Source organism: Actinoallomurus sp. NPDC052308, from assembly GCF_040679195.1.
In the GTDB taxonomy this organism is placed as follows: Bacteria; Actinomycetota; Actinomycetes; order Streptosporangiales; family Streptosporangiaceae; genus Actinoallomurus; species Actinoallomurus liliacearum.
The window spans coordinates 63668-118499 of sequence record NZ_JBFAUM010000017.1; the positions used below are offsets into that span (position 1 = coordinate 63668).

General features: G+C 70.9%; 55 protein-coding genes and 3 pseudogenes (1 of these 58 only partly in view). 28 read left to right on the forward strand and 30 right to left on the reverse strand.

Annotation, left to right across the window (positions count from 1 at the left end; translation table 11 throughout):
• Window positions 1-98 precede the first annotated feature (98 nt).
• The 3 genes from AB0L00_RS30880 to AB0L00_RS30890 form a co-directional block, all read right to left on the reverse strand.
• Complete coding sequence (locus AB0L00_RS30880) at window positions 99-1106, reverse strand: acetamidase/formamidase family protein (protein WP_364440586.1); 1008 nt, start codon at window positions 1104-1106, stop codon at window positions 99-101.
• A complete protein-coding gene (locus AB0L00_RS30885) occupies window positions 1103-2494 on the reverse strand; it encodes an APC family permease (protein ID WP_364440587.1) in 1392 nt (463 codons plus the stop codon). The genes AB0L00_RS30880 and AB0L00_RS30885 overlap by 4 nt, the downstream gene beginning before the upstream one ends.
• 74 nt (window positions 2495-2568) lie before the next feature.
• The gene (locus AB0L00_RS30890) at window positions 2569-3675 is read right to left on the reverse strand and encodes an ABC transporter substrate-binding protein (protein ID WP_364440588.1); all 1107 of its coding nucleotides are present in this window, start codon (window positions 3673-3675) and stop codon (window positions 2569-2571) included.
• 46 nt (window positions 3676-3721) lie between these two features.
• On the opposite strand from AB0L00_RS30890, the gene AB0L00_RS30895 reads away from it, so the two are divergent.
• Window positions 3722-4177, forward strand: a complete 456-nt coding sequence (locus AB0L00_RS30895; RefSeq protein WP_364440589.1) for a MarR family transcriptional regulator — start codon at window positions 3722-3724, stop codon at window positions 4175-4177.
• 282 nt (window positions 4178-4459) lie between these two features.
• On the forward strand, window positions 4460-7882 hold the full coding sequence (locus AB0L00_RS30900) for a glycoside hydrolase family 3 C-terminal domain-containing protein (RefSeq protein WP_364440590.1): 3423 nt from the start codon (window positions 4460-4462) through the stop codon (window positions 7880-7882).
• A 390-nt stretch (window positions 7883-8272) separates the two neighbouring features.
• Here the strand turns inward: AB0L00_RS30900 and AB0L00_RS30905 are convergent, their stop codons facing one another.
• Window positions 8273-9502: an aminotransferase class I/II-fold pyridoxal phosphate-dependent enzyme gene (locus AB0L00_RS30905; RefSeq protein WP_364440591.1), complete on the reverse strand. Its 1230-nt coding sequence runs from the start codon at window positions 9500-9502 to the stop codon at window positions 8273-8275.
• Between the two features lie 98 nt (window positions 9503-9600).
• Between AB0L00_RS30905 and AB0L00_RS30910 the strand changes: the two genes are divergently transcribed.
• Window positions 9601-10098 (forward strand): Lrp/AsnC family transcriptional regulator, encoded by a 498-nt coding sequence (locus AB0L00_RS30910; protein ID WP_364440592.1) that lies wholly within the window; start codon window positions 9601-9603, stop codon window positions 10096-10098.
• 171 nt (window positions 10099-10269) lie between these two features.
• On the opposite strand, the gene AB0L00_RS30915 is transcribed toward AB0L00_RS30910, so the two are convergent.
• Window positions 10270-11601, reverse strand: a complete 1332-nt coding sequence (locus AB0L00_RS30915) for a hypothetical protein (protein ID WP_364440593.1) — start codon at window positions 11599-11601, stop codon at window positions 10270-10272.
• A gap of 535 nt (window positions 11602-12136) precedes the next feature.
• Window positions 12137-12352: a hypothetical protein gene (locus AB0L00_RS30920; protein WP_364440594.1), complete on the reverse strand. Its 216-nt coding sequence runs from the start codon at window positions 12350-12352 to the stop codon at window positions 12137-12139.
• Here AB0L00_RS30920 and AB0L00_RS30925 point away from each other — a divergent pair.
• Window positions 12351-12878: a hypothetical protein gene (locus AB0L00_RS30925; RefSeq protein WP_364440595.1), complete on the forward strand. Its 528-nt coding sequence runs from the start codon at window positions 12351-12353 to the stop codon at window positions 12876-12878. The two genes, AB0L00_RS30920 and AB0L00_RS30925, sit on opposite strands and share 2 nt — an antisense overlap.
• A gap of 232 nt (window positions 12879-13110) precedes the next feature.
• Here the strand turns inward: AB0L00_RS30925 and AB0L00_RS30930 are convergent, their stop codons facing one another.
• Window positions 13111-15462 (reverse strand): tetratricopeptide repeat protein, encoded by a 2352-nt coding sequence (locus tag AB0L00_RS30930; protein ID WP_364440596.1) that lies wholly within the window; start codon window positions 15460-15462, stop codon window positions 13111-13113.
• A 458-nt stretch (window positions 15463-15920) separates the two neighbouring features.
• On the opposite strand from AB0L00_RS30930, the gene AB0L00_RS30935 reads away from it, so the two are divergent.
• Window positions 15921-16241: a hypothetical protein gene (locus tag AB0L00_RS30935; RefSeq protein WP_364440597.1), complete on the forward strand. Its 321-nt coding sequence runs from the start codon at window positions 15921-15923 to the stop codon at window positions 16239-16241.
• Between the two features lie 122 nt (window positions 16242-16363).
• On the forward strand, window positions 16364-16498 hold the full coding sequence (locus AB0L00_RS30940) for a hypothetical protein (protein ID WP_364440598.1): 135 nt from the start codon (window positions 16364-16366) through the stop codon (window positions 16496-16498).
• Window positions 16499-16664: 166 nt separating this feature from the next.
• On the opposite strand, the gene AB0L00_RS30945 is transcribed toward AB0L00_RS30940, so the two are convergent.
• The 4 genes from AB0L00_RS30945 to AB0L00_RS30960 form a co-directional block, all read right to left on the reverse strand.
• Window positions 16665-16898, reverse strand: coding sequence for a GntR family transcriptional regulator (locus AB0L00_RS30945; protein WP_364440599.1), 234 nt, complete (start codon window positions 16896-16898; stop codon window positions 16665-16667).
• A gap of 76 nt (window positions 16899-16974) precedes the next feature.
• Complete coding sequence (locus tag AB0L00_RS30950) at window positions 16975-17277, reverse strand: hypothetical protein (RefSeq protein ID WP_364440600.1); 303 nt, start codon at window positions 17275-17277, stop codon at window positions 16975-16977.
• 154 nt (window positions 17278-17431) lie between these two features.
• Window positions 17432-18439: an Rv2578c family radical SAM protein gene (locus AB0L00_RS30955; protein ID WP_364440601.1), complete on the reverse strand. Its 1008-nt coding sequence runs from the start codon at window positions 18437-18439 to the stop codon at window positions 17432-17434.
• 55 nt (window positions 18440-18494) lie between these two features.
• On the reverse strand, window positions 18495-19379 hold the full coding sequence (locus AB0L00_RS30960) for a LysR family transcriptional regulator (RefSeq protein WP_364440602.1): 885 nt from the start codon (window positions 19377-19379) through the stop codon (window positions 18495-18497).
• A 105-nt stretch (window positions 19380-19484) separates the two neighbouring features.
• Here AB0L00_RS30960 and AB0L00_RS30965 point away from each other — a divergent pair, with 105 nt between their 5' ends.
• Window positions 19485-20444 carry a DMT family transporter gene (locus AB0L00_RS30965; protein WP_364440603.1) on the forward strand — a complete coding sequence of 320 codons (960 nt, stop codon included), beginning with the start codon at window positions 19485-19487 and terminating at the stop codon, window positions 20442-20444.
• Here AB0L00_RS30965 and AB0L00_RS30970 read toward each other — a convergent pair.
• The gene (locus tag AB0L00_RS30970) at window positions 20389-21492 is read right to left on the reverse strand and encodes a site-2 protease family protein (RefSeq protein ID WP_364440604.1); all 1104 of its coding nucleotides are present in this window, start codon (window positions 21490-21492) and stop codon (window positions 20389-20391) included. The two genes, AB0L00_RS30965 and AB0L00_RS30970, sit on opposite strands and share 56 nt — an antisense overlap.
• Before the next feature lie 76 nt (window positions 21493-21568).
• On the opposite strand from AB0L00_RS30970, the gene AB0L00_RS30975 reads away from it, so the two are divergent.
• Window positions 21569-23134 (forward strand): family 10 glycosylhydrolase, encoded by a 1566-nt coding sequence (locus AB0L00_RS30975; RefSeq protein WP_364440605.1) that lies wholly within the window; start codon window positions 21569-21571, stop codon window positions 23132-23134.
• A gap of 128 nt (window positions 23135-23262) precedes the next feature.
• On the forward strand, window positions 23263-23466 hold the full coding sequence (locus AB0L00_RS30980; protein ID WP_345348519.1) for a DUF3040 domain-containing protein: 204 nt from the start codon (window positions 23263-23265) through the stop codon (window positions 23464-23466).
• 266 nt (window positions 23467-23732) lie between these two features.
• Here AB0L00_RS30980 and AB0L00_RS30985 read toward each other — a convergent pair whose 3' ends face one another.
• Window positions 23733-24188 carry an ester cyclase gene (locus AB0L00_RS30985; RefSeq protein WP_364440606.1) on the reverse strand — a complete coding sequence of 152 codons (456 nt, stop codon included), beginning with the start codon at window positions 24186-24188 and terminating at the stop codon, window positions 23733-23735.
• 179 nt (window positions 24189-24367) lie between these two features.
• Between AB0L00_RS30985 and AB0L00_RS30990 the strand changes: the two genes are divergently transcribed.
• The 3 genes from AB0L00_RS30990 to AB0L00_RS31000 all read left to right on the forward strand — a co-directional run bounded on the left by AB0L00_RS30990 (window position 24368) and on the right by AB0L00_RS31000 (window position 27157).
• Window positions 24368-24934 (forward strand): RNA polymerase sigma factor, encoded by a 567-nt coding sequence (locus AB0L00_RS30990; protein WP_364440607.1) that lies wholly within the window; start codon window positions 24368-24370, stop codon window positions 24932-24934.
• Window positions 24931-25719 carry a methylated-DNA--[protein]-cysteine S-methyltransferase gene (locus AB0L00_RS30995; protein WP_364440608.1) on the forward strand — a complete coding sequence of 263 codons (789 nt, stop codon included), beginning with the start codon at window positions 24931-24933 and terminating at the stop codon, window positions 25717-25719. Before AB0L00_RS30990 ends, AB0L00_RS30995 begins: the two co-directional genes overlap by 4 nt.
• Window positions 25720-25828: 109 nt before the next feature.
• Entirely contained in the window at window positions 25829-27157 is a 1329-nt protein-coding gene (locus tag AB0L00_RS31000) for an acyltransferase family protein (protein ID WP_364440609.1), read from the forward strand.
• Between the two features lie 66 nt (window positions 27158-27223).
• Here the strand turns inward: AB0L00_RS31000 and AB0L00_RS31005 are convergent, their stop codons facing one another.
• From AB0L00_RS31005 to AB0L00_RS31015, 3 genes are all read right to left on the reverse strand, one after another.
• On the reverse strand, window positions 27224-27979 hold the full coding sequence (locus AB0L00_RS31005; protein WP_364440610.1) for a nuclease-related domain-containing protein: 756 nt from the start codon (window positions 27977-27979) through the stop codon (window positions 27224-27226).
• Window positions 27980-28328: 349 nt separating this feature from the next.
• On the reverse strand, window positions 28329-28859 hold the full coding sequence (locus AB0L00_RS31010; protein WP_364440702.1) for a MarC family protein: 531 nt from the start codon (window positions 28857-28859) through the stop codon (window positions 28329-28331).
• Window positions 28860-29020: 161 nt separating this feature from the next.
• Entirely contained in the window at window positions 29021-29632 is a 612-nt protein-coding gene (locus tag AB0L00_RS31015) for a CGNR zinc finger domain-containing protein (RefSeq protein WP_364440611.1), read from the reverse strand.
• A gap of 86 nt (window positions 29633-29718) precedes the next feature.
• On the opposite strand from AB0L00_RS31015, the gene AB0L00_RS31020 reads away from it, so the two are divergent.
• Window positions 29719-30162 (forward strand): carboxymuconolactone decarboxylase family protein, encoded by a 444-nt coding sequence (locus AB0L00_RS31020; RefSeq protein ID WP_364440612.1) that lies wholly within the window; start codon window positions 29719-29721, stop codon window positions 30160-30162.
• Window positions 30150-31055 (forward strand): hypothetical protein, encoded by a 906-nt coding sequence (locus AB0L00_RS31025; RefSeq protein ID WP_364440613.1) that lies wholly within the window; start codon window positions 30150-30152, stop codon window positions 31053-31055. The genes AB0L00_RS31020 and AB0L00_RS31025 overlap by 13 nt, the downstream gene beginning before the upstream one ends.
• A gap of 397 nt (window positions 31056-31452) precedes the next feature.
• Here AB0L00_RS31025 and AB0L00_RS31030 read toward each other — a convergent pair whose 3' ends face one another.
• Window positions 31453-32232 carry an alpha/beta hydrolase gene (locus AB0L00_RS31030; protein WP_364440614.1) on the reverse strand — a complete coding sequence of 260 codons (780 nt, stop codon included), beginning with the start codon at window positions 32230-32232 and terminating at the stop codon, window positions 31453-31455.
• A 74-nt stretch (window positions 32233-32306) separates the two neighbouring features.
• Complete coding sequence (locus tag AB0L00_RS31035; RefSeq protein ID WP_364440615.1) at window positions 32307-32684, reverse strand: ArsR family transcriptional regulator; 378 nt, start codon at window positions 32682-32684, stop codon at window positions 32307-32309.
• A 122-nt stretch (window positions 32685-32806) separates the two neighbouring features.
• On the opposite strand from AB0L00_RS31035, the gene AB0L00_RS31040 reads away from it, so the two are divergent.
• Complete coding sequence (locus AB0L00_RS31040) at window positions 32807-34051, forward strand: MFS transporter (RefSeq protein WP_364440616.1); 1245 nt, start codon at window positions 32807-32809, stop codon at window positions 34049-34051.
• A 178-nt stretch (window positions 34052-34229) separates the two neighbouring features.
• Here the strand turns inward: AB0L00_RS31040 and AB0L00_RS31045 are convergent, their stop codons facing one another.
• Entirely contained in the window at window positions 34230-34586 is a 357-nt protein-coding gene (locus AB0L00_RS31045; protein ID WP_364440617.1) for a tetratricopeptide repeat protein, read from the reverse strand.
• A gap of 164 nt (window positions 34587-34750) precedes the next feature.
• Between AB0L00_RS31045 and AB0L00_RS31050 the strand changes: the two genes are divergently transcribed.
• Window positions 34751-35746: a pirin family protein gene (locus AB0L00_RS31050; protein ID WP_364440618.1), complete on the forward strand. Its 996-nt coding sequence runs from the start codon at window positions 34751-34753 to the stop codon at window positions 35744-35746.
• Window position 35747: 1 nt separating this feature from the next.
• On the opposite strand, the gene AB0L00_RS31055 is transcribed toward AB0L00_RS31050, so the two are convergent.
• The gene (locus AB0L00_RS31055) at window positions 35748-38489 is read right to left on the reverse strand and encodes a hypothetical protein (protein ID WP_364440619.1); all 2742 of its coding nucleotides are present in this window, start codon (window positions 38487-38489) and stop codon (window positions 35748-35750) included.
• Between the two features lie 91 nt (window positions 38490-38580).
• On the opposite strand from AB0L00_RS31055, the gene AB0L00_RS31060 reads away from it, so the two are divergent.
• Window positions 38581-39558, forward strand: coding sequence for a DMT family transporter (locus AB0L00_RS31060; RefSeq protein ID WP_364440620.1), 978 nt, complete (start codon window positions 38581-38583; stop codon window positions 39556-39558).
• Window positions 39555-39767 carry a hypothetical protein gene (locus AB0L00_RS31065; protein WP_364440621.1) on the forward strand — a complete coding sequence of 71 codons (213 nt, stop codon included), beginning with the start codon at window positions 39555-39557 and terminating at the stop codon, window positions 39765-39767. Before AB0L00_RS31060 ends, AB0L00_RS31065 begins: the two co-directional genes overlap by 4 nt.
• 16 nt (window positions 39768-39783) lie before the next feature.
• Here AB0L00_RS31065 and AB0L00_RS31070 read toward each other — a convergent pair whose 3' ends face one another.
• Complete coding sequence (locus tag AB0L00_RS31070) at window positions 39784-40383, reverse strand: TetR/AcrR family transcriptional regulator (protein ID WP_364440622.1); 600 nt, start codon at window positions 40381-40383, stop codon at window positions 39784-39786.
• Window positions 40384-40515: 132 nt separating this feature from the next.
• Here AB0L00_RS31070 and abc-f point away from each other — a divergent pair, with 132 nt between their 5' ends.
• A complete protein-coding gene (gene abc-f, locus AB0L00_RS31075; RefSeq protein WP_364440623.1) occupies window positions 40516-42150 on the forward strand; it encodes a ribosomal protection-like ABC-F family protein in 1635 nt (544 codons plus the stop codon).
• Between the two features lie 86 nt (window positions 42151-42236).
• Here abc-f and AB0L00_RS31080 read toward each other — a convergent pair whose 3' ends face one another.
• The gene (locus AB0L00_RS31080) at window positions 42237-42872 is read right to left on the reverse strand and encodes a PadR family transcriptional regulator (protein WP_364440624.1); all 636 of its coding nucleotides are present in this window, start codon (window positions 42870-42872) and stop codon (window positions 42237-42239) included.
• Between the two features lie 176 nt (window positions 42873-43048).
• Here AB0L00_RS31080 and AB0L00_RS31085 point away from each other — a divergent pair, with 176 nt between their 5' ends.
• From AB0L00_RS31085 to AB0L00_RS31095, 3 genes are all read left to right on the forward strand, one after another.
• Window positions 43049-43990 (forward strand): arylamine N-acetyltransferase, encoded by a 942-nt coding sequence (locus tag AB0L00_RS31085; RefSeq protein WP_364440625.1) that lies wholly within the window; start codon window positions 43049-43051, stop codon window positions 43988-43990.
• 74 nt (window positions 43991-44064) lie between these two features.
• Window positions 44065-45201, forward strand: coding sequence for an epoxide hydrolase family protein (locus tag AB0L00_RS31090; protein WP_364440626.1), 1137 nt, complete (start codon window positions 44065-44067; stop codon window positions 45199-45201).
• Window positions 45202-45295: 94 nt separating this feature from the next.
• On the forward strand, window positions 45296-46474 hold the full coding sequence (locus tag AB0L00_RS31095; RefSeq protein WP_364440627.1) for an FAD-dependent monooxygenase: 1179 nt from the start codon (window positions 45296-45298) through the stop codon (window positions 46472-46474).
• A gap of 66 nt (window positions 46475-46540) precedes the next feature.
• On the opposite strand, the pseudogene AB0L00_RS31100 reads toward AB0L00_RS31095, so the two are convergent.
• Window positions 46541-46777 (reverse strand): annotated as a pseudogene (locus AB0L00_RS31100) (hypothetical protein); the annotation flags it as partial.
• Between the two features lie 208 nt (window positions 46778-46985).
• Window positions 46986-47279 carry a DUF1330 domain-containing protein gene (locus AB0L00_RS31105; RefSeq protein ID WP_364440628.1) on the reverse strand — a complete coding sequence of 98 codons (294 nt, stop codon included), beginning with the start codon at window positions 47277-47279 and terminating at the stop codon, window positions 46986-46988.
• 399 nt (window positions 47280-47678) lie between these two features.
• On the opposite strand from AB0L00_RS31105, the gene AB0L00_RS31110 reads away from it, so the two are divergent.
• The 3 genes and pseudogenes from AB0L00_RS31110 to AB0L00_RS31120 all read left to right on the forward strand — a co-directional run bounded on the left by AB0L00_RS31110 (window position 47679) and on the right by AB0L00_RS31120 (window position 48578).
• Window positions 47679-48203 (forward strand): CrcB family protein, encoded by a 525-nt coding sequence (locus tag AB0L00_RS31110; protein WP_364440629.1) that lies wholly within the window; start codon window positions 47679-47681, stop codon window positions 48201-48203.
• Window positions 48200-48274: pseudogene (locus tag AB0L00_RS31115) on the forward strand (fluoride efflux transporter CrcB); the annotation flags it as partial. The gene AB0L00_RS31110 and the pseudogene AB0L00_RS31115, both read left to right, overlap by 4 nt.
• 112 nt (window positions 48275-48386) lie before the next feature.
• Window positions 48387-48578, forward strand: a complete 192-nt coding sequence (locus AB0L00_RS31120) for a CrcB family protein (RefSeq protein ID WP_364440630.1) — start codon at window positions 48387-48389, stop codon at window positions 48576-48578.
• Window positions 48579-48621: 43 nt separating this feature from the next.
• Here the strand turns inward: AB0L00_RS31120 and AB0L00_RS31125 are convergent, their stop codons facing one another.
• On the reverse strand, window positions 48622-49011 hold the full coding sequence (locus tag AB0L00_RS31125) for a MerR family transcriptional regulator (protein WP_364440631.1): 390 nt from the start codon (window positions 49009-49011) through the stop codon (window positions 48622-48624).
• 135 nt (window positions 49012-49146) lie between these two features.
• Between AB0L00_RS31125 and AB0L00_RS31130 the strand changes: the two are divergent.
• Together AB0L00_RS31130 and AB0L00_RS31135 are read left to right on the forward strand one after the other, a co-directional pair.
• Window positions 49147-49464 (forward strand): annotated as a pseudogene (locus AB0L00_RS31130) (MFS transporter); the annotation flags it as partial.
• Between the two features lie 37 nt (window positions 49465-49501).
• A complete protein-coding gene (locus tag AB0L00_RS31135; protein ID WP_364440632.1) occupies window positions 49502-50134 on the forward strand; it encodes an MFS transporter in 633 nt (210 codons plus the stop codon).
• Between the two features lie 514 nt (window positions 50135-50648).
• Here AB0L00_RS31135 and AB0L00_RS31140 read toward each other — a convergent pair.
• The 4 genes from AB0L00_RS31140 to AB0L00_RS31155 all read right to left on the reverse strand — a co-directional run bounded on the left by AB0L00_RS31140 (window position 50649) and on the right by AB0L00_RS31155 (window position 53464).
• Window positions 50649-51692, reverse strand: coding sequence for a CU044_5270 family protein (locus AB0L00_RS31140; protein ID WP_364440633.1), 1044 nt, complete (start codon window positions 51690-51692; stop codon window positions 50649-50651).
• Between the two features lie 11 nt (window positions 51693-51703).
• The gene (locus AB0L00_RS31145) at window positions 51704-52285 is read right to left on the reverse strand and encodes an RNA polymerase sigma factor (RefSeq protein ID WP_364440634.1); all 582 of its coding nucleotides are present in this window, start codon (window positions 52283-52285) and stop codon (window positions 51704-51706) included.
• A 209-nt stretch (window positions 52286-52494) separates the two neighbouring features.
• The gene (locus AB0L00_RS31150; protein ID WP_364440635.1) at window positions 52495-52866 is read right to left on the reverse strand and encodes a tyrosine-type recombinase/integrase; all 372 of its coding nucleotides are present in this window, start codon (window positions 52864-52866) and stop codon (window positions 52495-52497) included.
• 121 nt (window positions 52867-52987) lie between these two features.
• Window positions 52988-53464 (reverse strand): MarR family winged helix-turn-helix transcriptional regulator, encoded by a 477-nt coding sequence (locus AB0L00_RS31155; protein ID WP_364440636.1) that lies wholly within the window; start codon window positions 53462-53464, stop codon window positions 52988-52990.
• Between the two features lie 59 nt (window positions 53465-53523).
• Between AB0L00_RS31155 and AB0L00_RS31160 the strand changes: the two genes are divergently transcribed.
• Window positions 53524-54078 carry a carboxymuconolactone decarboxylase family protein gene (locus tag AB0L00_RS31160; protein ID WP_364440637.1) on the forward strand — a complete coding sequence of 185 codons (555 nt, stop codon included), beginning with the start codon at window positions 53524-53526 and terminating at the stop codon, window positions 54076-54078.
• 6 nt (window positions 54079-54084) lie between these two features.
• On the opposite strand, the gene AB0L00_RS31165 is transcribed toward AB0L00_RS31160, so the two are convergent.
• Window positions 54085-54832 carry the end of a GAF domain-containing protein gene (locus tag AB0L00_RS31165; protein WP_364440638.1) on the reverse strand. The gene runs 1145 nt beyond the window's last position, so 748 of the gene's 1893 nt are visible here — the last part of the coding sequence; the start codon falls outside the window, past its right edge; it ends in the stop codon at window positions 54085-54087.

Below are 54832 nucleotides of genomic sequence, written 5' to 3' on the forward strand. Positions count from 1 at the left end.
CGCTGGTCCTGGGCTGCGCGATCCGCCCCTGCGGCCGTGGCAGGGTGGGGCGGCCGGCCTCAGCCGACCGCACCACCACCACCGACCGGAGCGGCCTGTCAGCGCCGGCCGAGGTACTCGGCGGCGACGGCGCGCAGGCGGGCGTGCGTGCCGTCGTAGACCGAGGCGCCGGTCAGGACGCTCTTCGGCAGCTTGGCGAGCATGGTGTAGTTGGTGTCCACCACGTTGCCGGCCGGCGCGAGCCCGGCCTGGCTGACCAACTGGTACGCGTCGAGCCGGTCGAGCCCGAGCAGGTCGGCGGTCCAGCCGACCAGGTCGTGCTGGCTGATCCGGAAGGCGTCCTCCAGCGGACGGGCCGAGCCGATCGACATGACGTGGCCGTCGCTCTCCAGGCGCGGCCACGCCGGCGCGCCGCCCTTGATGAGATCCACGACGACCACCGTGTTCATCGCGGCCTCCACGGCGGTACCGCACACTTCGCCCTCGCCCTGCCGGCAGTGCCCGTCGCCGATCGAGATCAGGCCGCCGGGCACGTTGACGCCGAAGTACGCGGTGGTGCCGGCGCGCAGTTCCGGCGTGTCCATGTTCCCGCCGTGCGCACCCGGAGTGATGGACATGATGACCTCGCCGGCGGCCGGCGCCACGCCGACCGTGCCGTGCATCGGGTCGAGCGGCAGCTCCACCTCCAGCTCGGCGGAGCGCGCCCGGAACCGGCAGATCCCGCGTGCCGGGTCGACGTCGTACAGCCACACCCGCTCTTCGAGCGCCGGATGCAGCATCGCCGTCGTGTGGGTCGTGGTCAGCGCGCCGAAGTGCGGGAACGTGGACGAGACGGCCCAGCTCCTAACCGGCCGGATGTCCACGAAGTGCACCGCGACCGTGTCGCCCGGCTCGGCGCCGGCCACGGCGATGGGACCGGTGACCGGGTTGAGGTAGGGGAACTCACAGACCTCGCTCGGCAGGTCATCGACCGTGCGGACCGCGCCGCCGAAGCAGTCCTCGGTGAACAACTCGACCACGGTGCCCGGTTCGACGGTCAGCGCCGGTGGCCGGCCGCCGAAGGCGAAGGCGGGCTCGGCGTCCAACGTCACGATCTCGATGCTCACTGTCCGGTCTCCTCACCGGTGATGCCCGCCAGGGTGGGCCGGCGACGGGCGATGAGGAGCCCCACCAGCACGACCACCCCGACGGCCAGCCAAACGAAACCCATCTTCTGCGCCGCGACCTTGGCGTTGATGACGACGTAGCCGAGGATCAGGAAGCCGAGCGCCGGAGCGATCAGATGGCGCCACCAATCCCGGCTGCCGGAGCGGACCACGTAGTGCACCACGACGGCGACGTGCAGCACCAGGAACGCGGTCATGGCCCCGAAGTTCACCAGCGAGCTGAGCAGGGTGATCCCGTCGCTGCGGCTGTCCATGTAGAGGCCGAGGCCGAGCGAGACCGCCGCGACCAGCAGGGTGGCGTTGACGGGGACACGCCGCCTCGGGTGCACCTTGGCCAGGAAGCCGGGCAGCTGCCGGTCCCGTGCCATCGCGTACAGCAGCCGCGACGTGGCGGCCTGAGCGACGAGCGAGTTCGCGAAGCCCCAGGAGATCGCGGTCGCCAGGGCCGTCAGCTTGGCCAGCCAGGCGCCGCCCGCGGCCCGGGCGGCGTCGTAGAAGGCGGTGCCGTTCGGATCCCCGTGGGCGATCAGCCTGGCCTGGTCGGGCACCAGGAGAGAGGCCACCCAGGTCTGCACGATGAACAGCACGCCGGTCAGTACGAGGGCGGCCACCATCGACCTGCCGATGGCCCGCGCCGACTCGCGGTTCTCCTCGGCCAGCGTCGAGATGCCGTCGAAGCCGAGGAAGCTGAGGACGGCGATGGAGACCGCGCCGAAGACCAGGCCCCAGGAGAAGGTGGCGTGGTTGTAGAGCGGGGACAGCGCCGAGCCGTGCCCCTTGCCCTGCGCGAGGGCCACGACGCCCACGACGAGGAAGAGCGCGAGGACGACCAGCTCGGCGACGAGCATGATCCGGTTGATCCGCGCGGTCATCTCGATGCCCAGGTAGTTGACCACGGTGTTGAGGACGACGAAGGCGATCAGCCACAGCCACACCGGGACGGCGGGCACGAGGGAGTTCATCGCCACGCTCGCGATCAGGTACAGCAGGCTGGGCACGAGTACGTAGTCCAGGAGGATCATCCAGCCGGACAGGAATCCGACGGGCGCGCCGATGCCCCGACCGGCGTAGGTGTAGACCGAGCCCGCCATGGGGAACGCCCGCGACATCTGCGCGTACGAGCCGGCGGTGAACATCATGGCCAGCATCCCGATGGCGTACGCGAGGGCGACCATGCCGCCCGAGCCCTGGAACACGCTGCCGAAGATGCCGAACGGCGCGATCGGCACCATGAAGATCAGCCCGTACACGACCAGATCCCGGAAGCTGAGCGAACGCCGCAGCTCCTGGGTGTATCCGTAACGTTCGATCCCTTCGACGTCACTCATGGATCCTCCTCGATGGAGCGGTGAGCGCAGCCTAGGGAATCTACTTCCAGATGAAAAGGTTTTGACTGGAAAAATCAGTAGCGACTGACCACCGTCAGATCGAGTCCATCCGCCCTGGCCAGGTACCCGCCGGCGCGCGGCGGGCCGAGCGGGGCGGCCGCCCATGCTCTCCGGGCGTCCGGTGCGCCGGCCAGCAGACGGCCCGCCGCCGCGGCCACACGCTCCGGGGCGAGCGCGCCGAACGCCGCGAGCGCCACCGCCAGGTGCACGCCGTCGTACAGCCCCTCCGCGTAGACGTCCAGCGCCGGACCGTGATCGCCGAACTCGGCCCGGTGGCGCTCGGCGAGGGCGATCCGGCGCTCACTGTCCTGGCCGGCGAACGAGCGCATCGCGGAGTACAGCTCTCCGGTGTCGTCGCCGCCGATGGCCAGCAGCCCGTTCGTCTCCAGCGACCCGGACAGCCGCAGCACGCGCGAGCCGAGACCGGACGACGCGAACAACCGGTTGAACCGGACGAGGTCACGGCCGACGAGGCTGAGCAGGACGGCGTCCGCGCGCACCCGGAGGAGAGCGTCCACCGCCTCCTCGGCGCCCGTTCCCACGACCGGCTCGAACGGCAGGAGCCGGTCCAGCACCACCTCGGCCCCGATCGATCGGATCAGCGGGGCGGCCACCCGGTGCACCGAGCGCGGCCAGATGTAGTCGCTGCCCACCAGCGCCCACCGCCGCGGTCGCCGGTGTTCGGCCAGCCAGCGCAGCGCGGGCGCCAACTGGTCCGCCGGGGACCCGCCCAGCAGGACGACGCCCTGCTCCCGCGTGCCCCCTTCCTGCGGCGGCGTGAAGAAATAGGCCGACCGGCGGGCGATCGCGGCCTCCACGGCCCGGTGCACGTCACTCGTGTGGTAACCGACGAACGCCTGGACGAGTCCCGCCTCGGCGAGCGAACGGGCGTCCCGTGCCACCTCCTGCGGCCGCCGGCCGGCGTCGACCAGGACGAGTTCGACGGGCCGACCGGCCGAGGTCGCCTCGCCCGCGGCCAGCCGCGCCGCGGCGAGTCCGGAGGGGCCGGTCAGTCCGAGCGGCCCGGACAGCGGAAGCAGCAGGCCGAGGCGCAGCACCGAGGCATCCGGGCCCGCGACCATGAGCTCCATGGCGTCCCGTACGACCGCCGCGCCGTTCATCCCGACAAGTATGCTCTGCGCAACGGCCCACGGCGGAAGGCGCATCTTGTCGACCTCGGCGACGAACCAGAGTGAAACGGTCCTGCCCGCCGCCACGGCCGACCTCGTCGACCTCCTCACCCGTACCCAGCGTGCCATCGCCCGGGACCTGGGCGCCGTGCTGGAGGAGGAGGGCACGTCCGTGGACCAGTGGCGGGTGCTGCGCGCGCTGGACGGCGCGGAGGGCCGCTCGATGGGTGAGCTCGCGGCGGAGGTGGAGATCCCCCATCCCACCCTCACCCGCATCGTCGACACCCTGGTCGACTCGGCCTACCTCTACCGGTCCCAGTCGAGCCGGGACCGCCGGCGGGTGACCGTGCACGTGTCCGAACTCGGCCGGCGCAAGCTGCGGCGACTGGACGCGCTGGCCGCCGCGCACGAGCAGGGGATCGCCGCCCGCCTGGGCCCGGACACGGTGACGGCCCTGTCCGCACTGCTCCGATCCGTGCGCGAGAGGCTCTGAACGACCGAGCGGGCCCACGCCGCCCTGAGCCACGGGGTAACGAAACCTGAACGCGGCGCTCGGCTCCGAGAGTCGCGTGGAATGGTTCCCTTTCCCTGTATCCGCAGTTCACGGCCGCTGATCGGGTGCTGCGGCGCGTTGTCCACTTCCGGCCTCGTGGTCGGGACTTGTGTTCAGACTATTGACGCTATTCGCCGCATTAACGGACACTACGCCGGGATCTTGATCACTTTCTGAACGCGCCAGGATTCCGTCAATCCGTACGTCGAGTGGAGTCTCGGTATGCGCATGGCTCGTCTCGCGGTCGCAGCGGCGGCGATCGCCGTTTTGGCCGCGCCGTTCACCGCGGCCACCGGAGTGGCCCAGGCCGCTTCCGGAGAAGGGGCCAGACCCTGGCTGAACACCTCACTCCCGCTGGAGAAAAGGGTCGATCTGCTGCTGGGGCAGCTGACCAATGACGAGAAGGCCACCTTGATGACCGCGGTGGGGCGGCCCAGCGGTTCGCACGCCACCGGTTACATTCCGGGAATCGAGCGTCTGGGCATCCCCGGCATGCAGTTCAGCGACGGCCCGAGCGGGGTCCGTGACGGCCAGCCCGAGACCGCGCTGCCCTCCCCGGTGTCGCTGGCCGCCTCGTTCAACACCGAGACGGCCAAGGCGTACGGCACGGTCATGGGCACCGAGGCCAGGTACCGCGGCTACCAGGCGATCTACGGGCCGATGGTCAACATCGTGCGCACCCCGCTCGGCGGCCGTGACTTCGAGACCCTCGGCGAGGACCCGGAACTGGCCGGCGACCTCGCCTCCTCCGAGATCCGGGCCATCCAGGCCCAGGGCGTCGCGGCCCAGGTCAAGCACTACGCGGGCAACAACCAGGAGAACGCCCGTACGACCTCCAGCTCGAACATCGACGAGCGGACGCTGCACGAGATCTACCTCCCGGCCTTCGAGAAGGCGGTCGCGGACGGCAAGGTCTGGTCGGTGATGTGCGCCTACAACAAGGTCAACGGCGTCTACGCGTGCGAGAACGCGCAGATCCTGCGCGACATCCTCATCGACACCTGGAAGTTCGACGGAGTCATCGACACCGACTACCCGGCCAACCACTCGACGGTCGCCTCCGCGCTCGCCGGCCTGGACCAGGAGTTCAGCGGCACCACCTACTTCAAGCAGCTGCCCGCGGCGGTCGCGGCCGGCCAGGTGCCGCAGTCCGTGCTCGACGACGCGGCCCGCCGCATCCTGCGGCTGGAGTTCCGCACCGGCCTGTTCGACCCGAGCAAGCCCGTGACCGCGGACTTCGACAAGGACAGCGCCGTCGCGAAGCAGGCCGCCGAGGACGGCAGCGTACTGCTGAAGAACAGCCGGAACACCCTGCCCCTGGACACGAGGAAACTGCACTCGATCGCCGTGATCGGCCCCAACGCCGACACCGCGGTCACCGGAGGCGGCGGCAGCTCGGCCGTCACCCCGTACAAGAAGGTCGACCCGGTCTCCGGCCTCAAGGCGAGACTCGGCGACTCGGTGACCGTCGACTACGTCAAGGCGGGCACGACCTCGGGCCAGCCCGCGATCCCGGCGTCCGCGCTGACCGGCCTCAAGGGCGAGTACTTCACCAACAAGACCCTCAGCGGCACCCCCGCGGTCACCCGTGACGACGCCAACGTCGACTTCACCTGGGGGAGCGGTTCGCCGGCCACCGGCATCCCCGCCGACGGCTTCTCCGCGCGCTGGACGGGCACGCTCACCGCCCCGGCGACCGGCGCGTACACCTTCTCCGCCACCAGCGACGACGGCAGCCGCGTCTACCTGGACGGCAAGCTTATCGCCGACAACTGGAGCGACCACTCGGTACGGACCGTGAAGAGCGCCCCGGTGCAGCTCACCGCCGGTGAGCAGCACGCCATCCGGATCGAGTACTACGAGAACACCGGTGACGCGTCCGTCAGCATCGGCTGGTCGTCCCCGAACCTTCCCGACCCGCAGATCCAGACGGCCGTCGCCGCCGCCAAGAGCGCCGACGCCGCCGTGGTCGTGGTCGGCGACTCGTCCACCGAGGGCTCGGACCGCACCACTCTGGCCCTGCCCGGCAACAACGACGCCCTGATCGCGGCGGTCGCCGCCGCGAACCCGAGCACCGTCGTGGTGCTGCGGGCCGGCGCCCCGGTGCTGATGCCGTGGCTGGACAAGGTCCCCGCGGTGCTCGACACGTGGTACCCGGGCCAGGAGGACGGCAACGCCCTCGCCGAGCTGCTCACCGGCGACGCCGAGCCCGGCGGCCGGCTCCCGGTCAGCTTCCCGACGACCGACACCCAGACCGCCGTCGCCGCCGCGCCCGGCCGCTACCCCGCGGTCAACGGCGTGTACGACTACAGCGAGAAGCTGGACGTCGGATACCGCTGGTACCAGGACGAGAACAAGACACCGCTCTTCCCCTTCGGCTACGGCCTGTCCTACACCACCTTCAAACTGTCCCACCTGCGCGGCGGCCCGGCCCACGTCATCGCCGGCGCGGGCACCAACGGCAAGGTGCGGCTGACCGTCGACGTCACCAACACCGGCGAGCGCACCGGATCCGACGTCGTCCAGGCCTATCTCGGCCACCCCAAGGGCTCCGGCGAGCCGCCGAAGGAGCTCAAGGCGTTCGCCAAGGTCCGGCTGAAGGCCGGTCAGACCAAGAAGGTGACGCTCACCCTGGACGGCAGCGACCTGCGGATCTGGGACGACAAGGCCCACGCCTGGACTGTTCTGGACGGCGAGTACCCCGTCTACGTGGGCGAGTCCTCCGCGGACACCCCGCTCACCACCTCGGTGACCGTCCGCCGTACCCTCGGCACGCAGTACACGTCGGTCACCGCAGCCAAGATCACCCAGCCCGGCACCGCGCAGACGGTCGAGCAGACCTTCACCAACACCGGTGACTCCGGCGTGCGCGACCTCAAGCTCTCGCTCTCCGCGCCTCAGGGCTGGACGGTGGAGCCCGCGACCACCCGCAAGCCCGCCCCGACCGACGTTCCCCCCAACAGCAAGGTCGGCACCACCTGGAAGGTGACCGCACCGGCCGGCGCGGCGGGCGGCCCGGCCGCCCTCACCGGGAACGCCTCCTTCACCCTGCACGGGAAGCAGACCCGCAGCGACGGCACGACGACGGTCGTGCCGTACACCGCGGTGGCGAACGCGTTCGACAACGTGGGGATCACCGCCGACAGCGACCCGTCCCCCGGCAACCTCGATCCGAAGGGCTACAGCTTCTCCGCCACCCAACTCGCCGCGGTCGGCTACACCCCGGGTGCGACGGTGACCGCGAACGGCCTCTCCTACGCCTGGCCGAACACCCAGCCCGGACAGCCGGACAACGTCGCCGCGGCCGGACAGGTCATCCAGGTCCACGGCAAGGGCGGCAGGCTCGGCCTCCTCGGAACCGGCACCGGCTCCTCGCACTCGGGCACGGTGACCATCACCTACACCGACGGCACGATCGCCGACGTCGCGATCACCTTCCCCGACTGGTACAGCAACGCCGCGAGCGGCAACAGCCAGTTGGCGGTCACCACCGCCAACTGGAACCGCCCGCCCACCGACACCCTCGGCAACCACAAGGTGAGCCTCTACACGACCGGAGGCGCGCTCGACCCGTCCAAGACCGTCGCGACGGTCACCCTGCCGGGCGACAACGGAATCCACGTGTTCGCCATCACCGTCGGCTGACCCACGGGACGGCCCACCGGCCGGACCCACGGCGCCACCCCGCCCTCCGCCCGCCCACCCGGCAGGCGGAGGGCGGCGCCTTGCCCCGCTTTCACCCTGCCGTTTCGGTCGCCTGGTCGGTACGGACGGCGGGGAGCGGCCACGCCTGTACGTGGGCCGACGGACGGGAACGGTCAGGGGGCGTCGACCACGAGCGGGACCTCCAGCCGGGCGCGAAGCTCCTCGACGGAAGTGCCGAACGACTCGACCACGCGGACGCCATCGGGGATGGTCTCGAAAACGGCGTGGCGCAGGGCCCATGCTCACTGAGACCACGCGCAGCCGACAAGGACTTGCGGGAGCGCTGACCGGAAAGCTGCGCGTGGAGACGACGCGCGGTGCGGTGTCGCCTCACCGGCGGCTGTACGCCTGCGGGTGCGACGCGCCCGCATGGGCCGCAGCCGGACGGCGCGCGGCGAGGGCCTGGTCGAGGTCGGCCATCAGGTCCTCGTGGTCCTCCAGCCCGATGGAAAGCCGGACCAGGCCTGCGGACGGGCGGGCCTCAGGGGCGACGGGCCGGTGCGTCAGCGCGGCGGGAAGCTGGATCAGTGAGTCGACGCCGCCCAGGGACACCGCGTGGGTGAACAGGCGAACCGCCGATGTGACATGCCTTGCCTGCTCCAGACCTCCGCGGAGGTCGATCGAGATCATCGCCCCGGTGCCCCTCATCTGCCGGTGGAGAAGTCCCCGCGCGTCCCCCTCCATCCCGGGGTAGTGCACACGGGAGACACTCGGGTGGGTGCTCAGCCACGCGGCGACGCGCTGGGCGTTCGCCTGCTGCGCCCGGACCCGGATCGGGAGCGTGGCCAGCCCCCGGTGCAGAAGGTAGGCGCCGAGCGGGTGAAGAAGGGCACCCGTGATGGCGCGGACCCGGCGCAGCGCGGCCGCCTGTTCCTGGTCGCAGGCGATGACGCCCGCGATGACGTCGCCGTGCCCCCCGAGATACTTGGTCGCGCTGTGCAGCACCATCGAGGCGCCGAAATCGACGGGGTTCTGCAGGATCGGGGTCGCGAACGTGTTGTCCACGAGAACGGGAACGCCGCGGGCCGCCTCGACGACGGCACGGATGTCGACCAGGTCGAGTGTCGGGTTGGCGGGTGTCTCCAGCATGATCAGCGCCGTGTCCGGCCGGAGCGCCGCGGCGACGCCCTCCGCCGTACAGAACGTCACCTCGGCACCGAGTACGCCGGAGGCCAAGAGGTGATCGGTCCCGCCGTAAAGAGGCCGGACCGCCACGATGTGGCGGTGACCGCTCTCCCGCGTCGTCGCGAGGATCGCCGCGGTGGTCGCCGCCATACCCGATGAGAACGCCACGGCCGCCTCGGTGTGCTCCATCCGCGCCAACGCCGACTCGAATCGGGCCACGGTCGGGTTCCACAGCCGTCCGTAGACGGCTCCGCCCTCCGCGTACGGCGTGCCCCCGCCGGCCATGGCCTCGTACGAGAGGCCGCCCGCCTCGATGTCCGGCAGCGGATTGGTCGAGGACAGATCGATGGGAAGCGCGTGGACACCGAGTTCGGCGAGGTCCTCGCGGCCGGCGTGGACGGCGATGGAGTCGAGCTGCAGCCGAGGCGAGATCATGCCGCAAGGATGAGCGGATCCACAGAGAATCTCAATGGTCATTGCGGAAACTTGCGCCGTTCGCCAGGATCGGTGCAGATTCGCCGAAAGGAGCCCTCATGCCCGACCTGGCGTCGAAGAAACCGCAACCCGCTCCAGCGTCTCTCGACGGCACCGATCTGGCCATCCTCGCCGCGCTCGTGGAGGACGGCCGCATGACCAACGCCGCACTCGCCGCCCGCGTGGGAGTCGCCGAGTCCACATGCGCGTACCGGGTGCGCGCGCTGCGGCAGTCGGGTGTCATCGCGAGCGTCAACGCCCGGCTCGACCTCGGCGCGCTGGGCCACCCGATCCACGCGATCGTCAAGGTCCGGCTGGGCAGCCACAACAGAGAGCACGTCCGCAACCTCTACGACAAGCTGGTCGCGGTGCCGGGGGCGCTGACGGTTCTCCACGTGGGCGGCGACGATGACTTCCTCCTGCACGTCGCCGTGGAGAGCCCGGAGAAACTCCGGGATCTCATCCTGGAACACGTGACCATCTACCCGGTGGTGCAGCGGACGGAGACCCAACTGGTGTTCGAGGTACGCGAAGGTCGCGGCGTGCTGAGTCCGTGAAGATGTCGCCGCAGTGCCGGCGGGTCTTGCCCAGGTCGACCTTGCCACGCGCGAAATGGTTCAGCGGCCCGTAGCCGGCTCCGGCGTTGCGGTCGGCACGCCCCTGAGCGGAAGTGCGGCCACCCCGGTCGGTGGCCCGCCGAAGTGGCCGCACGTTCCCAGCGGTTGGGGTCAGTGGACGATTCGCTCCACGATCCAGTCGACCAGTGGTTTGGTCACCTGGCTGTGCATGGTGTTCTCGCTGTCGCACTTGAACTCGTCGAGCGCGCTTTTCGCACCGTTCGCCTCGACATTCTTGTACGGGTCGACGTCCCACTCGGCCGGGTCGTAGTCCAGCGCGACCGCGCTCACGGAGGGGACGAAGCAGCTGAGCTTGTATGTTTCCGGGATGTCGGCCCCGAGTTCCTCGGCGATCTGGCCGAAGGAGTCGAGGGTGCCGCCGGGCGCGCCGTCGAGGCCGGGGACGTGCGAGGTGAAGCCCCGTCGCACCTGGCCGGCGGCCCGCATCTCACCGATCGGCTTGCGCTCGCCGCCGTCGGGCTGGAAGTTCGCCTGAGCGTAGACGACCAGCGGTATCTGGTACTTGAACACCTCCATGCCGGGCGGCAGGTCGCGGCCGGTGCCGTTGCCGGCGCCGTTGGCCACGCCTAGCTTGTGCGGTCGCTCCGGGAACTGTCCGAGCTCACGCAGTTCATCCAGGAACTGCGTGCGCAGTTCGCTGGAGGTGGCGACGGGGCCTTCGTACTTCGCGTCCGGGATCCATGCGTACAGCAGTTGCTGCGCGGCGGGGCTCCTGATCAGCTCGGCCTTCTTGATCTTGCCGGGCCCGGTCGGCAGCGACTCGAAGAAGTAGGCCATCTGCTGGAGGACCAGCGGGATCCAGGCGCCGTTGTGAGGGGAGTCCCAGGAGAGGTACGTCGTGGTCTGGTGGTCCTGGTCCTGCTTTTCCATCTCGGCGAGGGCGTAACGGGTGATGATGCCGCCCATACTTACTCCGCCGACGATCAGCTCCGCGTCGCCGCGTCGCCGCTGGACGGCCTCGTTGATGGCGCTGATCACCACGCCGGCGTTGGCCTGGATGTGAGTGTGCCGCTGCTCGAAGCCCACCAGGATGACATCGATGCCTGCGGCGAGCAGCTGGTCGAGGAAGCCGACCTCGCTGCCCGGGTAGGGCGCGTTGAAGTGGGCGAACAGTCCCGGCAGGTCACTACGGCCGTAGTTGAAACCGTCCGCGAAGATGAACGGACGCTCCAGTTCGTCGTGGCCGTCGGCGAGGTAGACCGCAGCCTCGCCGAGGGCGATCTCCCGCCGGTACGGTCGGGCGGACCGCAGCGGCCAGGTGTGCGTCGGCCGCCGGTCGCCGGCGCGCGCCACGTCCGTCGGGGTGCCGAACCACGGCCCCGGCGGCAGGTCCTTGGCGAACTCCGCCACCTTCTCGGTCGAGGACTCCTCCTCGGCCTGATTCCACGTCAGCTCGACGTCGATCCTGGCTTCCTGTGTCATGAGGTCTGCTACCGCCTCTGTGTAGGTGTCGTTTACGGGAGTGCCATAGCGCACCGAGATTCACGTGCGAACGGGCCGGCACTGCACGGAAGTCGACATAGCTCCTCGACGCGCGGTGATCGACTACAACAGTGCCATCACTCAATGTGTCCGGTGGTCCGCGTGAGGAAACGGGAACGACTCTGTAGTTAAGAGAAGGCGCGTAGGACAAATTCGTCGTATAGGCCGAATGCAGCACGAGGGCCATATAGCGCAAATATCAAGAGGGTTCATGAGGTGCGTAATAACAGGTGTTCTCCAAGCCGCCGCCGACCCCGGGGCGATTCACCCGGTGGTCCGGCTTTGACCCGTGGCGGGCAGGTGTCACACAACACGTCGGGCTCTCGCCGGTGCGGGCGTGTAGTGGGAGTTCCGGGGAAAGTCGCTGATGCGGGAGTCATACGATCAGGTGGGATGAGGTTGGCCGGGACGGCGTCGGTCGTGCTGATGCAGCCGACGACGTTGTGCAATCCGAAGGCGCGTGAAGGCACCGACGCTAACGCGCGGAGCCGCCTCGGCCGGTGCGGAGGAAGACTGCGAGCGCGGCGAGGCAGAGGAACGCGGCCGCGCCGAGGCTCGCCACGTTGAAGCCGTGGACGGCGGCCTCGGCCGGCGCGGTGGGATGCGCGCGGAGGTGGTCGGCGGCGGCGGTTGCGGCGATGGTGCTGAGTAGGGCGGTGCCGAGGGACGCGCCGATCTGCTGTGACGCCATGACCATGGCGCCGGCCACGGCGGTGTCGGCTCCGGCTCCGAGGGGCGCGGGAACGCTCTACGCGATCCGGCCCGTGCCGCGCGTGGCGGGGGTGCGTGTCGACGTCGCCGGAGCCCTGCTGGCCACCACTGGGCTGATGGCACTGGTCCTCGGTTTCGCCCGGGCCGAGACGGACGGCTGGAGCGCGGCGATCACCATCGGGTCGCTTGCCGCGGGCGTACTGGCGCTGGCCGCTTTCATCGTCGTACAGAAGCGGGTCGCCGGGCCGCTGCTGCCCTTGCGCGTGGTCCTCGACCGCCGCCGCAGCGGCTCCTACCTGGCGGTACTCAGCCTGGCCGTCGGCATGTTCGCCGCACTGTTCTTCCTCACCTTCTACCTGCAGAACGTGCTCGGCTACTCACCGGTCAGGGCGGGAATCGCCTTCCTGCCCTTGACCCTCGGACTGATGGCGGGGGTCCGAATCGTCAGCCCGCTCCTGATGCGAGCAACAGGTGCGATGGCTGCTCTCTCTGTCCCGGCCTGCTGACCATCGCTGCCGGTCTGGCACTGCTCGGCCTCGTAGGCGTCACACGGCGGCTACTGGCCGCACGTCTTCCGTGGCGCGCCCTCCGGGTGCTCAACGCGCTCCTCACCGAGACCGGCACCGTCTTCGGCTGACTCCCTACACCCTGATCGGGACGATCAGGCAGACTGATCACCCAGCACGGACACGCCGACATCGCCTGATCAACTCGATCCCTGCCGAAGAGCTACGCCCTTCAAGGGTCGCCACGACCCGTCGGCTGAGGGGCAGCCCAGTCTGTCGGTGTCCAGGGGATCGGCCACTCATTCTCGGTGGTGTCGAGCCGCTGCTGCGCAACGGCCGCCCTGGGGTGGCTGATCTTCTCGAAGAGGTGAAGTGCTTCCTGCCAGGCGTGACGGGCTTGGTCGAAGTTGCCGGCGGTGGCGTGGGTCTCACCGGTGCCGAGGAGCGCGTCGGCCTGGACGAAGGTGTCAGACAGCAGCAGAGCGAGGTGTTGTTGCTCGCGGAAGAGATCGAAGGCGCTGTCGAGGTCTGTGTTGACAAGGTGGAAGAAGGCGAGATTGCCGATGGCCAGGGCTTCGCCGCGGCGGTAGTTCAGCTGCCGGTAAATCGCGAGGGCCTGCTGAGTGTCGGCGAAGGCTTGAGCCAAGTGTCCTAAACGTTGGTGGAACACTCCCCGGTTCTGCAGCGCTGTCGCGCGGGCCCGACGCGTGTCTGGGTCGTGGAGCAGGTCAAGGGCCTGGGTGAGGAGGGTGACGCTATGCTCGTGATTCCCGCGTTGGCCTTGGACCGCGCCGTAGTCGATCAGAGCTGAGGCCTGGCCGGAGGGGTCGACGACAGTGCGGTAGATCTTTAGTGCTCTCAGGCAGCTGTCTTCTGCTTCGTCGAGGCGGTCCATCCTCCACTGAATGCTGCCGAGTCCGGACAGCATCAGGGCCTCGGCGGCCTGGTCGCCGGCAGCCTGCGCGGCCACGACAGCGAGTTGCTGTACGGCGAGAAAGTCGTTGAACTGCTGGCGGGTGATACAGAATTCCTTCTGGACCGCGGCGATTTGCCACACATAGCGGTGAAGTCCTGCTCGGGCAGCAGAGTTTTGGATGGCGGCGAGGTTCTGGCGTTCGTTGTCGAACCACGCCAGGCCCTTGTCGTAACTGGCGAAATAGCCGGGCCTTGCGGCCTGTGCGGCCGGGACACCGGACAGGGGCGGGGCGCCGATGGCGCGTGCAGCGGCATGGCCGGTGGCTACCGCCCAGGTCGCCAGCCGGGCCACAGGTGCGGTGGGGTCCGGCTCGGGGTCGGCGTCGGTGAGTTCGGCGGCGTAGGCCCGTAGCAGGTCGTGGAGTTCGTAGCGGCCGGGGGTGTTCTGGCGGATCAGGTTGTCGTCCTGGAGCTGCTCGAGGGCGGCCTCGGCCTCGTGGGCGGGAATGTCGGCGAGTGCGGCGAGGAGGGCAGGGGTGAAGTCGGGGCCGGGGTGGTGGCCGAGGAGGCGGAAGACGCGCCGGAGCGGCTCGGCGAGACCCCGGTAGGACAGGTCGAAGACGGGGCGTATCGCGCGGCCGCCGGCGCGGATCGCCTCCAGCCGCCTGGCCCGCATCCGGTCGGCGTGCTCGGCAAGGCTCCACGCGGGCCGGGAGCGGAGCCGTGCTGCAGTCAGTGCCAAGGCCAGCGGGAGACGGTCGCAGTACTCCACGATCCGGGTGGCCGCTTCGGGTTCGGCGGTGACGCGGTCCCTTCCGGCGATCCGCATCAGCAGGTCGAGTGATTCGGCGTCGGTGAAGGTTCCGATCAGGTGCGGGGTGACGCCGTCAAGACCGGCGAGGCTACGGCGGCTGGTGATCATGACCAGGCAGGTCGGGTCGGCGGGGATGAGGTCGTGGACCTGGTCTTCGTCGGCGGCGTTGTCGAGCAGGATCAGCGCACCGCGTTCGCGTAGCCGGTCGCGGTACATCGCCGTCCGCTCCTCCCGGCTCACGGGGATCTGCTGCGCGGGCACACCGAGCTGCCGCAGGAACGCCTCCAGTACCGCGGCGGGGTCGGCGGGCGGGACATCGGGGTCGAAGCCGCGCAGGTTCACGTGCAGCTGGACGTCGGTGAAGTGGCCGGCGCGGACCAACTCGTGGGCGACGCGGACGGCGAGCTGGGTCTTGCCCACCCCCGCCATACCCTCGATCGCGGAGATCACGACCGTTCGAGCACTCCCGCTGCCGTGCCGGCGTGTGGCCGTTTCGATGAGCCGTGTCAGCTCATTCTCACGGCCGGTGAAGGTCGCGAGCTCCGCGGGAAGTTGACCGAACACACCGACCGGACCGCCGGTCTTCGCCAGCCCGTGGACCTTGACGCACGCCTCGCGCCAGCGGGCCACACCGGCCTCGTCCACTCCCAGCGCTCGGACGATCGCGACCACCAGGTCCAGATCCAGGCGACGCCGGCCGGCCTTGAAGGCGTCCACGACCGTGAATGGTGACACAACCCGCGGAGGCTTCATGAAAGGCCCGGCCTGTTTGGCCAGCGTCCGATAGGACGGCATCCCTGCCCACACGCGCAGCTCACCCAGCAAGCCGATGAACTCCGCCAGATCCGTGGCCATACCCGGATCTGGCATGACAGCCCCGTGTCGTACCACAACACCCCCTGAAAGCCGTACACCCCGGAATAACACGGTAAATGAGCGTGTGTGCGATGTGTGGATTCGTGTGGGAAGCGAGACTTCGCCGGGCTTCCTCCCGCAGAGTGATTGTGCTGCGAGGGCGGGTCATACGACCGGACTAGGTGGCCGAGACCGGTCACGAGGCCGGGTGACCTTGCCCCCTCGGTCCCAGGTGTGGTCTGGGTGACCGTTCCGGCCGGTCCGGCGAGGGTGCCCGAACCACCGCGAGAGTTCCAAACCCATCGTCGGCACAAACAAAGAGCACACAACAACTGTCGGCAACTGGCTACCAGGCAAGGCGTTTCCGTCACATCGCGCGATAGCTCACGCCGCTGGCCGACTGTCGATGGAGATTGTCCGTGCCGCCGGCACCTTCCTCAAAGGAAAAGGAGTACCAAGTGAGGCAACCGTTCTCCGGCCGCCGCCTCGGCGCTGCCACTGCACTGACTGCGGTCACCCTCGTCGGTGGAGGCTTGGCGATGGCGCCGGCCGCATCCGCCGCGGTGACCGCAACCGCGCCCGCGAAACCAGCGTCGTCGGGCCAGTGCCAATACGTCCTCATCACCAGCGGCTACTCGATAACAACCACCCGGGCCCAGGCCTGTGAGAACGGAGCTGGAGGTAGCTGGATTTCCTTCGACCTGTGCTATTTCGGACTTCTAGGAACCAACGTAACGGACTATGTCGCAACGCTGGCCTGCAACGCAGCCGGCGACTGACGACTCGGGGGGGGCAGCCCGGCGCGGGCGGCCTGGCCAGCGCCGGGCTGGCGGTGGTGAGCGCCTCGAGTTGCTGCCGTTCACCGGGCTGGAGATTGTCCGGAAGGCGCAGGATCCAGCCGGTGACCTGCCGGACGCTGGGCGGTGTCGGTGTCGGTGGCGGCTCGAGAGGGACGGCGGTGCTGCGCATGTGGGCGTCGAACACCTACCACGCCTGCGGGAACGGGGACCGGAACTACTGGGTCGGATACCAGTGATCCGCATCCGCGGCTGTAGCCGCGCCCGCGCAGGCCGCTGTCTCACATCCGTCCGCTCATATGAGAGAGCAGAGAGTGCTGGCTCGCAAACCGTCGTAGCCCGGCCGCGTCGGCGGTCGCCGCGATACCCCGCGCGATAGCCGCCGCGGCCGACTGCTGTCGGCTCCTAACGAAGACGCCGCAGCCGTGCTCGGCGGCCACCTGGCCCTCGGCCCTGGATCGACTGGCGCACGGTCATGCGGGTCACGCCGTAGTGCTCCATCAGCTGTGCCTCGGAGGGCACCTTGTCGCCTTTAGGGAAGATGCCTCGCCGGATGACGTCGCGAAGCTGGTCGGCGATCTGGCGGAACACGGCTCGGTCGCTCGTGGGGTCCAGGACGCCAAAGGGGAGTTCCGCCATGCCGGCTCCTCAACTCGTCTGTACGTGTTGAACGCTACGACAGTGCGGCAGGGCTCTGGCTCAGGTCGTCGAGGGCCTACGGACGCTCGCGTGGGATCCGGCGGAGGGCCTTGGTCGTGTGGTTGGCGAACCCTTCTGCGGCTGCGAAGACGTTCGCTGCGTGGGTCGCGTCCGCCTCGACGTCCAAGTCGGGCACCGTCTTCTCGCCGGCGTCTGCGAGGTCATTGGCGATCTGGTAGCCGTGGTGTGCGACCTCGGCCATGTACGCCGCGAGCTGGTCCAGCTGTGCGGTGCTCAACGGCTTCAGCGCGTGGACGCGCTCCGCCAACTGCGCGAGGCGGTCGGTGATCGCATCGAGCTCGGTCTTCAAGTCATCCATGGTCGGTCATCTCTCCGTACGCCACCAAAACGGTCGCGCTGGTCGGTTGCAGGGACTGCAGTTCCCCAGGCAGAGGAAACCAGAGGCCCTCGACGGCCTGATGCCCGAGTCGGGTTGGCGACTGTGTCGCCTCACCGGCGTCTGCGCGAGTCGGTCACAGGATGGTGAGTTGTTCGGGCTCGGGGCGGCGCTGTGGTGGGGGCGGGGGTGTGCGGAGGCGTCGGACGTTGCGACGTCCGCCGATGCCGTGCTCGTCGGCGAGGTCCTTGACGCGTTGGGCGATGCGGTGCTGGTAGTCCTTCGGCGCGTAGGCGCCGCGACCGTACAGGCGCTCGTACGGTGCGACGAGCTCGGGGTGGTGCTCGCGGAGCCATCGGGTGAACCACTCGCGGGCGCCGGGGCGCAGATGCAGGACGATCGCCGAGACGGAGGTGGCGCCGGCCTCGGCGATCCGGCGTACGGCCGCTTCCAACTGGCGTGGGGTGTCGGTGAGGTAGGGGATGATCGGGCCCATCAGAACGCCGCAGCCGATGCCGTGCTCGTTCAGCGTCGCGCAGACCTCGAGGCGTTTGAGCGGGCCGGGCGTGCCGGGCTCGAGCAACCGCCACAGCTCCTTGTCGGTGAAGCCCACGGACACGGCCGTGCTGACCTCGGTGCGGTCGGCGGCCTCTTCCAGCAGCGGCAGGTCGCGCAGGATCAGCGAGCCCTTGGTCAGGATGGAGAAGGGATTCGCCGCGTCCCGCAGCGCCTCGATGATGCCCGGCATCAGCCGGTAGCGGCCCTCCGCCCGTTGGTAGCAGTCGACGTTGGTGCCCATCGCGATGTGCCCCCCGGCCCACTTCGGCGCGGCGAGCTCCCGACGTACGAGCTCCGGAGCGTTCACCTTCACCACGATCTGCGAATCGAAATCCCGACCTGTGTCGAAATCCAGGTACTTATGGGTGTTTCTAGCGAAACAGTAGACACATGCGTGACTGCAGCCTCGGTAGGGGTTGATGGTCCAGCTGAACGGGACCCGGGAGGCGGCGGGGACCCGGTTGATGATCGATTTGGCTCTGATCTCGTGGAAGGTGATCCCGCGGAACTCCGGGGTGTCGACCGTCACCGGGCTCCCGAACAGCCCCGGGTCCTCGCCGTCCAGTGCCAACGCGTCCCAACGCATGCCCTCACCTTAGAACATCCGTTCGATGATCGTCTGTCGGGTGGCGACTGAACGTTCATCCGGGGTGCGGGGAAGGCGTGGCCGTCCCGCCCGCGGCCGCGTCGACGAGGGCGGTGACGGCGGGGTGCCAGGGGCGGTCGACCGGTCCGGTGAGGACGAGCCGCCTGCTGATCGAGGGCCGTACGGGAACCATCACCAGGCCGGGGGCGAGCATCGCGGCGGTGAGTCCGGGCACGATCGTGACCCCGATCCCCGCGCGGACCATGGCCAGCAGGGTGCCCATGTCGCGGATGCGGTGAGTGGGGGAGAGCGGCGTGCCCGCTCGGCGGTACAGCTCGCGGAGGTGCCGCTCGCACCCTCCGCAGGACAGCAGGAACGCGTCGTCCTCGAGGTCGGCGGGGCCGATGCCCGGTTCTCCGGCGAGCGGGTGGTCCTCGCGAAGGAGGACGTGGAAGGCGTCCTCGGCCAGGGCCGTGCCCGGACCCGGTGGCGGGTCGACGAGGACGGCGAGGTCGACCGTGCTGCGGGTCAGCCAGTCGGCGACCTCGTCGTCCTCGCCCTCGAACACGGCTACGTCGACGCGTGGCAGTTCGGTCTTCCACTGGGGGATCAGCCGGGGGAGCAGGCCCTGGCAGACCGTGGTGGGCGCGGCGAGCCGTACGGTGCCGGCCGGGAGCCCGTCGCGCTGGGCGGCCAGGTCGGCGATGGCGACCGCCGCCGCGAGCGCCGCGCGGGCGTGGCCGAGGATGGAGTCGCCGAACGCGGTGGGGCGGGGGTGGCCGTGCCGGGTCAGTACGGCCCCGCCGAGGGTGCGCTCCAGTGCGGCGACGGAGTGGGAGATCGCGGACTGGCTGATCCCGAGCTCGTCGGCGGCGGCGCCGAAGCCACCGTGGTCCAGCACGGCGACGAACGCCCGCAGCTGGCTGAGGTTGAGGCTCATGAGTCTTTCTCATCGAGGCGATGTGGCCACTTGTTGGACTCATCTTCGCATTCCGCTGCAAGATCGCGTCGCATGACCGAGGTACGGCGGCGCGGAGGAGGACTGATGGAGCGGCCTGGCGGGTCGGCGGGATGGGTGCCCGGGTTCGTGGTCCTGTCGATGATCTGGGGTTCGAGTTTCGCCCTGATCAAGGTGACGGTCGACGCGGGCGTCGCGCCGCTGTGGGTCGCGTCGTGGCGGTGCCTGTTCGGGCTGGTGGCGCTGGGCACGGTGTGCGTCGTACGGCGGGCGCCCCTGCCTCGTGGCCGGCGCGTGTGGGCGCACGCGTTCGTGGTGGCCGCGTTGTTGAACTCCGTGCCGTTCGCGCTGTTCTCGTACGCGGAGACGCGGGTGAGCTCGGTCGTGGCCGGCGTCTGGAACGCCACGACGCCCTTGACCACGCTGCTGTTCGCCGTCGCCGTGATCCCCGCGGAGCGGCCGACGCCCCGGCGGTCGATCGGACTGGCGACCGGGTTCTGTGGCGTGCTCCTGGTCCTGGGGGTCTGGCGGGGGTTCGACGGCGGCACGCTGGGCGGCAGCCTGGCCTGCCTGGGAGCGACCGTCTGCTACGGCGCCGGTTTCACCTACACCCGGCGCTTCTTCGCCGGGGGCCGGGAGTCGGTCGTCGCGCTCTCGGCGGTACAGATTCTGTGCGCGACCGCCGAACTGGCCCTGGTCACCCCGGTCGTGGCGGGCCCGCCGACCTGGCCGGGGCCGGCGGCGGCAGCGGCGCTGGTCGGGCTCGGCGCCGTCGGCACCGGCCTGGCGTACATCATCAACCTGGGCGTGATCCGCGCGGCCGGGCCGACGGTCGCCTCGACGGTGACGTACCTGACTCCGCTGTGGTCCACGCTGCTGGGGGCGGTGCTGCTGGCCGAGCCGCTCGGCTGGAACACCGTCACCGGCGGTTTGCTGATCGTCGCCGGGGTGGTCGTGGCCCGGGCGCCCCGCCGGGCGCAGCGGGCGGCCGTCAGCGTACCGGGAAGCCCGGGACCTCGCGGGCGAGGTGTTCGAGCTCGCGGGTGAGGTCGTGGGGGGTCACGATGCCGACGAGCCGGTCGCCGTCGAAGACGAGGAGGCGCTCGCGGGCCAGCCGGGCCAGCAGTTCGGTGAGGGGCGTCTCGGCCGCCGTCCGCTCCGCGTCCTCCACGAGGGTGCCGACGGGGGTCTCGGGCGGTTCCCGGCGGATGCGCTCGGTGGTCACGACGCCGTGGACGACGCCCTCGTCGACGACCGGATAGGCGGAATGCCGGTGCCGGGGCAGCATCTCGCGCAGGAACTCGGCGACCGGCATGGAACTCGGCACGGTGAACGGATCCGGGGTCATGATCCGGCGGATCGGGATGCCGTCGAGCCGCGCGCGGACGCGGGCCTGTCCGGCCTCCAGGCCGGCGGCCGTGATCAGGAACCAGCCGACGAGCGTGAGCCACAACCCCTCCGCGCTCCACATGGCGATGTAGAAGCCGGTCAGCATGGTCACCCAGCCGAACGCGCGGCCGACCTGGGTGGTCTGCAGCGTCGCCTTCAACCGGTCGCCGGACATCCGCCACAGCAGGGCGTGGACGAGTCGCCCGCCGTCCAGGGGCGCGGCGGGGATCACGTTGAAGGCCGCCAAGAGCGCGTTGATCAGGGCGAGCCAGGTAACGCAGCCGCTCACCATTCCGTCCACCCCCGTGAGGAGGAGGACGGCCGACGCCGTGCCGAACGCCGCCGCCAGCAGCACGCTGACGAGCGGTCCGGAACCGGCGATGCGCACCTCGGCGCCCGGGGTGGCCGGCTCGCCCTCGTACCGGGCGACGCCGCCGAGCAGCCACAGGGTGATCCCCGTGACCGTGAGCCCGTTCCGGCGCGCCACGATGGCGTGCGCCAACTCGTGGGCCAGCAGGGAGGCCAGGAACACGGTGGCGGTGAGCAGCCCGCCCAGCGCGTAGAACAGCGGGGGCAGACCCTTGTACGTGTGGGGCAGTTGCTCGCCGGCCAGGCCGTAGGTGATGAGCGCGAAGATCACCAGGACGGTCCAGTTGACGCCGACGCGCACGCCGCCGATCCGGCCGAGCCGGAGGGTGTCGTTCATAGCCGCCGCCTTTTGTCGTCCCTGAGAAGGGGATACCCGCCAAACCACTCGAGAGTCTCGGGCAGAATGCCCTTCCGTGGGTTCATCCATCGCCAAGGGGAGCGTCGCGGTCGTCGCCGCCGCGGTCGTCGCGGCTGGATGCGGTGGCCCCGCGGACCGGTCCCGGCCCCCTGCCGCGCAGGCGGCCGAATGCGGTCAGGTGACGATGGCCCGCTCGGACGCCGCGCGGCAGACCCGGGCGATGTGGATCGTCTCGGTGGGCAACGGCGACTGGCCGAGCAAGCCGGGGCTGTCGGTGGCGAAGCAGCAGGCGGAGTACCGCGCCCTCCTGGACCTGGCCGTACGGCGGAACCTCAACACCGTCTACGTGCAGATCCGGCCGTCGGCGGACGCCTTCTACCCGTCCCCGTACGAGCCGTGGTCGCGGTACCTCACCGGGAAGCAGGGGAAGGCCCCGGGGTACGACCCGCTGCGGTTCCTGGTCGACGAGGCGCACAAGCGCGGGCTGGAGTTCCACGCCTGGTTCAACCCCTACCGGGTCAGCACCGGGCCCAACCGCAAGAGCCTGGCGCCCGGCAACCCGGCCCGGCGGCATCCGGACTGGGTGTACCGCTACGGCGACGCCCTCTGGTACGACCCCGGCCTGCCCCAGGTCCGTGACCTGGTGGCGAAGGTGGTCCTCGATGTCGTACGGAAATACGACATCGACGGCGTCCACTTCGACGACTACTTCTACCCCTACCCCTTGCCGGGCAAGGAGTTCCCCGACAAGCCGACGTTCAAGAAGTACGGCGCGGGCTTCAAGAACCGCGCCGACTGGCGCCGGCACAACGTGGACACGCTGGTGCAGACCGTGTCGGCCGGCATTCATCAGGCCAAACCGTGGGTCAGGTTCGGCATCAGCCCGTTCGGGGTCTGGCGCAACAGGTCCGATGACCCGAACGGTTCGGCGACCCACGCGCTGCAGAGCTACGACGACATCTACGCCGACACCCGTAAGTGGATCAAGAACGGCTGGATCGACTACGCCGTACCCCAGCTGTACTGGCCGATCGGGTTCGGCGCCGCGGACTACCGCACGCTCGTCGCGTGGTGGGCGAGGCAGGTGACGGGCACGCACGTCCAGCTGATCATCGGGCAGGCCGCGTACCAGGTGGGGCACGGCGGCCCGTGGAACGCGCCGGCCGAACTCTCCCGCCACCTGGCGATCGACGCGAAGTACCCCCAGGTGACCGGAGAGGCGATCTTCAGCGCCACCGACCTGAACCAGGACCGCCGCGGGTTCGCGTCCCGGCTGGCGCGCGATCACTTCGGCCGCCCGGTGCTCGCCCCGGTGAGCCCGCGTACGGCCGCCGCCCGGCCGTCGGCGCCGAGCCGTCTGCAGGCCGAGGACCGCCGGTTGACCTGGCAGGGCACCGGCGCGGCGGCGTACGCCGTCTACCGTTCGCCGGCGAAGGGCCCGGCGTGTGCCGCGCCGGATCCACACGACCTCCTCATGGTGGTGCCGGGTACGACGCACCAGATCACCGACCACTCCGCCGAATCAGGTCAGGTCTACACGTATTACGTGACGGCGCTGGACTCACGCCACCGGCAGAGCCCTCCGACCCGAGGCGCCCAGATGACCGCTCGAGGCGGCTGACCAGGGCCTACCCGGCGGCGATGCCACATCCGGCCGCGAATGCCGAGGCTCCTTGGGTTTTTGAGGTTTCCCATGCTTGGCAAACAGGGGATGATTCCTGGAAATCTGTGACCCCCTGGAGGTGCGGCATGGCGCTCTCGATGGAGGAGGAGCGAATCCTCACCGAGATCGCATCTCAACTCGGTCAGGAAGACCCTCGCCTGGCCGACCGGCTGTCCAACTTCGGGCGCCTTCGCAGGCGGCGGCGCATTCGCGCCGCCCTGGCGATCGCGGTCGCCGTGCTCGTGATCGCTTCGTTGGTGGCCGCGGCCGTGGCCACCGTGCCGGTCTGACGAACGAGGTCGCCCCCGCGGGAGACTCTCCCGCGGGGGCGACGACACGCTGACGCCGGTGTGGTGGTCGCCTCTCGGCGAAAAGCACAACGCGGCTCCTGCTCCGGCCATGCGGCCGGACGGTATTCCGCGAAGGCGATAGGTGCGGCCCGGGGACACATGCCACACCGGCCTCACCAGCGTAACCGATTCCCACCCGTGACCGGCACATCCCCGGGCGGGTCGGTGCACCGCGTGCGGTCGGGAGCGCGGTCGGCCGGCCGGGGCTACGACCCGTCCGCGGACATGCCCGGCATGACTCCGAGCTGGGCCGCGATGGTGGCGATGTCGAAGTAGATCCGCTCGCAGATGATCCGGTCGCCGTCCGGCCCGTCGAAGAAGAAGAACGCCACCATCGGGCACCGGAAGGCGCGGCCGGTCGGGGGGAAGCCGTAGGCCTCGCCGAGGTGCGTGCCGAGCAGGTCGAACTCCGCGATCACGGCGTCGTCCGCGTGCCGGAGGCGGACGTTGTCGTGCCGCTGGTCGGGAAAGGCGTCCCGGGAGCTGCGGTAGTAGCCCATCACCTCCTCAGGGCCGTCGAACACCTCGCCGGTGGGGATGATCTCGTAGCGAGGGTGGTCGCTCATCGTCGTCAGTGTGACGTCGAAGTCCTGCGCGGTCTCGGACTCGAAGTGGGCGCGGATCAGGGCCTCGCGCGCCTCGCGCACGCTCGTGGTGGTCACGGTCTCTCCGTCCTGCGGCTCGGGCGAATGGTCGCGTGGTGCGACTGGCGCTTTGTCGGCTCCACTTATGATCTACATCGTAAAGGTAGCGGGTCCTTAGAACCCGAAAGGCTCACGGAGCACGGCAAGATGGTCATAATGCTCCGCAACCCGATCGCCTCGACCGGTGTTCTATGAAGGTGACCGAGACCGACATCCGCCGCCCGATCGTCACCGCGCTCACGGAGGACCTCGACACCGGGTTCGTCGCGCTGTTCGACGCATACCGCGACGTCGTGTTCTCCGCCGCGCTGCGGCTGTGCGGGCGGTGGGCCGACGCGGAGGACCTGACGGCGGAGACGTTCCTGCGCGCCTACCGCGCGCTGGCCGGTTACGCGCCGCAGCGCGTCGAGAGCCTGCAGCCGCGCCCGTGGCTCATGACGATCCTGGCGAATCTCTGGCGCAACACGCTGCGCTCGGCCGCCCGGCATCCGCCCCCGGCGCCGCTGGAGACGGCACCGGAGGCGGCCGATCCGGCGGAGCCGACCGAGCAGGTCGCCGAGCGGTCCGAGACGGGCCGTGAGCTGGCCGCGCTGCTCGGCGAGCTGACCGAGGAGCAGCGCCTCGCCGTCGTGCTGCGGCACGTCGCGGATATGCCGGTCACGGAGATCGCGACAGTCCTCGGTGCCCCGGAGGGCACCGTCAAGTCCCACATCTCGCGGGGTCTCAAGCGACTCCGCCTGCTCTACCCCGGGGAGGAACGATGAGCACCGTTGAGCCTTACGACCCGGAGCCCTTCGACCGGCACGATCCGTTGATCGCGGGCCTCGGCGCGCTGGCCACCGGCGCACCGGCGGGCCTGCTCGACCGGGTGGCGGCCCGCTGGGTGCGCGTCGACGCGGCGATCGGCGGCGTCTATGTCGCGATGACCGACCAGGGCATCGCCTACCTGCGCGCCGGACAGGACCAGGAACAGTTCGTCGCGTCGTTCCGGAGCCGCTTCGCCCGGCCGCTACTGCCGGGCGGCGGTGCGCCGCCGGCCCTCGAGCGGGCGCTGCGGACCGGCCGTACCACCGGGATCCGGCTGGACCTGCGGGGGCTGCGTCCCTTCGAGGAGGCGGTGCTGCGCGCGGCCGCGGCGATCCCGCGGGGGGAGATCCGGCCGTACGCCTGGATCGCCGAGCGGATCGGGCGGCCGAAGGCCATCCGGGCGGTCGGCACCGCGCTGGGAAAGAACCCGGTGCCGCTGCTGATCCCCTGCCATCGGGTGACGCGTTCCGACGGCCAAATCGGGCAGTACGTCTTCGGCGCGCCGGCCAAGGAACGGCTGCTGCGCATGGAGGACGTCAACCTCGAGGAGGTCGGGACGCTTGCGGCGAAGAACGTCTACTACGTGGGCAGTGACACGACGGGCGTCGTGTGCTTCCCGAGCTGCCGCGACGCGCGGCGGATCACTCCGGCGCACTGGCACGGTTTTCGTAACCTGGCACAGGCCGAGAGTGCCGGATACCGGCCGTGCCGGCACTGCCGGCCGGGGGTCGGCGTGTCCTGAGCACCGGTGGCACCGGGCACGGGTGTTCAGGACCCCTTGCGCTTTCGTTCAAGAACGTCCTGTTGACTGATCCGGGTAAGCCGTTGTCTCCGACCGGGGTTCCGCCGCTTTGAGTTTCCGTACCGACCTCGTCCGCACCGACCCTGTCCCCGATGACACCGTCCGCACCGATCCCGTCCGGACCGGTCGCACAGGCACCGATCCCGATGGCGGCGCCGATCCTGTCCGGCCGGGCCCTGACCACGCCGATCCCGGCCGTGCCGGCGGCGCCGGCCACGTCCGTCCCGACGGCAGCGGCCGCACCGATCCTGCCGGTCCCGACCACGCCGGCCGCGGGCCGGCGGGTCACGGCCGCGCCGATCGAGATCCCTACTTCGACAACGCGAAGTTCCTCGCCGTCGTCCTGGTGGTCATCGGCCACGCCTGGGAGCCCCTCCGGGGCGCGAACATCGGCGGTCGGCTGCTCGAGGCCGCGCAGACGTTCATCTACGCCTTCCACCTGCCGGCCTTCATCGTCATGTGCGGATACTTCTCGCGCGGTTTCCCGACCACCCGCGGCCGGACGCGCAAGCTCGTCGCCGCCATCGTGGTGCCCTACGTGCTGTTCAGCGTGGCGTACCCGCTGTGGGCCGGCCTGCTGTCCGGCGACCACGTCGGCTGGGATCCGCTGGAGCCGTACTACCTGACCTGGTTCCTGCCCGCCCTGCTGCTGTGGCGGCTGTCCACACCGCTGTGGCAGCAGATCCGTCTTCCCGTCGTCGTCGCGGTGCTGATCTCGATGCTCGCCGGGTTCGTCACCCTGCCGAGCACGCTCAACGCCGCGCAGGTGCTGTCGTTCCTGCCCTTCTTCGTGCTCGGGCTGGTGCTGCGGCCCCACCACTTCGCGATCCTGCACCGCCGCGCCGTGCGCGTCGCGGGCGCGGCAGTGCTCCTCCTCGGCGGCCTCACCGCCTACCTCCTCGGGCTGAGTGTCGATCCGGAGTGGGTGCACTGGCGGCGCAGCTTCGGGCAGCTCGGGGTGGGCGCCTCGGCGGGCGTCGGGTTCCGGGTCGTCGCGATGGCCGCGGCGCTGGTCCTCACGGTCGCGTTCCTCGCGGTGGTGCCGGCACGGCACACGTGGTTCACTCGGCTCGGCTCGGCCACGATGTACGCATACCTGCTCCACGGGTTCGTCACGCTCTACCTGTCCTACCAGGACTGGTACTACGGCATCTCCGGCGAGCAGGTCCTGCTGGTGACGGTGGGCTGCGCGCTCCTCGCCGTGGTCCTGTCCGGAGAGCCGGCGCGCCGGGCGTTCCGGTGGGCGGTGGAGCCCCGCATGGACTGGCTCTTCCGCACCGGCCCCGCCCGACGACCGCAGTCCCGCCGCCGACCGGGGCGGCGGGAGACAACGCACGGGCGAACAGACACGGCGGGCGTGGTCACCGGGACCGAGTGAGGGGTGCGGGCGGCGCGGTCTCTTCTCAGGGCGCGTCGCCCGCACCGGAGTCCTCCCGCCCGGCGCTCAGCGAACGATGCTGGCGTGCCGACTGATCGGCAGTTGATGCGCCGCCTCGGTGATGGCCGCGACCTGCTCGGGGGAGAAGCGGTTGCGCTGGCGCCGGATCCAACGGGGCAGACGATGCATCCGGACGAGCGTGACGCCCTCGGCCTCCACGAGGCCCCGAGCGAGGCGACCGCCGTGGACGACGGCCACGGCCTCCACGGCGACCTCACCGCCGAGCCGCTCGGCGAGCAGCGCGGCGGTCGCATCGGCTCGGGCGCGCAAGGCGGAGACCATCTTGGCGCCGGACCGCTCATCGACGTACAGCGTTCCCCGATAGGTGGCGATGTCCGTGTCGGGAGCGACGGCCTGATTGTCGATCATTAGGACGCCGGTCGGTCCGATCACCAAATGATCGATCTGGCCCTGCTCCGGCACGCTCCTTCCCTGGAGGACGCGGTATCCGCGCCAGGCCAGGACCAGGCGCAGCAGAACCGAGGTGCGCCGTTCGCCACGCTGGCCTTTGCGCCAGACGCTGGAGACCATCCGTTGGCGCAGGTAGTAGAGACTGTCCACTGCGGCGACCACCACCGCGGCCAGCAGCCCGAACCAGAAGTCGACGAGTACCGTGCCGATCACCAGGCCGACGGCGGCGAGCGCACCGCGCACTTGAAGTCGACGGCGCTTCCCCTGCGCCCACAGCTGCTCGTGCACCGCCTGGGGGGACCCGCCGATCAGCGCCGGGTTGTCCGGAACATAGATCGACCCACCGAACATCACGCGACCCTTTCGCTCGTGGGAGTTTATTATCTCGTGACCACGGCGTTAAGGCCCACCCCGGGTAACACGGTTAAACATAAAAGTAACAAACGGAATTCGCGTTGGCGGCTGCGCATGGAATTGCCGTGCAACCTGCACTGCAGCTTGCATCGTGCACCGGGAGGGGATGAGACGCCGAGTTCGGTGCGGTGACCGATGGCCGCGCAACGCGATGGATACGTCAGCATAATCCGTTCGTCTCCGGCGAATGCAGCGGTATTGAGATCGGTCGTACGCCGTTTATCGTCGCTGCGGGCCCGCGTCGGCCCCCGCCCGTCGCCGGCCGCTTCCGGCCGGATTCCGACGGTCATGGGTGACCGGGGATTCCGATGACGCCCATCGTCCGCAGGCCGACGATCACCAGGTCCACGCCGACGGCCGCCAGCAGCAGCCCGAGCAGCCGGCCGGCGACCTCCACCCACATGCGCGGAAGCCGGTGCAGCACGTAGGTCAGGACCAGCATCGTGAGGAGGTTGCTCGCGGCGACGGCCAAATAGGCCACGGCGACCAGTGGGGGCCAGACCCAGCCCGGCCGGGTCACCGTCAGGACGATGATCGACGTCATCGCGAGCGGACTGACGATGTAGGGCAGCAGCAGCGCCATGAAGCCCTCGCTGGGGGAGCCGGCCGGAGTCTCGGCGTGGCCGTCGAGGACCAGGCGCAGGGCGTACACGAAGAAGATCGCCCCACCGGCGATCATCACGTCGGCGTGTCCGATGTGGAAGACGTCCAACAGTGGATCGGCGGTCATCGCCAGGACGACGGCGCACAGGGTCGCCGCGCCGGTGGCCCGCCAGGCCAGTCGCCGCAGCGCGCGCGGGTCCCGTCCTTCGGCCAGCCGCGTCGAAGCTCAGGATGACCTTCGGCGGCCCGGCCACCGCGATGAGGACGACGAACACGTCCCAGAGATCCAAACGCCCCACCCCGGCGTCTTCCCTGCGCGAAGACCCGCGCAAACCCTCTTCCGCCGCGGTGGCGCCGGTGGAGGCAGGCTCGTCACTACGCCGACGCCGGCGTGTGATCGTCGTTCGGCCCGGAGGCGGAGGCGGAGGCGGCGGCGTTGCGGCGGGCGCGGAGCGCGCGGACCCTGCCCCGGCTCGCGCATGCGGGGGACGGGCACCAGCGTCGGCGTCCTGGCGGGTCGATGAAGACGCCCCTGCAGTCGTCTTCCGGGCAGCGTTTGAGGGCGAGCCGGTCGGAACCGGTCATCTGGTCCACGGCCTGACGGGTGATCCGGGCGAGGGCGTGGGCCGTGGTCGCCGGAGGCTCACGTCGCAGGCGGTCGTCCGCGGTGAGCCGGATCGGATCGTCGTGCCCGGCCACGAACGCGGCCAGGGTCGCCACGGCCGTCGCAGGCGGCGGCTTCTCCTCGACCGTGGCCAGTGCGATGCCGCGCAGCGTCTCGCGCAGGGCCCACGCCTGGTGCAGGTCGTCTTGATCGGGTGGCTGAGCCGGAGACAGTTCACAGCGCTCCAGCCACTCGGCGAGAAGCCCGGGACTCGCCAGCCGCTCCACCGGGGCCGCGCTGAACGTGCGGCCCTTGGTGGCCAGGAAGTTCAACCAGGTGGCGCCGCAGTCGAAGCGGAACGCGAGCTTGTCCTCTGTGGCCATAGGCCAATCGTAACGCTTCAGCCGTTACGTCTGCTAGCGTTCTCGTAACGCCCAAGGCGTTACAAGGATCGATCGAGGAGTGAGGAATGACCATGGCGGCTAGCCAGGCACTGTCGGAGCAGCTGACGCCGGCGCGGTTGGACCGCGCCGAGGGCTACCGGATGCTGGCCCTTCTTCAGGACGAGGCGACCCAGCAGGCCGTCTTCCCGGATCTCGAGCGGCTCGTCCCCGGATACGCAGACTGGATCGTCACCGCGCTGTTCGGCGGCACCTACCTGCGCGAGGGGTTGTCGCTGCGCGACCGCCAGCTCATCAACCTGGCCGCCCTCACCGCGCTCGGCGGTGTGGACCCGCAGCTGTCCGGCCACGTCAAGACCTCGTTGCGGGTCGGAATGACCCCCGGCGAGATCACGGAGGTCTTCGTGCATCTGGCGCCCTATATCGGCGTGCCCAGGGCATTGGCCGGATTGCGCGTCGCCGCGGCCGCGCTCGCCGACGTGGAGCAGGAGGCCGGACGATGCGCGGGATGATCCGGACCGTGCTCGGGGACATCGCGCCCGAGGAGCTGGGGGTCTGCGACGCTCACGACCATCTGTTCATCGGCTCGCCGGCGCTGCCGGGCCAGGAACTGGACGACCCCGAGGCCGCGCTCGCCGAGCTGAAGGCCTTCGCCGCGCTCGGCGGCCGTGCCGTGGTCCAGTGGACGCCGTGGGGGATGGGGTCGCGAACCGAACGACTGCCCGCCCTGTCCCGGCAGTCGGGCGTCCGCATCGTCTCCGCCACCGGAATGCACCAGGCCAAGCACTATGACCCGGCTGAGCTGGAACGCCGCCATGGCGGGCTGGCCGACCTGTTCATCCACGAACTGACCGATGCACCGGTGAAGGCGGGCATGATCAAGGTCGCCGGCGCCTACCACCGCCTCGACGACCACGCCCGGCACGTCATGACGGCCGCCGCCGAGGCCCATCACGCCACCGACGCACCCATCGGCGTCCACCTGGAGGCCGGTACCGCCGCGCTGGACGTGCTCGACCTGCTGTGCGGAACCCACGAGGTCGCTCCGCACCGCGTGATCCTCGGACACCTGCATCGATTCCCTGACACGAGGATCCACCGGCAGGCCGCCGAGGCCGGCGCGTTCCTGGCGTTCGACGGCCCATCGCGCGTGAACCACGGCACCGACTGGCGCCTGCTGGACAGCCTCTCCGCCCTCGCCGACGCCGGCCACGCCCAGCAGATCCTCCTCGGCGCCGACACGGTCACCCCGTCGGCACGGTCCGACGCCGACGGTCCGGGCATGCCGTTCCTGCTCAGCGGCCTGCGCCCGCGGATCGAGCGGGAACTCGGCCTCGACCTCGCGACCGCGATCTTCGTTGGGAATCCGGCCCGCGCCTTCGCGGCGCGATGGCGGCGGCCATGACCTGACATCCTCCGAGCGCGGGCGGCTCGCCGGAGCTCCGGAGGTCCTGGGTCCGCGCGGCGACGGCCGGGGAGCGCTGAAACGGTGCTCCGGCCGCCCGGACCGGCAGGCCGCTGCGGGCCATTACGGCGAAATCCGCTGGCCGGTCCGCGCGCCGACCGCCAGCCGTTCGGTGAGCGCTCGCGCCCACAGCGGTGCCGGGCCGCCCGTTCCCCGACGCGGCCGGCGGGCCGCGCGAGAACGGGTCACCCCTTCATCGTGACTCGCACACGTCGGGATGGGAAGACCTCGGGACGCCATGACGCCGGCACCGCCCGGCCGCACACGGCCACCGCGGGCGTCCGGCCGGGGGACCTGTCCCCGGGGGCGCCCGGATCGGCGGGGCGTCGGCCGCCGGTCAGTTGGAACTGCCCTCCAGGAGCACTCGGGCCACGAGCGCGGGGTCGTCGCCCATCGGGACGTGCCCGCAGTCCCGGAGCCAGACGAACCGCGCGTGCGGCAGCGCCTGCTGGGCGCGTACGGCCTGGCTCGACCGCAGGAGGCGGTCCCGGGTGCCCCACGCGATGGTCACCGGGACGTCCTCCACCTTGCCGCGGAACGTGGTCTCGCGGCCGGCCTTCAGGGTCGGTTCGAAGCCCACCGCGCCGCGCAGCGCGGCCGCGTCCGCCAGCAGGGTGTCGATGCCGATGAGATCCGGCCGCCCATAGATCATGCCGAACATGAGTCCGCGCATCCGCGGCGAGTTCGCCAGCCGGCGCATGGTCGAGGCGGGCAGCCCGGCGCCGAGCCGCGACGCGCGCAGTACGAGCGCGGCGTAGCGCAGTTCGAGCGGCGTGTAGAACCCGGCGGGGGAGAGCGCGGTCACCGAGCGGGCGAGCCCCCGGTCGGCGGCCTCGAGCGCGAACAGCCCGCCGAGGGAGTTGCCTGCGACGTGCGGGCGGTCGACGCCCAGCCGGTCGATGAACTCCCGCAGCAGGTCCACCACCGTGTCGAGGCCGTACGAGGTGCCGGCGGGCAGCGGCGGGGAGGAGCCGAATCCGGGCAGGTCCACCGCGATGACGTCGCGTTCCTTGGCGAGCAGATCGATGACCGGCTCCCAGGCCTGCCAACGGTGGCCGATGCCGTGCATGAGCAGCAGGGGCGGGCCGTCGCCCCGCCGTTCGAAGACGATGTCCACCCGCCGAGAGTAGACCTGAAGTTACCGCTTGGTCACTATGACGGCGCTCACTTCCACCGACCGCTCGGAGGCCTTCAGCCGGACTCGGGGGTCCAGGCGGCGACGAGGTCGATCAGGCCGGGAAAGCGGGCCTCGAGGTCGTCGACGCGGACGTGGCTGCGGCGCTCCAGGCCGTACTGGCGCTGCCGGATGACGCCCGCCTCGCGCAGCGCCTTGAAGTGGTGGGTGAGCGAGGACTTCGGGCGGTCCAGGCCGAGCCAGCCGCAGGGGTGGTCGAACTCCTCGCGCTCCAGGAGGAGCTTGCGCACGATGCGCAGCCGCAAGGGGTCGCTCAGCGCGCCCAGCACCGTCTCCAGCCGCAACCGGTCCACGGCGGGCTCGGGCAGGGGGGACGGTGCGCCGGGAGGCTCCGGCAGCACCCTGATGGTCGGCTTCGCCTGTGTCGCCGGCATCGGCGGTCCTTCCTCGTCGCACGTTCGCTAGTACGACTTGAATCGTACTGCCTGTGCTAAGTTCGATTCCACTCGTACAAGTACGACTTAATTCGTACATCGATCGAACGGGAGGATCCTCCATGCCGGACACTCGATCGGCGCGGGTCGACGACCCGCCGCGGCCGGGGCGCGAAGCGACGGAAGCCGCCGCCCCCACCTGGTGGCTGTGGGCGGCGGCATGGCCGGTGACGGCGGTCTTCGTCCTGTCGAACGCCGCCACGCCGCTGTACGTCCTGTGGCAGCGCGACATCGGCTTCTCCAAGGGCACGTTGACCGTGATCTTCGCCTGCTACATCGCCGGGCTGCTCGGGTCGCTCCTGGTCTCGGGCGTGCTGTCCGACCGCGTCGGGCGCCGACCGGTCCTGCTGCCCGCGCTGGTCCTGGCCATGGCCGCGTGCGTAATCTTCGCCACCGCCTCGACGGTCGCCGCGCTGGTCGTGGCCCGGCTGTTCACCGGCATCGCCGTCGGTGCGGTCGTCTCGGCCGGCATGGCCGCGGTGACGGACGTGGCCGGACCGCGGCGGAAGCGGCTCGCGGCCCTGCTCGCGTCCTGCGCGATGGTCTTCGGCGCGGGGCTCGGGCCGTTCCTCGCCGGAGTGCTGTCCGAGACTCTGCCGGCGCCGACCGTCACCGTCTTCCTCGTCGAGGCGGTGCTGCTGGCGACGGCGGTGCTCACGACACTGCGCATGCCGCTCGGTCGCCCGGAGACACCCGCGCCGGCGGCCCGCTCCTGGATCCGCGTGCCGCGGGTCCCGCGCGGCAGCGGCATCCGGCTCGCCCTCGGCGTCGCGGTGTTCGCTCCCGGCATCACCGCGACGTCCTTCGTCCTGTCACTCGGCCCGTCACTGCTCGCCGGACTGCTCGGCACCACCGACCGCGTGGTGGCCGGGGCCATGGCGTTCGTGATGTTCCTTGCCGCGACCGGTGTGCAGTTCGCGGTGCAGCGCCTGCGCAGGTCCGTGATCCTGCTGATCGGCGCGGTCGGCACGACCGCGGCGATGGCGGCCCTCGTCGCCGCGGTGCACACCTCGTCGGTCCCGCTGCTCATCGTCGCGGCGGTGCTCGCGGGCACGGGCCAGGGGACGGGCCAGCTCGGTGGCCTGTCCCTGCTCAACGCGAGCGTCCCGCCGCAGCGTCTGGCCGAGGCGAACGCGGCGCTCAACGTGGGCGGGTACGTGCCCGCGGGCGTGCTCCCGGTGGCATCCGGCTACCTCAGCGACGCCATCGGGCTGACGACGGGCGCCACGGTCTTCGGCGCCGTACTCGCGACCCTGGCGATCGCCGGAGGCCTCGTCGTCCTCGGCGCCCGCAGCCGGATCCGGTGACCGGATGGTCCGCCGACCGTACGCGGAGCATGTGTCCCGACGAGTCCCGTTCGGCCGGCGGATGTGTCAGGCGCACCTGGCGAGATTCTTGAACACCGCGTGCCGCCGGCCGGTGCCGGCGGCACGCGGCCGTGGGCGGCGGGAGAAAGCCGCGCGCTTCTTCTCCGGGCGGGTGACGTCAGCCGGCGAGGTTCGCGGCGGAGACGGAGATCGCCACCTCGTCGGCCGGATCGGTGCCCATCGCGCGAGCCAGGCTGCGGTACGGCGCGGCCTCGTCGGCGCGGCCACGCCGCTCGAGGGTCCGGGCCAGCGCCTCGTGCGCCCAGCCGTTCGCGGGGTCCAGCTCGATCAGCCGCCGGAAGGTCTGCTCCGCGCGGCCCAGCTGCGCGCTGTGGAAGTAGGCACGCCCGAGCAGCTCGACGGCCGCCCGGTTGTCCGGCTCGCTCTCGACGATCGGAGCGAGGATGCGCCCCGCCGCGGCGTAGTCCCGGGCGTCGAAGAACATCCGTCCGCGCTGGTACTCCTCGTAGGTCATCGGTGTCCTTCCATCGATGGCGTCCGCATCGTCGGACGCCGCACGCCACAACACCGGCACCGGTCACGGTCTTCCCGACGGCCCGCTGGAGGCGGCGCGCCGGTCTATCATCATGCAGTGATGGTTGAAAAAGAAACTACCTGTGGCGATGCCGGGGCCGTGGGATGAGCAACACCGACGCGACCCCCGCCGTGCTGGGTTGCGGCGGCCCCGCGGAGGCCGGAGCGCCCCTCGAGGAGCCCCGAGTCCAGGTCCTCACCGCGCGGGACGTCCCGCTGGGCGGTCCCCGGGCGATGACGGTTCGGCGCACGCTGCCACAGCGGGCCCGCACGCTGATCGGCGCGTGGTGCTTCGCCGACCACTACGGTCCCGACGACGTCGCCGACAGCGGCGGCATGGACGTCGCGCCGCATCCCCACACCGGCCTGCAGACGGTCAGCTGGCTGTTCAGCGGGGAGATCGAGCACCGCGACAGCATGGGCAACCACACACTCGTGCGGCCCGGCGAGCTGAACCTCATGACCGGCGGCCACGGCATCAGCCACTCCGAGGTCTCCACCGCCCGCACCACCATCCTGCACGGCGTCCAGCTGTGGGTGGCGCTGCCCGAGGAGCACCGGCGCACCGGCCGCGACTTCCAGCACTACGTCCCGGCCGTGATCTCGTTGGACGGGGGCGAGGCCAGGGTGTTCCTCGGCTCGCTGGCCGGCGACATCTCCCCGGTGCGGACCTTCACGCCGCTGCTCGGCGCCGAGCTCACGATCGCGCCGCACGCGACGGTCACCTTGACGGTGGACGCCCGCTTCGAACACGGCGTGCTCGTCGACAGCGGGGACGTTCGCGCTGCCGGAACCCCGCTCCGGCCCGCCGAACTCGGCTACCTCGGCACCGGCGCCGGCACGCTGACGCTGGCGAACGAAGCGGACACCGCGGCCCGTATGCTCCTGCTCGGCGGCCCGCCGTTCGACGAGCAGATCGTCATGTGGTGGAACTTCATCGGCCGCAGCCACGAGGAGGTCGCCGAGGCGCGGGAAGCGTGGCAGAACGGCTCCGACCGCTTCGGCGCCGTCGCGGGTTACGCCGGGAACCGCCTGCCCGCGCCGGCCCTGCCGAAGGCCACCATGAGACCCCGCGGCAATCCTTCGGAAGGAACCCGATGACCTAGGGCTCGAGTTCGGCGGCGACGCCCTGGAAGTCGTCGATGGAGAGGGTCAGGGTGTTCTGGCCCTGGAAGACCTGGGTCTCGCCGGCCTGGTCGAGGTGGTGGTTGCAGGCGCGGTCGAGGTACGCCTCGACGAGCCGGGCGTTGGTGAGCCGGCCGCGGCCCCGGAGCTCCGCCAGGTCACGCCGGGCCACCTGCCAGGCCTCCGGCGCCAGCTTCAGGCGGCGTTCACCGGCCAGGAGCGCCGCGAGGTGGACGCGCAGCTCCGGGTCGGACAGGTCGGGCAGTCGTACGGTGCGGAAGTCGGTGATCAGCTCCGGAATGGCGTCGGTGAGCTCGCGCAGCCGATCCGGCGCGCAGGTCGCCGCGAGAACGGTCTCGCTGACGCCTTCGACCCGCGCCCGGTACAGGGCCGAGGCGTAGGCCGACCCACGGTCGTCGTCGAGGACGACCGTGTCGAGCCCCTCGATCAGGAGCGTGTGGCCGTTGTACTCGGCGATGTGTTCGCGCAGCCGCCGTGGGTCGATCTCGGCCAGCTCGTCGGCCTGCAGCGTGTGCACCTCGCCACTGCCCAGGCCCACCTCGGCCAGCGCGCGGGCGATCATGCGGGTGAGGCGGCGCTGGCCGCAGGACAGCTCGCCGACGAGCAGCACCGCCGGCGCGGACGCGCTGGACACCTCCTGCCCACGCAGGCTGAGTGCCCAGGTGCCGCGCCGGCGTAGCTCCGTCAGCAGCCGCTCGATGTCGTCGGGGCCCGGCAGGAACGTGATGCCGTACGCCTCCACCGGCCGTGGGCCGGGATCGGACCCGTGACCCGCCGGCTCCGGGAAGGGCGGCGGGGTACCCGCCCCGGCCGCCGGACCCGGGAACGGCGGCGGGGCGCTCGCTCCGGCCGCCGGACCGGGCCACGGTGGCGGAGTGCCCGCTCCGGCCGATGGCTCACCGGGGGCGACCGAGGTGGGCGGTGGGCCGGGGTCCGGCGTGAACGCGGTGGGTGGAGCGGTGGAGAACGGAGGCGCCGGGTCGGGCGTCACGGCCGTGACTCCGGGGATCCACTCCTCGTGCGGAGAGCCGGCCGGTGACGCGTCCCTGGGCCCGGCGGACGGGCCTGGAGAGCCGGGACCCGGTCCGGGGCTCGCGGGGGCGCCGGGGATCGATGTGGGCGCGGCGGGGCCGGGCCATGCGGTGGTGCCCGCCGGGAAGCCCGGGCTGGACGTGGGCGCGACGGCGTCGCCGCCGGCGGAGCTCCCGGGGTCGGACGCCGGTCCGGGGCCCGGGTCGGAGGAGGGAGCGGAGGGCAGCGGCTCGGAGGCCGGCCAGGCCGTGGTCGCGGGCTGCGGCGGGGGAGGGGCGTCGGCCTCGCGCTGCTCGGCGAGGTGCGCGCGGGCGGCCTCGATGATCTCCCACGGTGTGAGGCCCTCACCGGGACCCGGCTCGGGCCCGGCGACGATCGCCTTCATCAGCGCCGCCGGGACGGTGAAACCGGGCCGTGGCGGCGCCATGTTCGCCAGCCGGCACCAGGACAGCGCGGTCGCGTACGAGACCGCCAGCAGACTCCGCAGGATCTGTGGATCCGCGCCGGCCACCGCGCTGGGCAGCGTGCCGTCGACCGGCCACAGTTCACGGAGCGGGTGACCGGGCTGCCCGAGCGCCTGCAGGGTGCGGACGGCTTCGGGGTCCAGCCAGGGAAGCACCGCGGTCGCCGCGCCGGGTACGCCCTCGAGGTCGGCGGCCAGCAGCGCGAACGCGACCCGCCGGGCCTCGGCCGGCCCGGCCGCGGCGGCGGGCAGCGCGGCCGCCGCCGCGGCGAGGTCGTAGCAGGCGAGCCGGAACTGGTCGCCCGTGGCGGTCTCCCGCAGCAGCGTCACCCGGAGTTCCGCGGGGCAGCGGCGCAGCCATTCCTGGATGATGGCCTGGTCGCCGTAGCGCACTCCGGCGTGGTCGCTCGGGACCATTCGCAGGGTCGTGCCGGCCATCGCGGCGAGCGCGTCGGCGCGTGGCCGGAAGGCGGGGTCACCGCGCAGGGCCTCGGCGGTCTCCCACAGGGCGCGGGCGATGTACGAGGCGCCCATCGGGTCGCCGGCCCGCAGGCGCTCGGTGTAGGCGCCGACGATCAGCGGGAGGGTGGGCGGCAGGAACCACCGCGGGCCCGGCGCGGTGGGGGTCAGATGGCGGCCGTACAGGCCGAGGAGCGGATGGTCGTCCAGGGCGACCGGAGCGCCCGTGCACCACAGCATGGCGAAGAAGGACACCGCGACCGGGCTCGGCGTGCCCGGCAGGAAGAGGGGGTCCTGCATCGGGAACTGGGCGGGGTTCGCGCTCGCCGCCGCGGTCACGGTCTGCTGGAGCCGGCCGAGCACCACGGGGGCGGGCGGCGCGCCGAACAGGCCGTCGGCGGCCAGGGGGCCGGGGGTCAGGTCCGGCCCGGTGGTCAGGATGGAGGGTGGTACCGGTGGTCGTCCCGCGCCCGGCGGTGCGGGCATCACCGCCTGGCGCGCGGCGGGATCGAACGGGGGCGGGCACAGATGCCAGTTGCCGTCCAGGCCGCAGCGGTACCAGCGGCCCCAGGCGCCGAAGAGCCACCATTCGCCGGCCCCGGCGAGCATCCGCGACGTGATCGCCTCGGCGCGCGCGTGCGGCGGCGCGCCCATCCACCACGGGGAGGAGGTGATGCCGCGCACGTCTGTCTCGATGGCCGCGAAGGGATCGCTCGGGGGTGCGGCCGAGGCCTGCCAAGTCACGATGCGCATCGTAGTGGGTTGATTCGGACGGCATTGCGGCGCGTAATGACCGTCCTGTAGCTTTGCTCCTTAATTGCGAGGGGGTGGGCATGTGAACGCCGCGCGGCTCAGGGCGTCCGGATTGGGTTTCGGAATCGTGTCAGCGATCGCCTTCGGCACGTCAGGGCCGTTCGGAAAGGCGCTGATCACCGCGGGCTATTCGCCGTTGCAGGCGTCATGGACGCGAATCGCCGGCACCACCCTGGTCCTCGTGCCGATCGCCCTCCTGCTGCGCGGGCGTGCCGCCGGGCGCGCGGTGCGCGGGCGATGGCCGCTTCTCCTGCTGTACGGCGTGATGGGCGTGGCGGGCTGTCAGTCGCTCTACTTCTTCGCCGCGTCGCGCCTGCCGGTCGGCGTGGCGATCCTTCTGGAGTTCACCGGTCCGGTGCTGGTCGTGGCGTGGATGCGGGTCGTGCAGGGACGGCGGGTGCCCCGGAGCGCGGCGATCGGCGTGATGATCGCGCTGGTCGGTCTCGCCTGCGTCGTCGAGGTCTGGTCGGGCCTCAGTCTGGACCTTCTCGGACTGCTCGCCGGGCTCGGCGCGGCCGCCTGCCAGGCCGCCTACTTCCTGATCATCGATCGGGTCGGGGAGGACGTGGACCCGCTGGTCATGACCGCCGCGGGGTCCACGGTCGGCGTGGTCGTGCTGGCCGTGGCCGCGCCGCCGTGGGGCATCCCGTGGCACCTGCTGACCACCGGCATCCGGTTCGGCGACCGGTCGGCCCCGGGATGGTCGCTGGTCGTCTGGATCGTCCTGGTCAGCACGGTCACGGCGTACCTCACCGGCGTCGCCGCGGTGCACCGCCTGTCCGCCCCCGTGGCGGGGGCCGTCGCGTACATCGAGACGGTCTCGGCGGCCCTGTTCGCCTGGATCGCGCTCGGCGAGCGGCTGGGCGCGGCGCAGCTCGCCGGAGGGGCGATCGTGCTGGTCGGCGCGTTCGTCGCCCAGCGGTCGGTCGCCTCCGACGAACCCACCCTGGAACCGGTGCCCCTCCTGGAGGGCGTCGGCGTCAGGAGTGCTGACGGGTGAAGGCCCGGGTGCCGATCGCCGACCCGGACGACCCCACCCCACGGTTCGTCGCCGCGCAGGTCGTCGCGCTCACCCATGCCATCTCACTGGAGCACCTCCGGCGCCGTCGCGCCGACGACAGCCACGCGGTGGTCCTCCCCGCCGTGCGGGCCGCCGTCGACCAGGGTTTCGACCTGCTGAAGTCGGGCATCGGGGACTATCCCCGCTGAGGGGGACACCCGCCGGCTACAGGGTGCCCGCGCGGGCGGCGGCCAGGGCGGCGCCGGCGGCCCGGTCGGCGACCGCGGCGTCGACCGGCTCCCGGCTGACGAACAGCCGGTAGTAGATCGGCGCGACCGCCGCCCGTACGACCTCGACCGGATCGGTCCCGGACGGAAGCTCCCCCCGGGCGACGGCGCGCGTCACGATCGGGGCGGCCTGGTCGTGCCGGGAGGCGAAGAAGCGCCGCAGCGCCACCGCGGCGGCGGAGTTCTGCATGGCGGCGGCGATGAACGCGGTCGACACCGGGCCCTCGTCCGGATCGGTGAAGCCGGTCACCACCAGCCGCGCCAGGGCGCGCAGGTCATCCTCGACCGAGCCGGTGTCGGGAATCGGCCAGGGCTCCTCGCTCGCCATCTCCAGGGCGTCGGCGATCAGGCCTTCGACGCCACCCCAGCGCCGGTAGACGGTGGTCTTGTGCACCCCGGAGCGCGCGGCGACGCCCTCGACCGTCAGCGCGGTGTACCCCTTCTCGGCGAGCTCGCTCAGGGTCGCCGACCGGACGGCGGCCCGGACGCGGGCGCTGCGGCCACCCGGCCGCCGCCCGTGGCCCTCGGCGATCGTCATCGGTAATCCCGTTGCGCTCGGGAACGGTGGTCTGTCATCATCCTAACGCAACCTGAGTTGCGATAAGCCGAGAGTGGAGGAGAGCAGTCGCCATGGGCCTGGTCCCGAACACCGTGATGTCCCACCCACGCCGTGTATCGGAGGCCCGTTCTGTCCACTCAGCTCACCCTGCGAAGCGTCGCCAAGTCCTACGGTGACCACCTCGTCCTCGACGACGTCTCGTTCTCCGTACGACCCGGGGAGCGCGCCGGCCTCGTCGGGGAGAACGGCTCCGGCAAGTCGACACTGCTGCGGCTGATCGCCGGCGTCGAGACGCCGGACGACGGCGACGTCACCGTCATGGCCGACGGCGGCGTCGGCCATCTCGGTCAGACGAGAGGCCTGCCACCCGGTGACACCGTCCAGCAGGCCATCGACGCGGCCCTCGCCGACCTGCGGGCGATGGAGCGCCGGATGCGCGAACTGGAGGCCGACCTCACCGAGGCCCGGTTCGCCGAGTACGCCGCGCTGCGGGCCGCGTACGAGGCCCGGGGCGGCTATGAGGCCGACGCCCGCGTCGACAAGGCGATCCACGGGCTCGGCCTGGCGCACCTCGGACGCGACCGCGCGCTCGCCACGCTGTCGGGGGGAGAGGAGGCCCGGCTGGCGCTGGCCTGCGTCCTCGCGGCGGCGCCGGAGATCCTGCTGCTCGACGAGCCCACCAACCACCTCGACGAGCCGGCGCTGAGCTGGCTGGAGGACCGGCTCCGCACCCACCAGGGCACCGTCCTCGTGGTCTCCCACGACCGCCTCTTCCTCGACCGGGTCGCCACCGTGATCTACGAGGTCGAGGACGGGTCCGTGACCCGCTTCGGCGGCGGATACTCCGGGTTCCTCGCGGCGAAGGCGGCCGCCCGCGCCCGCTGGGAGCAGGCGTACGCCGCCTGGTGCGAGGAGGTGGAGCGCGTCGAGATCCACGCCGCGACCACCGCGCGCCGGGTCGCTCCGGGCCGGCCCATGAAGGACCGCAACAAACCCGCCTACGACCGGGACGCCGGGCGCGTGCAGAGCTCGGTCGCCAGCCGCGTGCGCCAGGCGCAGGAACGGCTCCGGCAGCTGCGGGCGAACCCGGTTCCCCGGCCGCCCGAGCCGCTGCGCTTCGACGGGCTGTTCGGCGGGGGAGAGGAGGAGGGCGCGCTCGCCGAACTGCACGAGGTGACCGTCGGCGACCGCCTGCGCGCGGTCTCCCTCACCGTGTCCGCCGGCGACCACCTGCTGGTCCACGGCCCGAACGGCGCCGGAAAGACCACCCTGCTGCGGGTCCTCGCCGGCGAGGCGCCCGACTCCGGGACCGTGCGCCGACGTGGCCGCATCGGGTACCTCCCGCAGGAGGTCGACTTCCCCGAGCCGCGCCGGTCCGTGCTGTCGGTGTTCGCCGACGGCCGGCCCGGTCACCCGGAGGAGCATCGGGCGCGACTGCTCTCGTACGGCCTGTTCCACCCCGACGCCCTGAACACCCCGGTCGGCGGCCTGTCGGTGGGCCAGTGGCGGCGGCTGGCCCTGGCCCGGCTGCTGGTGGCGGAGCACGACCTGCTGCTGCTCGACGAGCCGACCAACCATCTGTCGCTCGTCCTAGTCGAGGAACTGGAGGAGGCGCTCGCCGACTACCGGGGCGCGCTGGTCGTCGTCTCGCACGACCGGACGCTGCGGAACCGCTTTCCGGGCGCGCGGCTGGAGCTGCGCGCCGGGCGGCTCGCCGGCCGCCAGGACGAAGGCGAGGTGGAGTAGACACCGTCCATGGGTGCGCCGACGACGGTAGAGGTTCCAGATGACGGCGACGCCCGGTCGGCGATCCCGCCGGAGTGATCGAGCATTCAGGCGTCGGCGTCGGGGACGTCTCGGCGTGCCGAGGCCACCGCGCGCAGCTCTTCGTCGGTCCAGGTCAGCGTGCCCGACCGCAGTCCGTCGACGACCTCGGTCACCCAGCGCAGCTCGGCGGCCGCGGTCGCGTGCAGGTACTCGGTCTCGAGCATCGAGACGCGGGGGAGCGGATCGGAGCCCAACTCGGTCGCCGCGTCGAGCGTCGCCCGCAGTCGGGCCAGCCGGCCGGACAGGAGCGCCTTCCGCTCCTCGAGGAACCGCAGCGTCTCCTCCGGGGTGAGGAGGGGGAGGAAGGACAGCGCCGCGGGCAACTCGGGGAACTCGTTGCGCGGCGTGGAGAGCATCTCGCCCATCCACTGACGAAGGACGGCGCGCCCCTGGTCGGTGAGCTCGTAGATCGTGCGTTCGGGATACTGCTGATCGCGCTCGGTCTGGCGGGCGGCGACCAGGCCGGCCTCGTGCAGTCGATTGATCGTCTTGTACAGGCCGGCCCGCTGCCCGACGTTGACCACCTCGTCCTTGCCCCACCGCTTGAGCAGGGCCTGGATGCCGTACGGGTGGAGGGGGCGGTACGCGAGGACGCCGAGCACGGCGAGCGCCAACGGGGACCGGCGTGGGGATGACGACATAGTCGCGAGTCAACTAGTTACCGAGCGACTGGTCAAGCGCCGGGCGGTACTCGCCGCTCCGCAAAGTTCGACGGCGTTCGCGATGACAGGAACTTACTTTGTAAAGGCGCTCCGTCTTTTTTCATCTTCTCGAATTACTTCAGCCACGAAGATAAGATCCCCGACGGGGGTGCGCGATGGTCGGTTTCGACGTATCCGCTTATCTCCGGAGGCTGGGTCTCTCCGACCCCGGCCCCCCGAGCGTCGCGACCCTGCACGCCCTGCACGCCGCTCAGGTCGAGCGCATCGCCTATGAGGCGCTCGACATCCAGCTTGGCCGGCTGACCTCGATCGATCCGTACGACTCCGCCGCACGGATCACGGCGGGTCGCGGCGGCTACTGCTATCACCTGAACGGCGCGTTCGCGCTTCTGCTGGGCGCCCTGGGCTATGAGGTGACCTGGCACCGGGCGGGCGTGCAGGGTCGGCAGGCCGCGGAGCCGCCGGGTCCCGCGCCGGCCAACCACCTGGCATTGACCGTACGCGGGCTGCCGGCGGAGGACTGCCCGTCGGGAGTGTGGCTCGTCGATGCCGGTCTGGGCGATGGACTGCACGAGCCGCTGCCCCTGAGCGAGGGAGAGTACGTCCAGGGGCCGTTCCGGTTCCGCCTGCGGCGGTCAGCGGCCGCGCCCGGTGGGTGGCGGCTCGACCACGACGATCGCGGCGCCTTCACCGGCATGGACTTCGGCATGCGTCCCGCGGTGGTGGGGGAGTTCCTCGACCGTCATCGGTACCTGTCCACGTCGCCCGATTCAGGGTACGTACGGACCTGCACGGTGATGCGCCGGGACGCCGGCGGCGCCGACGTGCTCACCGGGTGTGTGCTGCGACGCGTCGGTGTCGGCGCGGGGCGGCGGGAGGTCCTGGAGACCAGGACCGAGTGGTACGCCGTTCTCGCCGACCTGTTCGGGCTGACGCTCACCGACCTCGACGACGCCGACCGGGAGACCCTCTGGGCGCGCGTCCGCGGTGCCCACGAGGCGTGGTCCGCCGGCCGCGAGGCGTCCGGGGCTCCGGAGGGCGAGGACTCGGGTCCTCGGCGGGCGACCGATGCGGTCAGCGGTCAGGATCTGGCCTGAACGGTTCCTAGCGTGATCCCCGGGCGGGCCGTCCGGCTCGCCTTCCCGGCAACGACGGACCTTGGGGAACACGCATGGAGATCGTCCCGTTCAGCGTCGACATCCCGCAGCCGGACCTCGACGACCTGCGCGACCGGTTGACCCGGACCCGCTGGCCCGACGAACTCCCCGGGGTGGGATGGGACTACGGCGTCGCCCGATCGCACCTGCGGGACCTGGTCGCGTACTGGATCGACGGATACGACTGGCGAGTCCACGAGGCCCGGCTGAACAGGGTGCCGCAGTTCACCACGGCCATCGACGGGCAGACGGTGCACTTCCTGCACGCCCGCTCGCCCGAGCCGGACGCCCTTCCGCTGATCATCACGCACGGCTGGCCGAGTACGGTCTGCGACTTCCTGGACATCATCGGACCGCTCACCGATCCGCGCTCACATGGCGCGGACCCCGCCGACGCGTTCCACGTCGTGGCGCCCTCCGTGCCCGGATTCGCCTTCTCCGGGCCCACTCGGGAGAAAGGGTGGGGGAGCAACCGCGTCGCGCGGACCTGGGCCGAGCTGATGCGACGTCTCGGCTACGCCCGCTACGGCGCCCAGGGCGGCGACTTCGGGTCGATCGTCTCGCCCGAACTCGGCCGCGTCGCCCCGGACGCCGTCGTCGGTGTCCACGTCAACGCGCTGGTCAACGCCTCGGCACCCACCGGGCCCGACGAACTGGACCTGCTCTCGGACGCCGAGCGGGAGCAGGCGCGGGCGAACCAGGCGTGGTGGCAGGCCCGCTCGGGCTATGCCACCCAGATGGCGACCCGCCCGCAGACCGTGGCGTACGCGCTCAATGACTCGCCGGCGGGTCAACTGGCCTGGAACCTCGAATGGTTCGTCGACCACGATCCCACGCGGACGCGACAGCCGCTCGCCGACCGGGACGCCGTGCTGACCGACGTGACCGCGCTGTGGCTCACCTCCACGGCCGGCTCCGCCGCGCGGATGTACCGCGAGCTGACGGCGGACGGCTGGGGCCGCCCCGCCCCCTCGGGGGTGCCGACCGGAGTCGCCAAGTTCCTCGGCGACCGCGCGATCCGCCGGCTGGCGGAGCTGTCGAACACGGTCACGCACTGGTCGGAGTTCGACACCGGCGGCCACTTCGCGTCCCTGCAAGCCCCCGACCTGCTCGTCACCGACATCCGCGCCTTCTTCCGCTCCCTGCGCTGATGACGGCCGCCCGGACCGTGACCGCACGGCATCTAGTTGACATGCAACTAGTAGCAATGTGACTATCTCCCCGTCCTGAGATGAGGGAGTGGGCATGAGCAAGGTGAGTACCGCGTTGGTCATCGGAGGCGGCATCGCCGGGCCGGTGATGGGGCTGGCCCTGGCGAAGGCCGGGATCCGGGGGACCGTCCATGAGGCGCATCCGGTGACCGCAGACGGCGCGGCGGCGATGCTGAGCCTGGCGCCGAACGGCCTGGACGCGCTGCGCGTCATCGGGGCGGACACCGCCGTGACCGCCGTCGGGCACGCGGTCCCGGGCGTGGTGATGGCCGACGGCGGCGGGAACCGGCTCGCCGAGTTCGGCGGCTTCCCCGGTCTGCCGGCGACGCTGGCGATGGCCCGCGCCGACCTGTTCCGCGCGCTGGCCGACCGGGCGGTCGCCGGGGGTGTGCCGATCGAGTACGGCAAGCGGCTCGTCTCGGTCCAGGAGTCCCCTGAGGGTGTCACCGCCGTCTTCGCCGACGGCACGACGGCCGGCGCCGACATCCTGATCGGCGCGGACGGCATCCGCTCGACCGTCCGTACCCTCATCGACCCGGCGGCACCCGGCCCGGAGTACGGCGGGGTGCTCAGCTTCGGCGGGTACGCGACCGGCGTCGACGTGCCCGCCGAGCCGGGCGTCATGTACTTCGCCTTCGGCCGTGCCTTCATCGGCTACTGGCGCCTGCCCAACGGGCGGATCTGCTGGTTCGCGAGCCTTCCGCACGCCACCCCGATGACCTCGGCCGAGGTCCGCAAGGTCCCCGCCGCGGATTGGCTGGTGCGGCTACGGGAGCTGTACACGGGCCACGTTCCGGGGCAGGCACTGCTGGAGCACACCGAGCCCGGCGACCTGATGGCGGTGGGGGCGATGGAGCGGATGCCGTCGCTGCCGCACTGGCACCGGGGCAGGATGGTGCTGGTCGGCGACTCGGCGCACGCTCCCTCCTCGAGTTCGGGGCAGGGGGCGTCCCTGGCCATCGAGAGCGCCGTCGAACTCGCCCGCTGCCTGCGCGACCTGCCCGATCCGGCGGCCGCGTTCAGCGCGTACGAGCGGCTGCGCCGCGACCGAGTCGAGATGATCGGCGGCGACGCGGCCGCGAAGAACAAGGCCAAGGCCGGGCAGGCGGGGGCGCGGCCGGCCCTGCCCGACCCCGAGCAGATGTTCGGTCCCGTCCACCGTCACCACATCGCCTGGGACGAGCCCGCGACCGCGGACCTGGTGCGCGGCTGACCATCCGGTGCGATGCGAGGTGACGTCCGGGGACGACGGCGGATGCCCGGGGGGAGGCGCCACCGGTCACGCTGGGACGCGGGGGAGTCGCAAGACCCGTCGCGTGGCTTCGGCCAGGGCCGCGGTGGGGTTCGCGGCAGCATGGCCGACACGCCAGGCGACCACGTGGTCGGGGCGTACCAGCAGGGCGCCGTGGTCGCCGACACCGCAGGTCTCGGCCGGCCATGCCGTTCCGGAACCGGCCTCGCGGGGCAGCAGCGCCACCTCCAGGAAGGCACCGGAGGGATCCAGCTCGCGCGCGGTCCGCGCCCACGCGTGCCCTGCGGTCGGACACCACCTGGTTCAGTCGCACGTCGCCGGCCCAGACCGATGCCGCTGGTTGGCTGCCCCGGGACGGCCAGGTCGTGGCCAAGCTCCCGCCGCGCAAGGGCAACACGAGCACCCACGAACCCCGCCGCACCAGCGAAAACCAAGATGGTGGATCTTCAGTGAAGGTCCGACTGGACCTCGGTCAGTCGATGCCTTCGACGATGCGGAAGTCGCGCTCGACGCCGTCGGGGAGGGCGACCAGCGCCTTCTGGTATGCCTCGCTCTCGTATGCCGCGACGGCCTGTTCGAAGCTGTCGAACTCGATCAGAACGACGCGTTGCGTGATTCCGGCCTCGTGGGCGACGACTCGACCGCCACGGGACAGGACGCGCCCGCCCCCAGCCTGGACAGCCGGACGGGCCAGCTTGTTGTAGGCAGTCAGCCTCTCAGGGTCGGAAATGGCGGGGTAGACACTGACCCAGTAGCCCTTAGCCATGGAAACCTCCTGTGTTCGGCCGGACACGTCCGACTTCGAATTGACACTCAGATCGATCGAGCCCCCTTCACGCCGCGAGACGCGTGCGGAACCACGGCGAGGCCGAGCGGCAACGGTCCCCTGTGCAGCCGTGAACTTACTATGTAAAGGCCGCTGGTTGATAGAAAATCCTAAAAACCAAATTCACAAAAAACAAGAACAACGACACCCCAACGGCGTACCTCGTCGGTAGGAGACGCGAGCTACCCTGAAGTTCCACTGGCGGCGGCCTCGGTCGTCGCGCGGCGGAGGGGCCGGCCGTATCCCAACCGCGGCATCAGGCGCCGCCAACGGTCCCTGCTTGTGACGGCACACGCCCGTACCCCGTGCGGGCGTCACCACGAGTAGGGAGACCGGCGTATGACGACGCGTGAGAGCCGCGTGGACGAGCCCACTGATCCCGACATCGACCTGAGAATGCCCGCGCAACGCCGGGAGTCGGCCCGCGGGCAGGTTCCCGTGGTGGCGGTCGTCGCGGCCGGCGGTGCGGTCGGGACCGCCGCCCGCTATGGCGCCGGGCTGATCTGGCCCACCGCCTCGGGCGGGTTTCCCTGGACGACACTGGTCGTCAACGCGGCCGGATGCGCGATCATCGGTGTGTTCATGGTGTTGATCAGCGAGGTGTGGGCGGCGCACCGGTTGTTGCGCTTCTTCGTCGGCACCGGAGTCCTGGGCGGCTTCACCACCTTTTCCACCTATGCGATCGAGGCCACCCGCCTCATCGAGGTCGGCCGCGCCCGCGCGGGGCTGGTCTACCTGATGCTGACCGTGCTGGTGGCGCTGGGCGCGGTCTGGGCGGCGGCGGTCACCACGCGTCGCCTGATCGCCAGGACGGGACGGCGATGCGGCATCGGTCGGGCACGGTCACGGGGTGACGAAGGATGAACTGGCTGCTGGTCATCGCCGGTGCCGTCGTCGGCGCGCCGCTGCGGTATCTGACCGACCGGGCGATTCAGGCCCGCCATGACACCGTCTTCCCCTGGGGCACCTTCACCGTCAACGTCATCGGCTGCCTGATCCTGGGTCTGGCTCACCGGTGCGGCCACCTACCATGCCGCTCCCGCCGGCGTGCAGGTGTTGCTCGGCACCGGCCTGTGCGGGGCCCTGACCACGTACTCCACCTTCTCCTACGAGACACTCCGGCTGGCCGAGACCGGTGCGAGGTTCTTCGCGGCCGCCAACGTCATCGCCAGTGTCGTCAGCGGATTGGGAGCGGCCTCCACCGGAACCGCCATCGCCCATGCCCTGTGGGCCCACTGATCACGGCAAGGAGCACGCGGTGCCCGATGACGGACACCCGCATTCAGCCCTCGATCGCGGCGAGTGCGCGGCGCGTGACATCGGGCGGGGCCGCGGCGATGACTCTGTCGAGTGCTCCTAGGGATGTCTGCAGGTCGGCGATCGACTGGGTGATCCTGCCTCGTTCTCGGTGAAGGTCGGCGAGCAGGTCTGAGCAGGTGGGGACCAGCCGGTCACCGTCATCGCGCAGGCAGGGGAGGATCGTGGCGATGGTGGAGGTGTTCAAACCGGCGGCCAGGAGGCTGCGGATACGGCGGACGGTGTCGATGTCCGCGTCGTTGTATTCCCGGTAGCCGCTGGGGCGCCGCTCGGGATGGAGCAGGTCCTGCTCCTCGTAGTAGCGCAACAGGCGCTCGTGGACGCCGGTCCGCCGTGACAGTTCGCCGATGCGCATGGGCCCTCCTGGTCTGCCGCGGGGGAGTCGCCGACGCGGCTTGACTCTTACATCCGTGTGAGACCTTAGCGTCCTCGCCATGGGAAGGACTTTCGCGACGCTCGCTGCTCCCGCAAGGGGCTCGCGCTCGGTCTGATGCTGCTGTTCGCGGCGGGCAGCGCAATCTGTGCGCTGGCCCCCTCCTACGAACTGCTGCTGGTGGGCCGTCTGGTCTCTTCGTTCAGCCACGCTGCTTTCCTCGCCCTGGCGCTGGTGATGGCGACCAGCGTGGTGCCGCCGGACAGGACCGGCACGGCGATCTCCACGGTCGCCTCCGGTTTCACCGTGGCGACGCTGCTCGGCGTGCCTTTGGGTGCGCTGCTGGGGGAGGGCGCCGGTTGGCGCACCCCTTTCGCCATCCTGACCGCACTGGCACTGGCAGGCGTCGTGCTGCTCGCAGTCATCCTGCCCAAGCAGCAGGCCGGCCACGCGGCTGCGGGACGAGGTCCGGGTGGTGACTCGCCGCCCGGTCCTGCTGGCCATCGCGACCACCGCGGTCGGATTCTCCGGCGTCGCCACAGTGTTCACCTACATCGCACCGCTGCTGACGCGCGTATCGGGCTTCTCCTCCACGGTGGTCTCGGGGCTCCTGCTCACGTACGGGGCAGGCAGTTTTCTGGGCAACCTCCTCGCCGGCCGGCTCACCGACAGGTCCATGAGCGCCACCGTGCGCGGTGTCTTCGGCGGGCTGACCGGTGTGCTCGTCCTCGTTCCGTTCGCCGCCGTCTGGCAGCCTTCCGCGGTGACGGCGGTCTTGGTACTCGGCCTGCTCGCCACTGCCACCATCGCGCCGTTGCAGGGGCTGATTCTGCGCCACGCGGGCGGTGCCCCCACGCTGGCCGTCGCCGCCAACGTCGGTGCCTTCAACCTCGGCGCGGCCACCGGCTCGGCCATCGGCGGCGTCATCGTCTCGGTAGGCGCCCTGCGTTGGACCGGCCTGGCCGGCGCGGTGCTGAGCCTGGCGGGCCTGGCCTTGGCCTACCTCGCCGTGCCTCGCACGCCCTCGGCGATGCAGGCGGCCGAAGAAGAGGTCCCGGCGGCTCCAACTCTGAAGTACCGTGCCGAGGTGTCCAGAGACGAGTGACCGAGCAAGGCTTGGACCTGGGTAGAGACGTTGGGCGAGCGTGGCCTGGTCCTCGGTGAGCTTGGGGCGGCGCCCGCCGACCCGGCCGGCGGGCACGCGCGGATGCGAGCCCGCCGTTCGTGTTCGCCACGATCAGCTCCCCGTTGGAGCTCCGCCAGGGACGGACAGCATCTCGAACATGGCTCGCCTTCCATGGTGGCGGTGTTGATGCCCTGCTCGATGACGTGCAGCCCGATACTCCGCTCGCGCAGCTCGGCGCCGAGGGGTCACCAGGTGCAGGACGGAGCGGGAGAGCCGGTCGAGCCTGGTCACCTTCAACGTGTCACCCTCGGCAGTAGCTGCATGACGAGGTCGAGCTTCGGGCGGGACGCATTTGCACCGCTGGCGACGTCGATGTGGATGTTGTCGCGTCGACGCCGTGGCGGAGGAGTGCGTCGCATCTGAGCTCAGAGAGCAGTGGGCAAACGCCGTGCCGAGCAAGCTTTCGCTGGACGACGGACAGGTCGGTCTTTGCTCAGGGTTTCGGGCGTATGCCAGCGTGGTCGACGATTCCCGCGGCGAGTTGGAGGGTCTCGGTGTACTCGTGTCGGGCCTGGGCGTTCGTGGGTGAGGTGAGCGGCGACGAGGGGGGCGTGCGTCCGGGAGCGGGCCGCGCCTCGTTCGGATCCACTGTCCAGACGAGCCGTTCGCCTCGGTACTTGTACGTGTGCGGGTCGAGGAGGATCTGCTTGCTCTGGAAGTCTCGGGGATAGGCCTCGGCCACTGCGAGGTCGTGCCGTCCGGCCAGGTCGACCACGTCACGCTTGACGATGACGTGGGGAAGCCTAGCCAGCACCCGGTAGAACGTGGCCTGCAGTCTCGGCGGTAGCGCCACGTTACGCAGGAGCTTGTCGGCGAGCGTGAAGACGCACTCGGTGGGATCCGCCGTGGGCGGGGTACGCGGGCAGAGCTTCTTCACGAGCTTGTCGGGATCGGTGGGCAGCGCGGCGAGGTGGGCGTAGTCCTCGATCGGTGTCGTCTCGTCCGCGTCGTGATCGAGTTTGCTGACGTACAGCCGGTGGGTGTCGCGGCTGATGACGTTGTCGCCTCGGTACGCCTCACGGGTGCCGTCGAACCGTGTCCAGACCTCCGTTACCATCGCCCCGCCGGGTCCCGTCCCCCTCAAGCTGCCGTTCTGGCTCGAGTAGCTCATCCTCTTGACGTAGGCCCACTGTTGGGGGTGGGGATGCACGGCGGCCCGCGCATCGACGGTGTCGGCCGCGAGAGACAGAACCTGGGCGGCGTTGACGAGCGTCCCGTCTGTGCTCCGGCCCGGCCGTGGCACGGGACCGTTCTTATCGGGCGCGACGGCTTGCTGGACGACGGTGGCCGCGGCGACTGCGACGACCAGGCCGGCTGCGGTGCCCGCCAGACCCCACCGAAGCCGGGTGGACGGCGGGCGCCTCGGGCCCGGGCCGTCAGCGGCGGCGATCAGCGCAGCGCGCGTCTTCTCCTGTGCCGTGGCCGGATATGACGGCACGTCGGGGCGTGCCGTACGCAGCAGCTCGAGTTCGTTCATGTCCTGCCTCCTCATGCCGGTGTTTCTTCGGTGATGGTCAACGGATCGGTGTCACCGAGGACTTTGCGCGCCTTCTGGCGGGCGCGGTGCAGCCGTGAGCGCACCGTGCCGACCGGCACACCCAGCGCCTCGGCCGCCTCCTCATATGTCAGGTCCGCCCAGGCGATCAGAAGCAGCAGGTCACGTTCTCCGGCGGACAGCCGTTTGAGCATCCCGCCTAGTTGCCTGCCGAGCTGCTGGGCGGTCACCCGCCCGGCAGCCCGGTCCTCGAACGCCTCGGTCCAAGTCCTGGTGTCGAGGCGACCGAACGCCCGCCGGCGCCGCACCTCGGCCCGGCGATGCTCACCGATGGTCCTCGTCGCGATGCCGTACAGCCACGGGCGCGCGTCGTTCCGGTCGGCGGAGAACCGGTCACGTTTCCGGAAAGCCGTCAGGAACGTTTCCGCCGTCGCGTCCTCAGCGACGTCTGGCCCAAGGCGGCGTGCCAGGTAGCGGAATATCTCCGCGGAGTGTCGATCGAACAGCGCGGCGAAGCACTCCGGTTCGGCGAGCGAGCGTTCGATGAGCACGCGATCGGAGAGGGGCTCGGTCACGGCATCACCCGGTGGCACGCTGGATGGGGGGAACAACGTCCGTCCATAGGAGATCCTTTCGGCGTACGGCGCGGTCACCCCTACTCGGCCGAACCCCTACGCACGGTTCCCGATTCGCCGCACGATTTCTTCGAGGGTCCTCGCCCGGCCCCGCCGGAGAAGGGGTAGCCGTAGCGAACGCGGAAAATCAACCCGTGTCTGAGCTGGGGTTATTCGAAGACACGCTCGACGACGGCAGCGGTCTCGGCGGTTCCGGCTCTGAAGTACCGCGCCGAGGTGTCCAGAGACGAGTGACCGAGGAGGGATTGGACCTGGGCGGGGTCGGCGCCGCCTTGGCGCAGGCGGGTGGCGAAGGTGTGGCGGAGCCGGTGCGGGCGCAGGCCGTCGATGCCCGCGGCCTTGCCGACGGCCAAGACGACCTGGGCGATGCCGGAGTCGGTGAGCCGGCCGCGTTGTCCGGTCCACAGCGGGCCGGCCTCGCGGCCGCGCTCATCCAGCCAGTCGGGAGAACTGCGTGGCCAACCCCACCAACCCCCAATGGATGTATCGGAACCGACACGAAACGTAGCGGCAGAGATCAACCCCTGTCCTCAGAACCCGAATAACCCCAGCTCAGACGATGGTTCGTTGGATTTTCCGCGATTGCTACAGGCACCCCGATCGGTGCGGCCGGTGGCTCTTCCGATTGTTGCCGGGGCCCCGTCAGGGTGAGAGCCAGCTGATGGTGTCGATGCGGAGTCCGGCGGGGCCGGCCACCATGCGCAGGGCGTCCTCCAGGTCGGCGAGGCGGTCGACGCCGAGGGTGGTCGCCCACCGGGCTCGCAGCCGGTCGAAGATCATCGCGGAGCGGGTGAGCGCGTCGATGCCGTGCGGGGTCAGGCGCACGATCTTGCGCCGCGCGTCCGCCGGGTCGTTCACGCGCTCGGTGTAGCCGAGTTCCTCGAGCCGGTCGATGGTCTTGCCCGCTGCCTGCTTGGAGACGCCGAGCCGGCGGCCGACGTCGCTGGCCGAGGTTCCGTGGGGGCCGATCGCCTGCATCGCGAAGCCGTGCGCCGGTCGCATGTGCGGATGGCCCTGGCGGGCCAGCTCGGCGTGCAGCTCGTCGATGAGTGTCCGGAATCCCGCGAGCAGCAGAAAGGCCAGCTCGTAGCCCGGACGGTCCTCAGGCGTTGCGGACATGGTCAACCTGGTTTACTATTTCGACAACCACGTTGCCGATTTTAGGGGATGGGTTCCTCATGACGTTCGTCGACCACACGATCGAGTCCGCGCCGCCGGCCGCCCGCCGTTCCATGGAGGCCGTCGCGAAGAAGTTCGGATACCTGCCCGCAGCCGTCGGCCGGCTCGCCACCTCTCCGCAGTTGCTGGACGGTTTCGTGCGGGCGAACGGCCTGTTCGAGACCACCACCCTCGACCCGCTCGCCCGAGAGGTGCTCGTCATGACGATGGCCACCCGGAACGGTTGCCACCTCTGCGTCGCCATGCACTCGGCCAAGCTGACCTCGCTCGGTGCGGACCCCGGCCTGATCGCCGCGCTGCGTGAGAGCCGCCCGCTGGAGGACGCGTCGCTGGAGGCGATGCGGCGGTTCACCCTGGCGGTGCTGGCCACCTCCGGCGCGGTTCCGGCGGAGGACATGCGGGACTTCCTCCACCACGGCTACACGCGGCAGAACGCCTTGGAGGTGGTGCTCGGCATCGGCGTCTACACCATGTCGACCCTGGCCAACCGCATGACGGACGCGCCGCTGGACGAGGCGTTCGCGCCCTTCGCCTGGACCGAGCACGCGGCCTGAGCCGTCTCAGCGGTCGGCGGTGACGGTGAGGCGGTGCAGCCGGAGCGCGAGCTGGATCTCCAGCGTGCGCTCCGGGTCCTGCCAGCGCTCACCGAGGAGTCTGCCGACCCGGTCGAGGCGCTGGGTGACCGTGTTGACGTGGACGTGCAGGCGTTCGGCGGCCCGTGCCAGGCTGCCGCCGACCTCGAAGTAGATCTCCAACGTCTGTATGAGTTTGGTCCCGCGGCGCTCGTCGTAGTCCAGGACGGGACCCAGCGCGGAGGTGAGGAAGCCGGTGACGTCCCGGCCGTCGCCGAGGAGGAGTCCGACGAAGCCGAGTTCGGCGGCACCGGCACCGTGCCCGGCGCGGCCGAGGGCGCGCAGCGCGTCGGCGCAGCGTCCGGCCTCTCGGTGTGCCGCCGCGACGTCGGCGGCCGTGTCGACCGGGCCGGCGGCGCCGGCCGTCGCGGTCGTGCCGAGCGCCGTACCGCAGTCTTTGGCGGCGCGGCGTGCGACGGCGCCGGGGTCGAGGCCGGGGAGGAGCAGCACGATCTCGTCGCTGCGGATGGCGAAGAGGCCGCCTGCGGCCGAGGCGTAGGAGGTGGCCCAGAACGTGGCGCGGGGCCGGTCTGCGTCGTGCCGGACGACGACGAGGACGTACGGGGCTCCGAGGTCGAAGCCGATCAGGCGGGCGCGGGCCCGTAGTGCGTCGAGGTCGGTGACGCGGCCGCTGAGCAGGTCGTCGAGCAGTTCACCGCGGACCCGGCCTTCGGCC

What these genes read in the sequence shown, in the direction of transcription:
- AB0L00_RS31035 (WP_364440615.1), bottom strand. Translation starts at nt 32,684, where the DNA reads ATGCCGGCGACACAGGCGAAGCCGACCATCAGGGTGCTGCCGGAGCCT.
- AB0L00_RS30945 (WP_364440599.1), bottom strand. Translation starts at nt 16,898, where the DNA reads ATGGCGGAACTCCCCTTTGGCGTCCTGGACCCCACGAGCGACCGAGCC.
- AB0L00_RS31095 (WP_364440627.1), top strand. Translation starts at nt 45,296, where the DNA reads ATGAGCAAGGTGAGTACCGCGTTGGTCATCGGAGGCGGCATCGCCGGG.
- AB0L00_RS31025 (WP_364440613.1), top strand. Translation starts at nt 30,150, where the DNA reads ATGCGCGGGATGATCCGGACCGTGCTCGGGGACATCGCGCCCGAGGAG.
- AB0L00_RS31050 (WP_364440618.1), top strand. Translation starts at nt 34,751, where the DNA reads ATGAGCAACACCGACGCGACCCCCGCCGTGCTGGGTTGCGGCGGCCCC.
- AB0L00_RS31040 (WP_364440616.1), top strand. Translation starts at nt 32,807, where the DNA reads ATGCCGGACACTCGATCGGCGCGGGTCGACGACCCGCCGCGGCCGGGG.
- AB0L00_RS30995 (WP_364440608.1), top strand. Translation starts at nt 24,931, where the DNA reads ATGAGCACCGTTGAGCCTTACGACCCGGAGCCCTTCGACCGGCACGAT.
- AB0L00_RS31110 (WP_364440629.1), top strand. Translation starts at nt 47,679, where the DNA reads ATGACGACGCGTGAGAGCCGCGTGGACGAGCCCACTGATCCCGACATC.
- AB0L00_RS30900 (WP_364440590.1), top strand. Translation starts at nt 4,460, where the DNA reads ATGCGCATGGCTCGTCTCGCGGTCGCAGCGGCGGCGATCGCCGTTTTG.
- AB0L00_RS31140 (WP_364440633.1), bottom strand. Translation starts at nt 51,692, where the DNA reads ATGAACGAACTCGAGCTGCTGCGTACGGCACGCCCCGACGTGCCGTCA.
- AB0L00_RS31070 (WP_364440622.1), bottom strand. Translation starts at nt 40,383, where the DNA reads ATGACGATCGCCGAGGGCCACGGGCGGCGGCCGGGTGGCCGCAGCGCC.
- AB0L00_RS31080 (WP_364440624.1), bottom strand. Translation starts at nt 42,872, where the DNA reads ATGTCGTCATCCCCACGCCGGTCCCCGTTGGCGCTCGCCGTGCTCGGC.
- AB0L00_RS30905 (WP_364440591.1), bottom strand. Translation starts at nt 9,502, where the DNA reads ATGATCTCGCCTCGGCTGCAGCTCGACTCCATCGCCGTCCACGCCGGC.
- AB0L00_RS31160 (WP_364440637.1), top strand. Translation starts at nt 53,524, where the DNA reads ATGACGTTCGTCGACCACACGATCGAGTCCGCGCCGCCGGCCGCCCGC.
- AB0L00_RS30965 (WP_364440603.1), top strand. Translation starts at nt 19,485, where the DNA reads ATGGAGCGGCCTGGCGGGTCGGCGGGATGGGTGCCCGGGTTCGTGGTC.
- AB0L00_RS31125 (WP_364440631.1), bottom strand. Translation starts at nt 49,011, where the DNA reads ATGCGCATCGGCGAACTGTCACGGCGGACCGGCGTCCACGAGCGCCTG.
- AB0L00_RS31105 (WP_364440628.1), bottom strand. Translation starts at nt 47,279, where the DNA reads ATGGCTAAGGGCTACTGGGTCAGTGTCTACCCCGCCATTTCCGACCCT.
- AB0L00_RS30930 (WP_364440596.1), bottom strand. Translation starts at nt 15,462, where the DNA reads ATGGCCACGGATCTGGCGGAGTTCATCGGCTTGCTGGGTGAGCTGCGC.
- AB0L00_RS31005 (WP_364440610.1), bottom strand. Translation starts at nt 27,979, where the DNA reads ATGTTCGGTGGGTCGATCTATGTTCCGGACAACCCGGCGCTGATCGGC.
- AB0L00_RS30885 (WP_364440587.1), bottom strand. Translation starts at nt 2,494, where the DNA reads ATGAGTGACGTCGAAGGGATCGAACGTTACGGATACACCCAGGAGCTG.
- AB0L00_RS30915 (WP_364440593.1), bottom strand. Translation starts at nt 11,601, where the DNA reads ATGACACAGGAAGCCAGGATCGACGTCGAGCTGACGTGGAATCAGGCC.
- AB0L00_RS30955 (WP_364440601.1), bottom strand. Translation starts at nt 18,439, where the DNA reads ATGCGTTGGGACGCGTTGGCACTGGACGGCGAGGACCCGGGGCTGTTC.
- AB0L00_RS30890 (WP_364440588.1), bottom strand. Translation starts at nt 3,675, where the DNA reads ATGAACGGCGCGGCGGTCGTACGGGACGCCATGGAGCTCATGGTCGCG.
- AB0L00_RS31015 (WP_364440611.1), bottom strand. Translation starts at nt 29,632, where the DNA reads ATGGCCACAGAGGACAAGCTCGCGTTCCGCTTCGACTGCGGCGCCACC.
- AB0L00_RS30950 (WP_364440600.1), bottom strand. Translation starts at nt 17,277, where the DNA reads ATGGATGACTTGAAGACCGAGCTCGATGCGATCACCGACCGCCTCGCG.
- AB0L00_RS31045 (WP_364440617.1), bottom strand. Translation starts at nt 34,586, where the DNA reads ATGACCTACGAGGAGTACCAGCGCGGACGGATGTTCTTCGACGCCCGG.
- AB0L00_RS31085 (WP_364440625.1), top strand. Translation starts at nt 43,049, where the DNA reads ATGGTCGGTTTCGACGTATCCGCTTATCTCCGGAGGCTGGGTCTCTCC.
- AB0L00_RS30910 (WP_364440592.1), top strand. Translation starts at nt 9,601, where the DNA reads ATGCCCGACCTGGCGTCGAAGAAACCGCAACCCGCTCCAGCGTCTCTC.
- AB0L00_RS31020 (WP_364440612.1), top strand. Translation starts at nt 29,719, where the DNA reads ATGACCATGGCGGCTAGCCAGGCACTGTCGGAGCAGCTGACGCCGGCG.
- AB0L00_RS30925 (WP_364440595.1), top strand. Translation starts at nt 12,351, where the DNA reads ATGACCATGGCGCCGGCCACGGCGGTGTCGGCTCCGGCTCCGAGGGGC.
- AB0L00_RS30970 (WP_364440604.1), bottom strand. Translation starts at nt 21,492, where the DNA reads ATGAACGACACCCTCCGGCTCGGCCGGATCGGCGGCGTGCGCGTCGGC.
- AB0L00_RS30920 (WP_364440594.1), bottom strand. Translation starts at nt 12,352, where the DNA reads ATGGCGTCACAGCAGATCGGCGCGTCCCTCGGCACCGCCCTACTCAGC.
- AB0L00_RS30960 (WP_364440602.1), bottom strand. Translation starts at nt 19,379, where the DNA reads ATGAGCCTCAACCTCAGCCAGCTGCGGGCGTTCGTCGCCGTGCTGGAC.
- AB0L00_RS30980 (WP_345348519.1), top strand. Translation starts at nt 23,263, where the DNA reads ATGGCGCTCTCGATGGAGGAGGAGCGAATCCTCACCGAGATCGCATCT.
- AB0L00_RS31090 (WP_364440626.1), top strand. Translation starts at nt 44,065, where the DNA reads ATGGAGATCGTCCCGTTCAGCGTCGACATCCCGCAGCCGGACCTCGAC.
- AB0L00_RS31155 (WP_364440636.1), bottom strand. Translation starts at nt 53,464, where the DNA reads ATGTCCGCAACGCCTGAGGACCGTCCGGGCTACGAGCTGGCCTTTCTG.